The sequence below is a fragment of the Priestia megaterium genome (assembly GCF_046599315.1).
Taxonomy (GTDB): Bacteria; Bacillota; Bacilli; order Bacillales; family Bacillaceae_H; genus Priestia; species Priestia megaterium_F.
The window spans coordinates 2501-56945 of the sequence record NZ_JBKIKC010000028.1; the positions used below are offsets into that span (position 1 = coordinate 2501).

Consider the following 54445-nt stretch of genomic DNA (forward strand, 5'->3'; position numbering starts at 1 on the left):
GGATTGTAGGCTGCAACTCGCCTACATGAAGCTGGAATCGCTAGTAATCGCGGATCAGCATGCCGCGGTGAATACGTTCCCGGGCCTTGTACACACCGCCCGTCACACCACGAGAGTTTGTAACACCCGAAGTCGGTGGAGTAACCGTAAGGAGCTAGCCGCCTAAGGTGGGACAGATGATTGGGGTGAAGTCGTAACAAGGTAGCCGTATCGGAAGGTGCGGCTGGATCACCTCCTTTCTAAGGATTTTTATAAGACGTACGTTTTGACACTTTGTTCAGTTTTGAGAGTTCAATCTCTCAATTATAGAAAGCACACTACTTTCTTCTTATCTAATAAGAAGAATTTTGGTTGCGATTGTTCTTTGAAAACTAGATAACAGTAATAGCTGAGGAAAAGTGAAACTTTTCTTTTAATCAAACCAATAAATAACACAACAGTATGTTGTACCATTTATTCGCTAATGGTTAAGTTAGAAAGGGCGCACGGTGAATGCCTTGGCACTAGGAGCCGATGAAGGACGGGACTAACACCGATATGCTTCGGGGAGCTGTAAGTGAGCTTTGATCCGGAGATTTCCGAATGGGGAAACCCACTGTTCGTAATGGAACAGTATCTTTATCTGAATACATAGGATATTGAAGGCAGACCCGGGGAACTGAAACATCTAAGTACCCGGAGGAAGAGAAAGCAAATGCGATTTCCTGAGTAGCGGCGAGCGAAACGGAATTAGCCCAAACCAAGAGGCTTGCCTCTTGGGGTTGTAGGACACTCTATACGGAGTTACAAAGGAACGAAGTAAATGAAGAGACCTGGAAAGGTCCGTCAAAGAAGGTAACAACCCTGTAGTTGAAACTTCGTTCCCTCTTGAGTGGATCCTGAGTACGGCGGAACACGTGAAATTCCGTCGGAATCTGGGAGGACCATCTCCCAAGGCTAAATACTCCCTAGTGACCGATAGTGAACCAGTACCGTGAGGGAAAGGTGAAAAGCACCCCGGAAGGGGAGTGAAAGAGATCCTGAAACCGTGTGCCTACAAGTAGTCAGAGCCCGTTAATGGGTGATGGCGTGCCTTTTGTAGAATGAACCGGCGAGTTACGATCCCATGCAAGGTTAAGCCGATAAGGCGGAGCCGTAGCGAAAGCGAGTCTGAATAGGGCGTTTAGTATGTGGTTGTAGACCCGAAACCAGGTGATCTACCCATGTCCAGGGTGAAGTTCAGGTAACACTGAATGGAGGCCCGAACCCACGCACGTTGAAAAGTGCGGGGATGAGGTGTGGGTAGCGGAGAAATTCCAATCGAACCTGGAGATAGCTGGTTCTCTCCGAAATAGCTTTAGGGCTAGCCTCATGTTGTAAGAGTCTTGGAGGTAGAGCACTGATTGGACTAGGGGCCCCCAACGGGTTACCGAATTCAGTCAAACTCCGAATGCCAAAGACTTATCCATGGGAGTCAGACTGCGAGTGATAAGATCCGTAGTCAAAAGGGAAACAGCCCAGACCACCAGCTAAGGTCCCCAAGTATACGTTAAGTGGAAAAGGATGTGGAGTTGCTTAGACAACCAGGATGTTGGCTTAGAAGCAGCCACCATTTAAAGAGTGCGTAATAGCTCACTGGTCGAGTGACTCTGCGCCGAAAATGTACCGGGGCTAAACGTATCACCGAAGCTGTGGATTGACATCTTAGATGTCAGTGGTAGGAGAGCGTTCTAAGTGCAGCGAAGTCAGACCGTAAGGACTGGTGGAGCGCTTAGAAGTGAGAATGCCGGTATGAGTAGCGAAAGACAAGTGAGAATCTTGTCCACCGAATGCCTAAGGTTTCCTGAGGAAGGCTCGTCCGCTCAGGGTTAGTCGGGACCTAAGCCGAGGCTGAAAAGCGTAGGCGATGGACAACAGGTTGATATTCCTGTACCACCTCCCCGCCGTTTGAGTAATGGGGGGACGCAGTAGGATAGGGTAAGCGCGCTGCTGGATATGCGCGTTCAAGCAGTTAGGCTGATGAGTAGGCAAATCCGCTCATCATTAAGGCTGAGCTGTGATGACGAGGGAACTATAGTACCGAAGTTCCTGATTCCACACTGCCAAGAAAAGCCTCTAGCGAGGCGGGAGGTGCCCGTACCGCAAACCGACACAGGTAGGCGAGGAGAGAATCCTAAGGTGATCGAGAGAACTCTCGTTAAGGAACTCGGCAAAATGACCCCGTAACTTCGGGAGAAGGGGTGCTCTGGTAGGGTGTATAGCCCGAGAGAGCCGCAGTGAATAGGCCCAGGCGACTGTTTAGCAAAAACACAGGTCTCTGCGAAGCCGCAAGGCGAAGTATAGGGGCTGACGCCTGCCCGGTGCTGGAAGGTTAAGAGGAGGGGTTATCCTTAGGGAGAAGCTCTGAATCGAAGCCCCAGTAAACGGCGGCCGTAACTATAACGGTCCTAAGGTAGCGAAATTCCTTGTCGGGTAAGTTCCGACCCGCACGAAAGGCGTAACGATCTGGGCACTGTCTCAACGAGAGACTCGGTGAAATTATAGTACCTGTGAAGATGCAGGTTACCCGCGACAGGACGGAAAGACCCCGTGGAGCTTTACTGTAGCCTGATATTGAATTTTGGTACAGCTTGTACAGGATAGGTAGGAGCCTGAGAAGCCGGAGCGCTAGCTTCGGTGGAGGCGTCGGTGGGATACTACCCTGGCTGTATTGAAATTCTAACCCGCGGCCCTGATCGGGCCGGGAGACAGTGTCAGGTGGGCAGTTTGACTGGGGCGGTCGCCTCCTAAAATGTAACGGAGGCGCCCAAAGGTTCCCTCAGAATGGTTGGAAATCATTCGTAGAGTGTAAAGGCACAAGGGAGCTTGACTGCGAGACCTACAAGTCGAGCAGGGACGAAAGTCGGGCTTAGTGATCCGGTGGTTCCGCATGGAAGGGCCATCGCTCAACGGATAAAAGCTACCCCGGGGATAACAGGCTTATCTCCCCCAAGAGTCCACATCGACGGGGAGGTTTGGCACCTCGATGTCGGCTCATCGCATCCTGGGGCTGTAGTCGGTCCCAAGGGTTGGGCTGTTCGCCCATTAAAGCGGTACGCGAGCTGGGTTCAGAACGTCGTGAGACAGTTCGGTCCCTATCCGTCGTGGGCGTAGGAAATTTGAGAGGAGCTGTCCTTAGTACGAGAGGACCGGGATGGACACACCGCTGGTGTACCAGTTGTCTTGCCAAAGGCATCGCTGGGTAGCTATGTGTGGACGGGATAAGTGCTGAAAGCATCTAAGCATGAAGCCCCCCTCAAGATGAGATTTCCCATAGCGCAAGCTAGTAAGATCCCTGAAAGATGATCAGGTTGATAGGTCAGAGGTGGAAGCGTGGCGACACGTGTAGCTGACTGATACTAATCGATCGAGGACTTAACCAAACTTTAAAAGCGTAAGCTTTACTCAGCGAACTGTTATCTAGTTTTGAGAGAGCAATCTCTTGTCTGGTGGCGATAGCGAAGAGGTCACACCCGTTCCCATACCGAACACGGAAGTTAAGCTCTTTAGCGCCAATGGTAGTTGGGACTTTGTCCCTGTGAGAGTAGGACGTTGCCAGGCTGGAAAAGATCTCTCTTTTCTTTTAAAAAGTTGTTGACATTACGTTGATAACTTGATAAGATATTAAAGTCGCTCAAGAGCGGCGGTTGAACTTTGAAAACTGAACAAAGTGACAAACGTCAACGTTAATTTTTATTTTTAAATTGAGCAAGTCAAACATTTCTTCGGAGAGTTTGATCCTGGCTCAGGATGAACGCTGGCGGCGTGCCTAATACATGCAAGTCGAGCGAACTGATTAGAAGCTTGCTTCTATGACGTTAGCGGCGGACGGGTGAGTAACACGTGGGCAACCTACCTGTAAGACTGGGATAACTTCGGGAAACCGAAGCTAATACCGGATAGGATCTTCTCCTTCATGGGAGATGATTGAAAGATGGTTTCGGCTATCACTTACAGATGGGCCCGCGGTGCATTAGCTAGTTGGTGAGGTAACGGCTCACCAAGGCAACGATGCATAGCCGACCTGAGAGGGTGATCGGCCACACTGGGACTGAGACACGGCCCAGACTCCTACGGGAGGCAGCAGTAGGGAATCTTCCGCAATGGACGAAAGTCTGACGGAGCAACGCCGCGTGAGTGATGAAGGCTTTCGGGTCGTAAAACTCTGTTGTTAGGGAAGAACAAGTACAAGAGTAACTGCTTGTACCTTGACGGTACCTAACCAGAAAGCCACGGCTAACTACGTGCCAGCAGCCGCGGTAATACGTAGGTGGCAAGCGTTATCCGGAATTATTGGGCGTAAAGCGCGCGCAGGCGGTTTCTTAAGTCTGATGTGAAAGCCCACGGCTCAACCGTGGAGGGTCATTGGAAACTGGGGAACTTGAGTGCAGAAGAGAAAAGCGGAATTCCACGTGTAGCGGTGAAATGCGTAGAGATGTGGAGGAACACCAGTGGCGAAGGCGGCTTTTTGGTCTGTAACTGACGCTGAGGCGCGAAAGCGTGGGGAGCAAACAGGATTAGATACCCTGGTAGTCCACGCCGTAAACGATGAGTGCTAAGTGTTAGAGGGTTTCCGCCCTTTAGTGCTGCAGCTAACGCATTAAGCACTCCGCCTGGGGAGTACGGTCGCAAGACTGAAACTCAAAGGAATTGACGGGGGCCCGCACAAGCGGTGGAGCATGTGGTTTAATTCGAAGCAACGCGAAGAACCTTACCAGGTCTTGACATCCTCTGACAACTCTAGAGATAGAGCGTTCCCCTTCGGGGGACAGAGTGACAGGTGGTGCATGGTTGTCGTCAGCTCGTGTCGTGAGATGTTGGGTTAAGTCCCGCAACGAGCGCAACCCTTGATCTTAGTTGCCAGCATTAAGTTGGGCACTCTAAGGTGACTGCCGGTGACAAACCGGAGGAAGGTGGGGATGACGTCAAATCATCATGCCCCTTATGACCTGGGCTACACACGTGCTACAATGGATGGTACAAAGGGCTGCAAGACCGCGAGGTCAAGCCAATCCCATAAAACCATTCTCAGTTCGGATTGTAGGCTGCAACTCGCCTACATGAAGCTGGAATCGCTAGTAATCGCGGATCAGCATGCCGCGGTGAATACGTTCCCGGGCCTTGTACACACCGCCCGTCACACCACGAGAGTTTGTAACACCCGAAGTCGGTGGAGTAACCGTAAGGAGCTAGCCGCCTAAGGTGGGACAGATGATTGGGGTGAAGTCGTAACAAGGTAGCCGTATCGGAAGGTGCGGCTGGATCACCTCCTTTCTAAGGATTTTTATAAGACGTACGTTTTGACACTTTGTTCAGTTTTGAGAGTTCAATCTCTCAATTATAGAAAGCACACTACTTTCTTCTTATCTAATAAGAAGAATTTTGGTTGCGATTGTTCTTTGAAAACTAGATAACAGTAATAGCTGAGGAAAAGTGAAACTTTTCTTTAATCAAACCAATAAATAACACAACAGTATGTTGTACCATTTATTCGCTAATGGTTAAGTTAGAAAGGGCGCACGGTGAATGCCTTGGCACTAGGAGCCGATGAAGGACGGGACTAACACCGATATGCTTCGGGGAGCTGTAAGTGAGCTTTGATCCGGAGATTTCCGAATGGGGAAACCCACTGTTCGTAATGGAACAGTATCTTTATCTGAATACATAGGATATTGAAGGCAGACCCGGGGAACTGAAACATCTAAGTACCCGGAGGAAGAGAAAGCAAATGCGATTTCCTGAGTAGCGGCGAGCGAAACGGAATTAGCCCAAACCAAGAGGCTTGCCTCTTGGGGTTGTAGGACACTCTATACGGAGTTACAAAGGAACGAAGTAAATGAAGCGACCTGGAAAGGTCCGTCAAAGAAGGTAACAACCCTGTAGTTGAAACTTCGTTCCCTCTTGAGTGGATCCTGAGTACGGCGGAACACGTGAAATTCCGTCGGAATCTGGGAGGACCATCTCCCAAGGCTAAATACTCCCTAGTGACCGATAGTGAACCAGTACCGTGAGGGAAAGGTGAAAAGCACCCCGGAAGGGGAGTGAAAGAGATCCTGAAACCGTGTGCCTACAAGTAGTCAGAGCCCGTTAATGGGTGATGGCGTGCCTTTTGTAGAATGAACCGGCGAGTTACGATCCCATGCAAGGTTAAGCCGATAAGGCGGAGCCGTAGCGAAAGCGAGTCTGAATAGGGCGTTTAGTATGTGGTTGTAGACCCGAAACCAGGTGATCTACCCATGTCCAGGGTGAAGTTCAGGTAACACTGAATGGAGGCCCGAACCCACGCACGTTGAAAAGTGCGGGGATGAGGTGTGGGTAGCGGAGAAATTCCAATCGAACCTGGAGATAGCTGGTTCTCTCCGAAATAGCTTTAGGGCTAGCCTCATGTTGTAAGAGTCTTGGAGGTAGAGCACTGATTGGACTAGGGGCCCCCAACGGGTTACCGAATTCAGTCAAACTCCGAATGCCAAAGACTTATCCATGGGAGTCAGACTGCGAGTGATAAGATCCGTAGTCAAAAGGGAAACAGCCCAGACCACCAGCTAAGGTCCCCAAGTATACGTTAAGTGGAAAAGGATGTGGAGTTGCTTAGACAACCAGGATGTTGGCTTAGAAGCAGCCACCATTTAAAGAGTGCGTAATAGCTCACTGGTCGAGTGACTCTGCGCCGAAAATGTACCGGGGCTAAACGTATCACCGAAGCTGTGGATTGACATCTTAGATGTCAGTGGTAGGAGAGCGTTCTAAGTGCAGCGAAGTCAGACCGTAAGGACTGGTGGAGCGCTTAGAAGTGAGAATGCCGGTATGAGTAGCGAAAGACAAGTGAGAATCTTGTCCACCGAATGCCTAAGGTTTCCTGAGGAAGGCTCGTCCGCTCAGGGTTAGTCGGGACCTAAGCCGAGGCTGAAAAGCGTAGGCGATGGACAACAGGTTGATATTCCTGTACCACCTCCCCGCCGTTTGAGTAATGGGGGGACGCAGTAGGATAGGGTAAGCGCGCTGCTGGATATGCGCGTTCAAGCAGTTAGGCTGATGAGTAGGCAAATCCGCTCATCATTAAGGCTGAGCTGTGATGACGAGGGAACTATAGTACCGAAGTTCCTGATTCCACACTGCCAAGAAAAGCCTCTAGCGAGGCGGGAGGTGCCCGTACCGCAAACCGACACAGGTAGGCGAGGAGAGAATCCTAAGGTGATCGAGAGAACTCTCGTTAAGGAACTCGGCAAAATGACCCCGTAACTTCGGGAGAAGGGGTGCTCTGGTAGGGTGTATAGCCCGAGAGAGCCGCAGTGAATAGGCCCAGGCGACTGTTTAGCAAAAACACAGGTCTCTGCGAAGCCGCAAGGCGAAGTATAGGGGCTGACGCCTGCCCGGTGCTGGAAGGTTAAGAGGAGGGGTTATCCTTTGGGAGAAGCTCTGAATCGAAGCCCCAGTAAACGGCGGCCGTAACTATAACGGTCCTAAGGTAGCGAAATTCCTTGTCGGGTAAGTTCCGACCCGCACGAAAGGCGTAACGATCTGGGCACTGTCTCAACGAGAGACTCGGTGAAATTATAGTACCTGTGAAGATGCAGGTTACCCGCGACAGGACGGAAAGACCCCGTGGAGCTTTACTGTAGCCTGATATTGAATTTTGGTACAGCTTGTACAGGATAGGTAGGAGCCTGAGAAGCCGGAGCGCTAGCTTCGGTGGAGGCGTCGGTGGGATACTACCCTGGCTGTATTGAAATTCTAACCCGCGGCCCTAATCGGGCCGGGAGACAGTGTCAGGTGGGCAGTTTGACTGGGGCGGTCGCCTCCTAAAATGTAACGGAGGCGCCCAAAGGTTCCCTCAGAATGGTTGGAAATCATTCGTAGAGTGTAAAGGCACAAGGGAGCTTGACTGCGAGACCTACAAGTCGAGCAGGGACGAAAGTCGGGCTTAGTGATCCGGTGGTTCCGCATGGAAGGGCCATCGCTCAACGGATAAAAGCTACCCCGGGGATAACAGGCTTATCTCCCCCAAGAGTCCACATCGACGGGGAGGTTTGGCACCTCGATGTCGGCTCATCGCATCCTGGGGCTGTAGTCGGTCCCAAGGGTTGGGCTGTTCGCCCATTAAAGCGGTACGCGAGCTGGGTTCAGAACGTCGTGAGACAGTTCGGTCCCTATCCGTCGTGGGCGTAGGAAATTTGAGAGGAGCTGTCCTTAGTACGAGAGGACCGGGATGGACACACCGCTGGTGTACCAGTTGTCTTGCCAAAGGCATCGCTGGGTAGCTATGTGTGGACGGGATAAGTGCTGAAAGCATCTAAGCATGAAGCCCCCCTCAAGATGAGATTTCCCATAGCGCAAGCTAGTAAGATCCCTGAAAGATGATCAGGTTGATAGGTCAGAGGTGGAAGCGTGGCGACACGTGTAGCTGACTGATACTAATCGATCGAGGACTTAACCAAGATTTGAAAAGCACATGCTTTACTCAGCAACTGTTACCTAGTTTTGAGAGAACAATCTCATGTCTGGTGGCGATAGCGAAGAGGTCACACCCGTTCCCATACCGAACACGGAAGTTAAGCTCTTTAGCGCCAATGGTAGTTGGGACTTTGTCCCTGTGAGAGTAGGACGTTGCCAGGCAAAATAAAAAAACTTTTTTCTGGATTGGCTGTTATTATTAAGTTATCAATTGAGATATCCGAAACCTCATATAATAGTGGGAATATGGCCCACGAGTTTCTACCTGATGACCGTAAATCATTGGACTATGAGGAGAGTACAATTACTAAATAGGTAAACATGATTCCTTTTCAAAAGGAATGTCGATACATGAAACCTAGGGTAGTTGTGGCTTTCCTTTAGTGAGCCACAACTACCCTAGGTTTTTTTATAACGTGAAAAAGGAGCTTTTATTCATGAATGTAAAAGTTGCTGTTGTAATGGGCAGTCAGTCAGACTGGAGCACTATGAAATATGCGTGTGACATTTTAGATGAATTAAATATTCAATATGAAAAGAAAGTTGTATCGGCCCATCGAACGCCGGATTATATGTTTGAGTACGCTGAAACAGCGAAAGAACGAGGAATTAAAGTTATTATTGCTGGCGCTGGTGGTGCTGCTCACTTACCTGGTATGATTGCTGCAAAAACAATTTTACCTGTGATAGGGGTACCGGTTAAATCAAGTAACTTAAACGGTTTAGATTCACTTTTATCGATTGTTCAAATGCCAGGCGGCGTACCGGTAGCTACAGTAGCTATTGGAAAAGCTGGTTCTACGAACGCTGGTCTGCTAGCAGCGCAAATCTTAGCAACACAAGATCCAACATTAAGTGATCAACTTGAAAATCGTAGAGAGTCTATTAAATCATCTGTGTTAGAAAGTAGTGATCAACTTGTCTAATTTACTTATACCTCCTGGTAAAACAATTGGAATCGTAGGCGGTGGACAGCTAGGAAGAATGATTGCACTATCTGCTAAGGAAATGGGTTATTACATTGCAGTACTTGAACCAACAGAAGATTCTCCTTGCGGTCAAGTGGCAGATATCAAAGTCATTGGTAACTATGATGACAGAAAAGCAATTGAACAGCTTGCTGAAGTGTCAGATGTTATCACCTATGAATTTGAAAACGTTGATGTTGAGATGATGAAATGGCTAGAAACAAAGTGCTACGTGCCACAGGGTAGCCATTTGCTAGCTGTTACACAAAATCGTCGTTTAGAAAAAGAAATGATTACAAAACTTAATCTAGACGTTCCAGATTATGCAATCGTTATGACTGAAGAAGAACTTTTAAAAGCTGTCGAAACAATCGGTTATCCATGTGTCGTAAAAACTTGCCGAGGCGGATATGACGGTAAAGGGCAAGTTCTAGTGAAAAATGAGAATAATATTCGTGAAGCAGCTGAGCTATTAGCGCAATCGGAATGTCTTGTAGAACAGTGGATGAACTTAGATAAAGAAGTATCAGTTATTGTACACCGTAATGCAAAAGGCGAAACGGTATGTTTACCAGTAGCTGAGAACATTCATAAGCATCATATTTTACACCAAACGATTGTTCCAGCACGTATTACAGTAGATCAAGAAGCAAAAGCTCTTGAATATGCGCAAGAAATAGCAAAGGGATTAGATTTAGTTGGTACGTTAGCAGTTGAGATGTTCCTAACTAAAGAAGGTCAGATTTATATAAATGAAATGGCACCTAGACCTCATAATTCAGGTCATTATTCAATCAATGCTTGTGATCTTTCTCAATTTCAGCAGCATGTAAGAGCCATTTGTAACTGGACCCTAGCACAGCCGACTTTATTAAAACCTGCTGTTATGGTTAACCTATTAGGGGAACATATTGAGAACACAATGGCAAAAATCGAATGTTTAAATGATATGCACTTACATTTGTACGGAAAAAAAGTTGCAAAAGAAAAGAGAAAAATGGGACATATTACGGTATTAGCTGATAAGATAGATGAGGCGATAGAAAAAGCCGAATCTCTAGGAATTTGGGAAAGAACGGAGGAAGTAACAACATGATTGAACGTTATACAAGACCAGAAATGGCAGCTATTTGGACAGAAGAAAATAAATTTAAAGCTTGGTTAGAAGTTGAAATTCTAGCTTGTGAAGCATGGTCAGAATTAGGACATATTCCAAAAGAAGATGTAAAGTTAATTCGTCAAAATGCATCTTTTGATATTAACCGCATCAATGAAATTGAACAAGAAACACGTCATGACGTAGTAGCTTTCACTCGCGCAGTATCTGAAACGCTTGGTGAAGAGCGTAAGTGGGTACACTACGGTTTGACTTCAACTGATGTAGTTGATACAGCTCTATCTTATTTATTAAAACAAGCTAACGAAATTTTGCTAAGTGACGTAGAGCGCTTTGTAGAAGTACTAAAAGAAAAAGCTCAAGAGCATAAGTATACGGTTATGATGGGACGTACGCACGGTGTACACGCTGAGCCAACGACATTTGGTTTGAAAATGGGATTATGGTACGAAGAAATGAAGCGTAACTTAGAGCGTTTAAAACGTGCAGCCGCTGAAGTGGAATTCGGTAAAATGTCAGGAGCGGTTGGAACGTTCGCTAACATCGATCCTTTCGTTGAAAAATACGTATGTGAGAAGTTAGGGATTTCACCAGCACCAATCTCTACGCAAACATTACAGCGTGACCGTCATGCACACTATATGTCAGTGCTAGCGTTAATTGCGACATCTATTGAGAAATTTGCAGTAGAAGTTCGCGGTCTTCAAAAGAGTGAAACGCGTGAGGTTGAAGAGTATTTTGCAAAAGGTCAAAAAGGATCATCTGCAATGCCTCATAAACGTAATCCAATTGGTTCTGAGAACGTAACTGGGCTTGCTCGCTTAATCCGCGGCTATATGGTTACAGCTTATGATAATGTACCACTTTGGCATGAGCGTGACATCTCTCATTCATCAGCAGAGCGTGTCATCTTACCTGATGCAACAATTGCTTTAAATTACATGTTAAATCGTTTTGCAAACATTGTTAAAAACTTAACAGTATTCCCTGACAACATGAAGCGAAACATGGATCGTACACTAGGATTAATCTACTCACAGCGTGTACTGTTAACACTAATCAATAAAGGTATGGTACGTGAAGAAGCATACGACTTAGTACAGCCAAAAGCAATGGAAGCATGGGAAACTCAAGTTCCATTCCGTTCTTTAATTGAAGGCGAAGAGCGTATTACTCGCCACTTATCACCAGAAGAGATTGAAGATTGTTTCGATCATAAGCACCATTTAAAAAACGTAGACATGATTTTTGAACGTTTAGGTCTTTAATAAAAAAGGCAAGGCACGTCCTTGCCTTTATCTAAGAAAGTGTATCTGAATATTCTGTATGTAGAGGTGACAGCATGGAAAAGCAAGAGTTACTTTATGAAGGAAAAGCGAAAAAAATTTACGCTACTGATGAGCAAGATGTATTGTGGGTTGCTTATAAAAATGAAGCTACAGCATTCAACGGTCAGAAAAAAGCAGAGATTAGCGGAAAAGCACAGCTGAACAACCAAATTAGTAGTTTACTATTTTCAATGTTACATGAGCAAGGGATTACAACTCACTTTGTGAAGCAGCTTTCAGATCATGAACAAGCGGTTAAGAAAGTAGAAATTGTCCCGCTAGAAGTTGTTGTACGAAATGCTACAGCAGGAAGCCTTGCGAAGCGAATTGGCGTAGAAGAAGGTATTCGTTTTGAACAGCCAATCGTTGAACTTTACTACAAAGATGACGCTCTTGGTGATCCATTAATTCTTGCAGAACATGCGATATTCCTTAAAGTTGCAACTCAAGAAGAGATTGATAGTCTAAAAGCACAAGCACTTCAAATTAACGAAGTATTATCGAGATTTTTTAAAGATAAAGATATTTTCTTGGTAGATTTTAAATTAGAATTCGGCCGTACTTCTCAAGGCGACATTATTTTGGCGGATGAAATTTCACCTGACACTTGCCGCTTCTGGGATGTTCATACGAACGAGAAGTTAGATAAAGATGTATTCCGCAGAGACTTAGGCGGTTTAACAGAAGCATACGAAAAAATCTTACAGCGAATCGGAGGATAACCCAACCATGTATAAAGTAAAAGTATTTGTCACATTAAGAGAAAGTGTATTAGACCCTCAAGGAGTAGCCGTTAAAAATTCATTGCACCGTATGTCTTATGAAGAAGTACAAGAAGTACGTATCGGTAAATTTTTAGAGCTAACAATCGACAGCACAGATTCATTAGATGAGCGCGTAAAAGAAATGTGTGAAAAGCTTTTAGTTAATACAGTAATTGAAGATTACCGTTACGAGGTTGAGGAGGTTGTCGTACAGTGAAATTTGCTGTAATTGTTTTTCCAGGATCAAACTGTGACGTAGATATGTATCATGCTATCAAAGATGAGCTTGGTGAAGAAGTAGAGTACGTTTGGCACGATACAGAATCATTAGATCAATATGATGGTATCTTACTGCCAGGTGGCTTCTCATATGGAGATTACCTTCGTTCAGGCGCTATTGCTCGCTTTTCAAATGTAATGGACGCTGTAAAAAAAGCAGCGAGCCAAGGGAAACCAGTACTAGGTGTATGTAATGGATTCCAAATTTTATTAGAAGCAGGATTACTGCCAGGTGCTATGCGCCGTAATGAAAACTTAAAATTCATCTGTAAAACAGTGAATTTGAAAGTAGCTAATAACGAAACAATGTTTACAAATGCTTATGGCAAAGATGAAGTAATTGCTATTCCAGTGGCACACGGTGAAGGCAACTACTATTGTGATGAACACACGTTACAAAAATTGATTGAAAACAACCAGATTCTTTTCCAATACGCAGGTGATAATCCAAACGGAAGTCTTCAAGATATTGCAGGGATTACGAACGAAACAGGTAACGTATTAGGAATGATGCCTCACCCAGAAAGAGCGGTAAGCGATCTTTTAGGAAGCGCGGACGGACTTAAATTATTTCAATCAATCGTAAAGCAGTGGAGGGAACAAAATGTCGTTACTTCTTGAACCAAATGTAGAGCAAATTAAAGAACAAAAGTTATATCGAGACATGGGATTAACAGACGAAGAGTTTGCGAATGTAGAGCAATTGCTTGGTCGTACTCCTAACTATACAGAAACGGGCTTATTCTCTGTTATGTGGTCAGAGCACTGCAGTTATAAAAACTCTAAGCCTGTACTGAAAAAATTCCCTATCACGGGTGAAAAAGTATTACAAGGTCCTGGTGAAGGAGCGGGTATCGTTGATATCGGTGACAACCAAGCCGTTGTATTTAAAATCGAAAGTCATAACCATCCATCAGCTATTGAACCTTATCAAGGAGCAGCAACTGGTGTAGGTGGTATCATTCGTGACGTCTTTTCAATGGGAGCAAGACCGATTGCACTTTTAAACTCTTTGCGTTTTGGTGAATTAACATCTCCAAAGGTTCGTCATTTGTTTGAGGAAGTAGTAGCAGGAATCGCAGGTTATGGTAACTGTGTAGGAATCCCAACAGTAGGCGGAGAAATTCAGTTTGAAGCTTCATATGAAGGAAATCCACTTGTTAACGCTATGTGTGTTGGTTTGATTAATCACGAAGACATTCAAAAAGGGCAAGCTAAAGGCGTTGGCAACACAGTTATGTACGTAGGAGCAAAAACGGGACGCGACGGTATCCACGGCGCAACATTTGCTTCTGAAGAACTGTCTGATCAATCAGATGAAAAACGTCCTGCTGTACAAGTAGGAGATCCATTTATGGAGAAACTTCTTCTTGAAGCTTGCTTAGAGCTTATTAAGTGTGACGCTTTAGTTGGTATTCAAGATATGGGTGCTGCAGGCTTAACAAGTTCTTCAGCAGAGATGGCGAGTAAAGCAGGTTCTGGTATTGAAATGAACCTTGATCTTGTACCTCAGCGTGAAACAGGCATGACACCATATGAAATGATGCTTTCAGAATCTCAAGAGCGCATGCTCATCGTTGTTGAAAAAGGCCGTGAAAATGAAATCGTAGAAATCGTTGAAAAATACGGATTAGAAGCTGTTTCAGTCGGTCACGTAACGGATGATAAGCGCCTTCGTTTAACTCATAACGGAGAAGTAGTAGCAGATGTTCCTGTAGATGCATTAGCAGAAGATGCACCGGTATACCACAAGCCATCTCAAGAACCAGCATACTATCGTGAGTTCCAAGAGCAGGCAGCATATGCTCCTACTGTTGAAAATCACAGTGATATGTTAGTAACACTTTTAAAACAGCCTACTATTGCAAACAAAGAGTGGGTTTACAATCAATATGACTATCAAGTGCGTACAAACACAGTTGTATCTCCTGGATCTGACGCTGCCGTTGTTCGTGTACGTGATACAAATAAAGCATTAGCGATGACAACAGACTGTAACTCTCGCTATTTATACCTAGACCCGGAAGTAGGCGGTCGTATTGCAGTGGCAGAAGCTGCTCGTAACCTTGTATGTTCAGGTGCACAGCCTCTTGCGATTACAGACTGCTTAAACTTCGGTAACCCTGAAAAACCAGAAATCTTCTGGCAAATTGAAAAAGCAACAGACGGTATGAGCGACGCTTGCCGTGAGCTATCAACTCCGGTTATCGGCGGTAACGTATCTCTTTACAATGAAACAAAAGGTGAAGCAATTTACCCAACTCCTGTTATTGGAATGGTTGGTTTGATTGACGATATCAACCATATTACAACTCAATATGCGAAGCAAAAAGATGACTTAATCTATGTTATTGGTGAAGCTGAAGCAGAATTCGCAGGTACTGAGCTTCAAAAAGTACTAGAAAACGGCACGGTATTTGGTCATTCACCTAAATTAGATTTAGCAGTTGAAAAAACACGTCAAGATCAGCTTCTTCAAGCAATTCGTCAAGGCGCAGTTCAATCTGCTCATGACATTGCAGAAGGAGGGTTCGCGGTAGCCCTAGCTGAAAAAGTGATGAACGGCAGCGGATTAGGTGTGGACGTAACGGTAAACGGCGAAGCAACAGCAGAACTATTTAGTGAGACACAATCACGCTTTATCGTAACGGTTTCACCAGAGAATAAAGAAAAATTCGAAATGCTTGTACAAGATGCAACATTAGTAGGACGCGTAACAGAAGACGCAACATTAACTGTTAAAAATCAAGAAAATGTTCTTGTTCAATTATCAGTTGAGGAATTAACTACTGCTTGGAAAGGAGCACTTCCATGCTTGCTGAAATCAAAGGCTTAAACGAAGAATGTGGCGTATTCGGTGTATGGGGACATGAAAATGCAAGTCAGATTGCTTATTACGGTTTGCATAGCTTGCAACACCGCGGACAAGAAGGGGCTGGTATTGCTGTAACAGACGGTGAAAAAGTGACAGTAATGAAAGGCGTCGGTCTTGTTAACGAAGTATTTGGCCACGGAGAGTTAGAGCAATTAAACGGTAAAGCAGCAATTGGACACGTTCGTTATGCAACAGCTGGAGGCGGAGGGTTTGAAAATGTTCAACCCCTTCACTTCCGCTCTCATAGCGGAAGCATTGCGTTAGCTCATAACGGAAACTTGGTTAATGCAAATGCATTAAAGCATCAGCTGGAAAACCAGGGGAGTATTTTTCAATCAACATCTGATACAGAAGTACTTGCTCATTTAATTAAACGAAGCGGCTATGAAGATATGAAAGATAAAGTGAAAAATGCTTTATCAATGGTCAAAGGTGCATATGCGTTCGTTATTTTAACAGAAGAGGCTATGATGGTTGCACTTGACCCTCACGGATTGCGTCCGTTATCAATTGGACGATTAGGCGATGCTTATGTAGTAGCTTCTGAAACATGTGCGTTTGATATTGTTGGAGCAGTTCATGAGCGTGATGTAGAGCCTGGTGAATTACTCATTATTAATGATGAAGGTATTCAATCAGAGCGCTTCACATTAAACGTAAACCGCGCAATTTGCAGTATGGAATATATTTATTTCTCAAGACCAGATAGTAATATTGATGGCATTAATGTTCACTCTGCTCGTAAGAATTTAGGGAAACAACTTGCAGTTGAGTCACCAATTGAAGCAGACGTTGTGACAGGAGTTCCAGATTCAAGTATTTCAGCAGCGATCGGTTTTGCAGAACAGTCAGGTATCCCATACGAATTAGGTTTAATTAAGAATCGATACGTAGGCCGTACATTCATTCAGCCTTCACAAGAATTGCGTGAACAAGGTGTAAAAATGAAGCTGTCTCCAGTACGTAAAATTGTAGAGGGTAAACGTGTTGTCATGGTAGATGATTCTATCGTTCGCGGCACAACAAGCCGTCGCATTGTTCGTATGCTTCGGGAAGCAGGAGCAACTGAAGTACACGTACGCATCAGTTCACCACCTATTAAAAATCCATGTTTTTATGGAATTGACACGTCGTCATCCTCTGAGCTAATTGCTGCTACACGCTCTGTTGAAGAAATTCGTGAATTGATTGAAGCTGATTCACTTGTTTTCTTAAGCAACGAAGGATTAGTAGATGCAATCGGCAGACAGTATGAAGGCAACGGCGGACAGTGTATGGCATGTTTCACTGGAAAGTATCCGACTGAAATTTATCCAGATACTGTACACCCCCATGAAAAGGTAACTTGTTAGTTTTAACGTAAAAAAGGAGTGACAACATGTCATATTCATATAAACAAGCTGGAGTTGACTTAGAAGCAGGATATGAAGCTGTTTCACGTATTAAAAAGCACGTAGAACGCACTGCTCGTGCAGGTATTATGGGAACAGTCGGCGGCTTTGGCGGAATGTTCGATTTATCTACATTAAATTTAAAAGAACCTGTTCTTGTTTCTGGTACAGATGGAGTAGGAACAAAATTGAAGCTTGCTTTTCAAATGGATAAGCATGACACAATTGGTGTGGATGCAGTTGCCATGTGTGTAAACGACGTGTTAGCACAAGGAGCAGAGCCTCTTTATTTCTTAGATTATATTGCTTGTGGGAAAGCAGTTCCTGAAAAAATTGAATCGATTGTAAAAGGGATTGCAGACGGCTGTGAACAGTCCAACTGTGCGTTAATTGGCGGAGAAACAGCTGAAATGCCAGGTTTATACGAAGAAGATGAATATGATCTTGCTGGGTTTACAGTAGGAGCAGTAGAAAAGTCAGAAATTATTACTGGAGATGAGATTAAAGCTGGTCAGCTGTTGATTGGTATCTCCTCTAGCGGTATTCACAGCAACGGCTACTCTCTTGTACGTAAAATTGTTGATGATCAAGGGTTAAATCTCCACGAAACTTATGCTGGTTTTAATGAAAAGCTTGGAGTTGAGTTATTAACGCCAACAAAAATATACGTGAAGCCGGTTCTAAAAGCATTACATGCAGCTAAGGTTGCAGGTATGGCTCATATTACTGGCGGCGGATTTGTTGAAAATATCCCTCGTATGCTTCCTGAAGGTTTAGGTGTAGAAATTGATTACGGTTCATGGCCAATTCCATACGTGTTTGATTTCCTTGAAGAGCAAGGCAAGCTAGACCGTAAAGAAATGTTTGAAGTATTCAACATGGGAATCGGATTTGTTTTAGCTGTTGAACCTGAAGATATGAATAAAGTCATTGAAGCAATTGAAAACGAAGGCGAAAAAGCATTTGTTATTGGACGTGTAAAAGAAGGAACAGGTGTTGAATTTGCTGGAGGGACGTTTGCATGATAAACATTGCAGTGTTTGCTTCTGGAAACGGCAGTAATTTTCAATCCATCTATGAAGCAACTCAGTCAGGTCGATTAAAAGCAAATATCGCGCTTGTTGTTTGCAATAAACCGGATGCATACGTAATTGAACGAGCAAAAGCATGTGGAATACCATGCTTTGTTTGTTCGCCTAAAAACTATGAAAATAAAGAAGCTTACGAAGAAGCAATTCTTGCAGAGCTTACATCAGCTAAAGTAGAATTTCTTGTTTTAGCAGGATATATGCGCTTAGTTGGTTCGACGTTGCTTCAGCCATATAAAAATCGTATTGTGAATATTCATCCGTCGCTTTTACCTGCATTTCCTGGGATTGATGCTATTGGTCAAGCTTTTGATGCAGGAGTAAAAGTGATTGGAATTACCGTGCATTTTGTAGATGAAGGAATGGATACAGGACCAATTATTGATCAGCAGGCTATTCGCATTGAAAACGGCGATACACGAGAAACAGTTGAGACCCGTATTCATGAAATTGAACATCAATTTTATCCCGCGGTACTGAATGAATTATTTGAACAAGCGGCAGTTAAATAAATAGGATGTAACCTTGTCAAAAAAGTTTTAATCCTTTACTATGGTAGAGTAGTAGTGAAAGAAAGATTTTAAACGAGAGATCGGATCAGGAGGAGTTTACAAAATGACAGCAAAACGCGCGCTTATTAGCGTATCTGATAAAGAAGGTATTGTTTCATTTGCACAAGAACTAAAGGACTTAGGAGTAGAAATTATTTCGACTGGCGGTACAAAGCGTACCCTAGAAGAAAACGGCATTGACGTTATCGGAATTTCTGAAGTAACTGGTTTCCCAGAAATTTTAGACGGTCGTTTAAAAACATTGCATCCTAATGTTCACGGTGCTTTATTAGCGTTACGCGATAATAAAGAGCATCAAGCTCAAATGAAAGAGCATAATATCTCGCCAATCGACTTTGTAGTTGTAAACTTATACCCATTTAAAAAGACAATTGAAAAAGAGGATGTAACGCTTGCTGAAGCGATTGAGAATATTGACATCGGTGGACCTACAATGCTTCGTTCAGCTGCGAAAAACTATCGTTCTGTCTCAGTTGTAGTAGATCCAAGCGATTACGCAACCGTAGTAAAAGAGTTAAGAGCGGATGGCAATGTTTCATTTGAAACCAATCAACGATTAGCAGCAAAAGTATTCCGCCATACGGCAGCTTATGATGCATTAATCGCTGAATACTTAACAAACATTACAGGTGAAACAACTCCCGAGAAATTAACAGTAACGTATGAGCGTGTTCAAGGCTTACGATACGGAGAAAACCCTCACCAACAAGCTTCTTTCTATAAAAAGCCGTTAACACAAAAAGGTTCTATTGCAACGGCTACGCAGCTGCATGGAAAAGAGTTATCATACAATAATATCAACGATGCAAATGCAGCTCTTCAAATCGTAAAAGAATTCAAAGAGCCGGCTATCGTAGCGATTAAACATATGAATCCTTGCGGTGTAGGTGTAGGTGAGACAATTGCTCAAGCTTATCAAAAAGCATATGAAGCGGATCCTACATCTATCTTTGGCGGCATCGTAGCAGCTAACCGTCCTATTGATCGTGAAACGGCTATTCAATTAAAAGAAATTTTCTTAGAAATCATTATTGCTCCTGCGTTTGATCAAGAAGCATTAGATGTATTAACAGCTAAGAAAAACCTTCGTTTACTAACGATAGAGCTTGATGAAAAAGCAGAAAAAGAAGCTTTCTTAACATCTGTAAAAGGCGGCGTTCTTGTTCAGGATGAAGATGTATTCGGATTTGACGATGCAACGATTACGGTTCCAACGAAACGCGAGCCAACAGAAAAAGAGTGGGCAGATTTAAAATTAGCATGGAAAGTTGTTAAAAATGTTAAGTCTAATGCTATTGTACTTGCAAAAGATGACATGACAATTGGCGTAGGTGCTGGTCAAATGAATCGCGTGGGCGCTGCAAAAATCGCAATTGAACAAGCGGGTGAAAAAGCAAAAGGATCAGCTCTAGGTTCAGATGCGTTCTTCCCAATGGGCGATACAGTAGAAGCAGCAGCTAAAGCAGGAATTACAGCTATTATTCAGCCGGGCGGATCAATTCGTGATGAAGAGTCAATTGCAAAAGCAGATGAATACGGCATTGCAATGGTATTTACAGGCGTAAGACATTTTAAACATTAATGAGGTGAAGAACGTGAATGTTTTAGTTATTGGAAAAGGCGGAAGAGAGCATACAATTGCATGGAAAGCTTCAAAAAGTCCACTTGTTAACGAAGTGTTTGTAGCACCAGGAAATCCAGGCATGAGAGACGTTGCAACGATTGTACCAATCGATGAGAGCAGCCAAGAAGAGCTAGTGCTATTTGCAAAAGAAAATAAGGTTGGATTAACAATTGTTGGACCAGAAAATCCGCTAATTGAAGGCATTGTTGATCGATTTGAACAAGAAGGTCTTCCGGTCTTTGGACCGCGCAAACAAGCAGCGATGATTGAAGGAAGCAAAAGCTTTGCAAAAGAGCTCATGAAAAAGTATGACATTCCAACCGCAGCGTATGAAACATTTACGTCTTACGAGGAAGCAAAAGCGTATGTGGAAAAGCAAGGCGCTCCAATTGTTATTAAAGCTGATGGCTTAGCGGCTGGAAAAGGTGTAACTGTTGCTTTAACAGTGGAAGAAGCTGTAGATACATTACGTGATTTTCTAGTTGACCAAAAATTTAAAGAAGCAAGTGCAAAAGTAGTTGTAGAAGAATTTTTGGATGGTGAAGAATTTTCATTGATGGCATTTGTACGCGGTACGAATGTGTATCCAATGGTAATTGCACAAGATCATAAGCGTGCTTTTGATGGCGATCAAGGTCCGAATACAGGAGGCATGGGAGCTTACTCTCCTGTTCCGCAAATCAGCGATTCAGAAGTACAAGAGGCTGTAGACAACATCTTACTTCCAATGGCTAAAGGATTAGCTGAAGAAGGCTGTGAGTATACAGGAATTCTATATGCTGGGCTGATTCAAACACAAAAAGGACCAAAAGTTATTGAGTTTAATGCGCGTTTTGGAGATCCTGAAACACAGGTTGTACTGCCGCGTATGAAAAGCGATTTAGTAGATGTGCTTCTTCGCATTTTGAAGGAAGAAAAAGTAGAAATTGAATGGGATGACGAAGCGGCTATTGGAATCGTATTAGCAGCAGCAGGTTACCCAGAAGATTATGAAAAAGGCGCGCCAATCAATGGGTTAGATGCGATTAGTGAAGATGCGCTTGTCTTCCACGCTGGTACAGCTTTAGAAAACGAAACATACGTCTCAAACGGCGGCCGTGTTCTATTAGTAGGTGCTAAAGGAGCAACACTTCAAGAAGCTCAGCAAGAAGTATACAAACAAATGGCTCATATCGATGTAGAAAAAGGCTTTTTCTACCGCAAGGATATCGGTCATCGTGCATTAACAAAAACAGCTTTAAAATAAAAAAGGAGAGCTCCGGCTCTCCTTTTTATCTTATGAAGGGTTATATGTTTCTTCATTTCCATTTGGATGGTGTTCATAGTCATCGTGTTTTTGACATGAATCATACGCGTACGTAAGGGGGCAAAAACGTGTGATGCCTTCTGCAACTTTTAAAGCTCCCATTAGCCCTAAGAAGATGTATGAATCTTTGTACGGTCTACGAGATAAACGAGATGTTGTCCAAGAAAGAAGGGTAAAACCTAGTGTGAGTCGAATTAATGCGTTAACAATACCGATATTTGGTTTCATTTTCTCTCACCTTTATTCATAAATTAATAACAGTTTCTGAATGCGTTTACATCGTGGATATGTTACGATAAAAATACATAGTAAATTAGGGGGAATTTAGCATGCCGGAACAAAGATACCGCTGGAAAAGCAAACATATTAGACAGCAGCTGTTAGTGTTAAACGGTCAAAAAGCACCAACTATTGTCTTAAAAGACGCAACATATTTGAACGCTCGAATGAAGCAGTGGAAAAAAGCACATATTTGGGTTTACCAAGATCGTATTGTATACGTTGGCGCAGAGATGCCTAAGTATACAGATGCTTCTACAGAGATTATAGACTGCAGTAAGAAATATGTGGTTCCTGGGTATATTGAGCCGCATGTTCACCCGTTTCAGTTATATAATCCCCAGACTTTTTCCCAATATGCAGCCAAGCATGGAACAACAACTTTATTCAATGATAATTTAATTCTGGCTTTACAGCTTGAACAAAAAACGGCATTTTCTTTGATCGAAGAAATGAAAACGTTACCACAATCACTTTATTGGTGGTGCAGATTTGATTCACAGACGGAAATTGATGAAGAGGCCGATATCTTTTCACATACAAATATTACTTCTTGGCTACAAAATGAAGCTGTCTTACAAGGAGGCGAACTGACAAGTTGGCCGAAACTGTTAGATGGAGATGATTTAATGCTTCACTGGGTTCAGGAGACAAAGCGGATGAGAAAGCATATTGAAGGACACTTTCCAGGGGCATCAGCCTTTACGCTGGCAAAAATGAAATTACTCGGAGCAGACAGCGATCATGAGTCCATGACAGGGAAAGATGTTGTGGCTCGGTTAACACAAGGTTATGACGTCGCTTTGCGCCACTCTTCGATTCGGCCGGATTTGCCAAAATTGCTGCAGGAGTTAAAAGAGCTGCAGGTAGATTATTTTGACCATATTACGATGAATACAGACGGCTCTCCGCCTTCGTTTTATCAAAATGGTGTTTCAGATATGTTAATTACATTAGCGATTGCAGAAGGGGTTCCCGTATTAGATGCTTACAATATGGTGTCTGTAAATATTGCTCGCTATTACAACATGGAACATTTGCACGGGCATGTAGCAACAGGCTGTGTAGCCAATATTAATATTTTAGAAGATCCTATGCAGCCTACTCCGGTAGCTGTGCTAGCAAAAGGAAAGTGGATGAAAAAAGAAGGCAAAGAACAAGCGTTAGCCTCAGTAGAATTTCCTTGGAAAAAGTTTGGTTTTTCACCGTTACAGTTAGACTTTGATTTAACGATGGACGATTTTCAATTCTCAATGCCAGTAGGCGTAAAGATGAAAAACGCCGTTATTATGGAGCCGTATTCGATTCACTTGAATGTGAGCGGAGATGTATTAGCGTCTGATCACGATGAAAGTTTTTTAGTGCTGGTGGACCGAGAAGGCAAGTGGAGGATTAATACGCTTTTAAAAGGATTTGCGACAAATGTATCGGGACTGGCAAGTTCATTTTCAAATACGGGTGATTTTATTTTAATTGGAAAATCGAAAAAAGATATGATGTTTGCATTTAAACGTATGAAAGAAATTGGAGGCGGTATTGTCATTACAGAAGATGAGAAGGTAGTATATGAACTGGACCTTCCGTTAAAAGGAGTCATGTCGAATCTGCCGATGGAGGAGTTAAGTAAACGAGAGATGGAACTAAAGAAAGTGTTAGGTGAACGAGGATACAAACACGATGATCCTGTCTATTCACTGCTGTTCTTTTCGTCTACACATTTACCTTACATTCGCATTACGCCAGTAGGAATTTATGATGTTATGAATAAAAAAGTACTTTTTCCGTCTATAATGCGTTAAAATATAAAAGTATCAAAGGAATTTGAAATTTGTATGAAATTGGCTGTCTTCATACAGAATGAATGTATGTGCAAATAAATATAGAAACTGTATTTTATAGATAAAAACAACCAGTAAAGAAAGCCAATGATAAAGGAGTTCGATACGATGCAAATCAACAAACTACGAGGAAAAGAATTAGATCAGCTATTTCAAGCGATTTTATCATTAGAAAACATTGAAGAATGCTATCAATTTTTTGATGACCTATGTACAGTTAATGAAATTCAATCATTAGCACAGCGCTTAGAAGTAGCAAGAATGCTAAGAGAAGGCAACACGTATCATAAAATCGAGACGGAAACTGGAGCAAGCACAGCGACTATTTCCCGTGTTAAACGCTGCTTGAATTATGGAAGCGATGCGTATCAAATGGTATTAGAACGCCTTCAAGAAGATTCAAATCAAAAATAAAGCGTATGGCTGAAGCAGCCATACGCTTATTTTTTTAATTAAAATTGAGTTGCTTCTTCAATGATATTTTTAAGGTCGCTAATCGCTACACGTTTTTGTTCCATTGTATCGCGGTTACGGATTGTTACTTGATTGTCTTCTAGTGAATCGAAATCGAATGTAATACAGAACGGCGTACCGATTTCATCATGGCGGCGATAACGTTTACCGATTGAACCAGCATCATCATAGTCAATCATAAAGTGTTTTGCTAAATCTTCAAAAACAGCGCGAGCTTCGTTAGAAAGCTTTTTAGAAAGTGGTAACACAGCAGCTTTAAATGGTGCTAAAGCAGGGTGAAGCTGCATCACTGTACGAGAAGAGCCGTCTTCTAACGTTTCTTCTTCATACGCATCAATCATGTAAGCTAATGTTACACGGTCAGCGCCTAAAGAAGGTTCGATGCAGTAAGGTACATAGCGCTCGTTTGTTTCTTGATCAACATATTGGAAGTCTTCTCCAGAGTGTTCCATATGCTGCTTTAAGTCGTAGTCTGTACGAGAAGCTACGCCCCATAATTCGCCCCAGCCGAATGGGAACTTGTATTCAAAGTCTGTTGTTGCATTACTGTAGTGAGAAAGTTCATCTTCATCATGGTCGCGAAGGCGAACGTTTTCTTCTTTCATACCAAGAGAAAGAAGCCATTTGTTACATGTTTCTTTCCAGTAGTTAAACCACTCTAATTCAGTGCCTGGTTTGCAGAAGAATTCCAGTTCCATTTGTTCAAATTCACGCGTACGGAATGTGAAGTTACCAGGTGTAATTTCGTTACGGAAGCTTTTACCCACTTGGCCGATACCGAATGGCAGCTTTTTACGCATTGAGCGCTGAACGTTTTTGAAGTTTACGAAAATTCCTTGAGCTGTTTCAGGACGAAGGTAAATTTCATTTGTTGATGTTTCTGTAACACCCTGGTGCGTTTTGAACATTAAGTTGAATTGACGAATTTCAGTGAAGTTAGCTGAACCACACTCAGGACATGTAATTTCGTGCTCTTTAATTAAGTCAGCCATCGCATCAAATGAAAGACCGTCTACGATCATTTCAATGCCTTTTTCTTGAAGCTTTTCTTCAATTAACTTATCGGCGCGGTGACGAGCTTTACAATCCTTACAGTCGATCATTGGGTCATTAAAGTTGCCTAAGTGACCAGAAGCTTCCCATGTTTTTGGATTCATTAAAATCGCAGCGTCTAATCCAACATTGTATGGAGATTCTTGAATGAATTTTTTCCACCATGCTTTTTTAATATTGTTTTTTAATTCTACGCCAAGCGGGCCGTAATCCCATGTATTTGCAAGGCCGCCGTAAATTTCAGAACCTTGAAATACAAAGCCGCGATGTTTAGCGTGAGATACGATTTGATCCATTGTTTTTGACATTCTAATTCCTCCTGTAAATGGTAGATTCAAGCGAAACAAAAAGAGCGGGTACAAAAAAACTCTCGTCCCTGGGCATATCAGCAATATGCCCAGGGACGAGAGTTTTTCCCGCGGTTCCACCCTGGTTGATACAAAATGTATCCACCTTCGTCTGTATATACTCCAGATTGCCTTTTCCTTAAACCATTCTCTAGGCTCCCACCGTCCCTAGTTCGCTTTGTGAAGAGGATTTAAGTACTATTGATCCTTCAGCGTATATCATATGAATTTTAGTAGCTATATATTAGCATATCCTATGCAGAGAAACAATAACCTTGTGCAAAATGGGCTTTTTTTGTGATGGTTTTTTCGGGGATTTGAGAATAAAACCGTATCTTTCATACATATTTTTTGAAAACAAAAAACGTGATGAAAACTTCAGTTTTCCTTTCATTTCACCCTCTTAGTTTTGTTATAATGAACAAATGGACGAGCGCGACTTTTAAGTGTAAAGAAATGGAGGAACCTATATGTACGATATTAAAGAGTGGAGACATGTCTTTAAATTAGATCCCAATAAAGAGATTTCAGATGCAGATTTAGAAAAAATTTGCGAGTCGGGCACGGATGCGGTTCTTGTCGGAGGGTCTGATGGAGTGACTTTAGATAATGTACTGCAGCTGTTAATGCGCATTCGACGCTACACGGTACCATGTGCCCTAGAAGTATCAACTATTGACTCTGTGACACCTGGTTTTGATTCTTATTTTATTCCGACCGTTTTAAACAGCCAAGACCCAAAATGGATTGTTGATTTGCATCATGCGGCGATGAAGGAATACGGAGAGATCATGGACTGGGATGAAATTTTTGTAGAAGGATACTGCGTACTTAATCCCGAAGCAAAAGTGGCTGCGCTAACAGAAGCGAAAACCGATTTGGATGCAGAAGACGTTGTAGCGTATGCTTGTATGGCTGAACGCATGTTTCATTTGCCCGTCTTTTATCTAGAATACAGCGGAACGTATGGAGACCCTGAATTAGTAGCAGAAGTGAAAAATTCACTAAATGAGACGAAGTTATTTTATGGTGGAGGTATTGAGACAAAAGAGCAGGCGAGTGAGATGGGAGAGCTAGCGGATACGGTTATTGTAGGAAATGTTATTTATACAGATCTATCCGAAGCGTTGAAAACTGTAAAAGCGGTAAAAAAGAATATTGCACAGTGAAAAATAAATAAAGTAGAATAGAGAATATACGTTCGATATAGGCGGTGAAAACGTGAATTTTTTAAGTGAAAAATTATTAACAGGACTAAACCCTCAGCAGCAAGAGGCAGTTAAAACAACAGACGGGCCATTATTACTTATGGCCGGTGCAGGAAGTGGAAAAACGCGTGTATTAACGCACCGAATTGCGTTTTTAATGGCGGAAAAAGAGGTTGCACCTTGGAATATTTTAGCCATTACCTTTACAAACAAAGCAGCTCGCGAAATGAGAGAGCGTGTGGGAAGTATCGTTGGCGGAGTAGCGGAAGATATTTGGATTTCAACGTTCCACTCAATGTGCGTACGTATTTTACGAAGAGATATTGATCGTATTGGCTTCAATCGTAACTTTACGATTTTAGATTCAACGGATCAGCTTTCTGTTATTAAAAACATTTTAAAAGATCAAAACATCGATCCAAAAAAATTCGATCCGCGCTCGCTATTAGGAAGCATTAGTTCAGCTAAAAATGAACTGAAAGTAGCGGAAGAGTTTGATAAAACAGCAGCGGGACCATATGAAGAAGTTGTAAGTAAAGTCTACAAAGAGTATGAAAAGCGCTTAAAGAAAAACCAAGCGCTCGATTTTGATGATTTAATCATGACAACGATTCAGTTATTTAAACGAGTTCCTGAAGTGTTAACTTACTATCAGCGCAAGTTTCAATATATTCATGTGGACGAGTATCAAGATACCAACCATGCGCAATATATGCTGGTTCGTTTGCTAGCTGCACGATTTGAAAATGTTTGTGTAGTAGGGGATTCAGATCAGTCTATTTACCGCTGGCGCGGGGCTGATATTACGAATATCTTGTCATTTGAAAAAGATTATCCAAAAGCCAAAACCATTTTGCTTGAACAAAATTATCGTTCAACAAAAACCATTTTGGCTGCAGCAAACGGCGTCATTGCAAACAATATGAATCGTAAAGTGAAAAACTTATGGACAGAAAACGATGAAGGTCAGAAGATTTATCATTATCAAGCCATGAGCGAGCATGATGAAGCACAGTTTGTAGCAAGTAAAATTAAAGAAGCAGTAGACAGCGGAAAACGTAAATACAGCGATTTTGCCATTTTGTATCGTACAAATGCACAGTCGCGTGTGATGGAGGAAGTACTGTTAAAATCCAATATTAATTATACAATTGTCGGCGGTATTAAGTTCTACGACCGCAAAGAGATTAAGGATTTGCTTGCATACTTGCGCTTAATTGCCAACCAAGATGATGACATTAGCTTAGCTCGTATTGTGAACGTTCCAAAGCGCGGAGTTGGAGCCACTTCAGTTGATAAAGTGGCTAATTACGGAAACGTTCATAACATTTCTATTTTTAAAGCACTTGATGAAGTAGAGTTGATGGGATTAACAGGCAAAGCAACAAAGGCCCTTCGTGATTTCCAATCGATGATTTCGAACTTAGCTCAAATGCAAGACTATATGTCTGTAACAGAGCTTGTGGAACAAGTATTAGAAAGAACAGGGTACCGTGAAGCGCTTAAAGTTGAAAAAACAATTGAAGCACAAAGCCGCTTAGAGAATATTGATGAGTTTTTATCTGTAACAAAAACGTTTGAAGAAGCAAGCGAAGATAAAAGCCTAGTAGCATTCTTAACCGATTTAGCGCTTGTTGCGGATATTGATAAGCTTGATGACGAGGAAGAAGAAGAGAACGAACAAGTGATTCTGATGACGCTTCACTCAGCAAAAGGTCTAGAGTTCCCAGTTGTTTTTCTAATGGGCATGGAAGAAGGCGTATTCCCTCATAGCCGATCATTATTCGAAGATAATGAAATGGAAGAAGAACGACGCTTAGCCTACGTAGGGATTACACGTGCTGAACAAGAATTGTATTTATTAAATGCTCAAATGCGTACACTATTTGGTAAAACAAACGTCAATCCAAAATCGCGCTTCATTGGAGAAATCCCAAGCGATCTAGTAGAATCTTTAAATGAAACGATGCGCAAACCTGCGGTTGGTCGTTCCGGAGCTTCATCTTCGCCGTTTGCAGCGCGCCGACAAGCGGCCGTGGCAAAAACCAAGCTTGTGTCAACAGGCAGTGAATCAATTGGATGGAGCGTTGGAGATAAGGCCGAGCACAAAAAATGGGGAATTGGTACAGTTGTAAGTGTAAAAGGAGAAGGAGACTCAAAAGAATTAGACATTGCTTTTCCTAGTCCTACAGGTGTAAAAAGACTGCTTGCTAAATTTGCCCCGGTTACGAAAGTGTAATCGTGAAAAGGAGCTAGAATATGGAGTTTGAGACAGCAAAATTACGCGTTCAAGAATTACGTGACTTATTAAATCAATATGGTTATGAATATTATGTGTTAGATCAGCCATCTGTTCCAGATGCAGAATACGATAAATTAATGAATGAGTTAATTGAGATAGAAGAATCCTTTCCAGAATTAAAAACAGCTGACTCACCTACTCAGCGCATCGGCGGCCAAGTGCTCGATGCGTTTGAGAAGGTTCAGCATCAAACGTCTATGCTAAGTTTAGGAAATGCATTTAATGAAGAAGATCTTCGAGATTTTGATCGCCGAGTGCGCCAAGCCGTTGGAGATGAGTTTTCTTATGTATGTGAACTTAAAATTGACGGTCTTGCTGTATCTCTTCGCTATGAAGATGGATACCTAGTGCTGGGTGCTACGCGCGGAGACGGTACGGTCGGTGAAAATATTACTGAAAATCTAAAAACAATTCGATCGATTCCACTGCGAATTAAAGAACCGCTATCAATGGAAGTTCGCGGAGAAGCATTTATGCCTAGAAAATCATTTGAAGCACTTAATGAAGCAAAAATGGAAAGAGATGAAGTTCCGTTTGCTAATCCTCGTAACGCAGCTGCGGGTTCACTGCGTCAGCTAGATCCTAAAGTTGCGGCAAAACGTAATTTAGATATCTTTGTGTATGCCATGACTGATACAGGAGAATTAGAAATTGACGCTCACAGCGAAAGTTTGAATTTACTCGATGAGCTTGGCTTTAAAACAAATAAAGAAAGACAGACGTGTGAAACGATTGATGATGTAATTGCCTATATCGAAAGTTGGCAAACGAAACGTCCAGAACTATCTTATGATATTGACGGCATTGTCGTAAAAGTAGATTCATTTGATCAGCAGGCTGAGCTTGGAACAACAGCTAAGAGTCCACGCTGGGCTATTGCTTATAAATTTCCTGCTGAAGAAGTTGTAACCAAGCTTGTAAATATTGAGCTGACGGTAGGGCGGACAGGTGTCATTACGCCGACGGCTATTTTGGAGCCGGTTCAAGTAGCGGGCACGACGGTACAGCGTGCTTCTCTTCACAATGAAGATTTGATTCGTGAAAAAGACATTCGCATTGGAGATTATGTCGTAGTCAAAAAAGCAGGAGATATCATTCCTGAAGTAATGAATGTGATTGAGGAGAAGCGAACGGGAAAAGAGCAAGAGTTTACGATGCCTACGCACTGTCCGGAATGCGAAAGTGAGCTGGTGCGTTTAGAAGGAGAAGTGGCGCTTCGCTGCATTAATCCAAGCTGTCCTGCTCAAATTCGTGAAGGACTTATTCATTTTGTGTCCCGCAATGCGATGAACATTGATGGACTTGGTGAAAAAGTTATATCACAATTATTTCGCGAACAGTTAATTAAAGATGTAGCGGATATTTATACGCTGACAAAGCAGCAGTTAATCGAGCTTGAGCGCATGGGGGAGAAATCTGCTGATAATTTGATTGCGGCTATCGAAGCATCTAAAGAAAATTCGCTTGAGCGTTTGCTTTTTGGTTTGGGCATTCGCCATGTCGGAGCAAAAGCTGCAAAGACGTTAGCTCAGCACTTTGAAACCATAGACAAGTTAACAAAAGCAACGTATGATGAATTAGTGACAATTAATGAAATTGGTGCCAAAATGGCTGATGCTATTGTCGCTTACTTTACACAAGAAGAGGTTCAAGAACTTATACATGAATTAAAAGAGTATGGAGTAAACCTTACATACAAAGGGCCCAAGCTTGTAAGTGTAGAAAATGTAGATTCTGTTTTTGCTGGTAAAACCGTTGTATTAACAGGTAAGCTTGAACAGCTATCTCGCAATGAGGCAAAAGCACAAATTGAAGCACTTGGCGGTAAAGTCACAGGAAGCGTAAGTAAAAAGACAGACCTTGTTGTGGCAGGAGAAGAGGCTGGTTCCAAACTGACAAAAGCTAACGAGCTTGAAATTGAAGTATGGGATGAGGCAAGGCTACTTACGGAATTAAATAAATAAGAGGTGTGTGTAGTTGAAAAAGATATTGTTACTTTCTCTTGCGGTCATGCTTGTAACTTCAGCGTGTGCACCGAATCTTTCGGACGATAAAGAGACTGTTCAACAAACTAACAACAAGAAAGAAAAAGCAGTTATTCCGAAGTATAGTATTTCAGATGATTATTACCGAACAATTCTTCCATTTAAAGCGGGAGTGGCAAGAGGCTTAGTAGCAGCAAACTTAAATAACCGCTTGGATGCACAAGAATTTGAAACAGGTTTAATGCGCTTATCGACAGATAGCTATTCTCCCAAAAAATATGTGTATCAAGAAGGTCAGTATCTTGATAAAGATACCATTCGCTCATGGTTAAGTCGTAAGCTGAGTGATAAACAGTTTAAAGATCTTCAAAGCAAAGCAAAAGATGATACGGCCAAAAAGAAGCTTAAAAACAATGGGTTAAACCCAATTGATACAGAAAAAGGCGATTTGAAAACTCGTAACGAAACAAGTCCAATGTACTTAGCGAACATTACTGAACAAGACTATCTTATCCAAGACGGAGACGACAAAGTCAAACTTGGAGGCGTCACAATTGGCCTAGCGATGAATTCTGTCCATTATTATACAGAAGAAAATGGTTATGCTCGTGAAGTGAAGCTTACAAATAAAGAGATTGAAGCGCAAGGAAAGCAAATGGCAGATGAGATTGTTAAGCGTATGCGAAACATCAAAGGCTTAGAAAATGTACCAGTTCGAGTAGCGCTGTTCAAACAAAGTGCTAAGTCCTCTTTAACACCAGGTAATTTTATGGCTGTAGGAAATGCAGGTTCAAATGATACGGCCGTTGGCAGCTGGGATAATTTAGACGAGCAATATTATTTATTCCCATCATCAGATGCAACGAAAGATCATCGAGACGACGCGATGAAATTTGATGAGTTTAAAGCTCAAATCGAAGACTACTTCCCTAACTTTACAAGCGTAGTAGGGAAAGGGTATTACAAAGATGGACAGCTTCAAAAAATGACGATTGATATTCCTGTACAATTCTACGGAAAAGGTGAAATTGTAGGGTTTACTCAGTACGTTGCTGGTTTAATGCTTGATCATTTCCCTTCATATATGGAAACAAGTATCTCGATTAACTCAGTAAGCGGGCCGGAAGCTCTCATTGTTAGAAAAGCAGATGAAGACAAGCCGTTCGTTCATATTTACGAAGAGTAAGCAAAAAAGACACTGCGAGAGCAGTGTCTTTTTCTATTTGTATGAATTTATCCCTTATGAAGGAATGGCGTGAGGATTTTGTCTCGTAAACTTAGCAAGATAATAAGTAGCAAACACAAACGCATCTTGTTCGGTTGTCCGCTCTTCATACGGGCGCTTTTTATCGAGCTCAAATTCTTTTTGATAATAAGGAATGTGATCTTGAATATAGTGGCGCAGCTCATGAAAAATGGTTTCAACAAGCGGGAGATATTCATCAAATTTAAAAATAAATATAATACCGACTTCTCGCCAATAAACGCCTGATGCAAACTGCAGGTATTCCGCTTCTTCTTCTCCAAGAGCGGAGACAATTTTATTAGCTTCACATGAATCACAAAAGAGTATAGGGATATGAAGGGTTTTATTTAAACAAGCAAAAACATCTTTTTGCAAGGTGGTCAAATTCCACTTGAATTCTTCATCTAATACAAACCATCTTCCGCTTTGCTGGTACACAGGGCGCTGGTGGATGACTGACTGTATAAGTATTTTATTCAATTTTTATAGCACCTCTTTTACGGTAAAGTAGTTATTCGTTTTCTTTACTTTCCCAAAGACTAGTGAAATTAAAACATGGTGGTGTGTTCAAAGCATGTTTCTCTTTCTATCTATCTTTTCTAAAAAGAAGGTTATTTTATACCTATGCAAGAGAGAAATATTTTATGATGAGGGAAATTATGGAATGTTGTTTGAACGAAATAGATTTGGTATAAAATAGAAGGGATAAATGTAAGCCCTGTCTTGTTTGGCAGGGTTTTTAATATTTTAGGAACTAGTCTCAGAAATGTTGCCTGTTGCTAGTGAAGTTTGGTATTATCAGTATATTGTAGTGGGACGAATATTCGGAGGTGAAGGAACATGTCAAGAATTTCTGTTGATCAAGTAAAACACGTTGCAAACTTAGCGAGACTTGCGGTGACGGATGACGAAGCAGAACTATTTACAAAACAATTAGATGCTATTATTACATATGCAGAACAATTAGATGAGTTAGATACTACAAATGTAAAACCAACTTCTCACGTATTGGATATGAAAAACGTAATGCGTGAAGATAAGCCAGCTAAAGGTTTACCAATTGAAGATGTAGTAAAAAATGCGCCAGACCACAAGGATGGCTACATTCGAGTACCAACTATTTTAGAATAAGGAAGGAGGCTTTACGATGTCTCTATTTGATCGTAAACTTTCAGAACTACATAGCCTTTTACACAAGAAAGAAGTACGTGTACAAGATTTAGTAGACGAATCATACAAACGTATTAATGAAGTAGATGATAAAGTAGGTGCTTTCTTAGCGCTTAATGAAGACAATGCTCGTGCTTATGCAAAAGAGCTAGATGAAGCATTACAAACAAAAGATGAATTTGGCTTATTATTTGGTATGCCAATCGGTGTAAAAGATAATATTGTCACAAAAGATTTACGTACAACTTGCTCTAGTAAAATTCTAGCAAACTTTAATCCGATTTATGATGCAACAGTTGTTCAAAAATTGCAGGCAGCTGAAGCGGTAACAATCGGTAAATTAAATATGGATGAATTTGCAATGGGTTCTTCAACTGAAAACTCAGGTCTTCAGTTAACGCGCAACCCATGGAATTTAGATTACGTACCAGGTGGATCTAGCGGCGGTTCAGCTGCAGCTGTAGCAGCAGGCGAAGTTCCGTTTTCTTTAGGTTCTGATACAGGTGGTTCAATTCGTCAGCCAGCTGCTTATTGCGGTGTTGTCGGATTAAAACCAACGTATGGTCGCATATCTCGTTACGGATTAGTGGCATTTGCATCTTCTTTAGATCAAATCGGACCAATCACAAACTCTGTTGAAGACAATGCATACTTACTTCAAGCAATTTCAGGCGTAGACCCAATGGATTCTACTTCTGCCAATGTTGATGTACCAGATTATGTATCTGCTTTAACAGGTGACGTAAAAGGTCTTAAAATTGCCGTTCCAAAAGAATACTTAGGCGAAGGTGTGGGCGAAGAAGCTCGCCAGTCAGTTTTAGATGCGCTAAAAGTATTAGAAGGACTGGGCGCAACTTGGGAAGAAGTATCGCTTCCACACTCTAAATACGCATTAGCTACGTATTATCTATTATCTTCTTCTGAAGCGTCTGCGAACTTATCTCGTTTTGACGGCGTTCGCTACGGATATCGTACAGATAATGCTGAGAACTTAATCGAAATGTACAAGCAGTCTCGAAGCGAAGGCTTTGGAAACGAAGTAAAACGCCGTATCATGCTTGGAACATTTGCGTTAAGCTCTGGTTATTATGATGCTTACTACAAAAAAGCACAGCAAGTACGTACGTTAATCAAGCAAGACTTTGAGTCTGTATTTGAAAACTATGACGTTATCATTGGACCAACTACACCAACTCCATCATTCAAAATTGGTGAGAAAACAGATGATCCATTAACAATGTATGCAAACGATATTTTAACGATCCCAGTAAACCTTGCTGGAGTACCTGGTATTTCTGTGCCTTGCGGCTTATCAAATGGATTGCCATTAGGTCTACAAATTATCGGTAAGCATTTCGACGAAAGCACAATCTATCGTGTTGCTCATGCATTCGAACAAGCAACTGAGCATCATAAAGCGAAACCAGCACTGTAAGGGGTGAGATAAAGATGAACTTTGAAACGATTATTGGTCTTGAAGTACACGTTGAGCTTAAGACAAAATCTAAAATTTTCTCGGCAAGTCCAAACGCATTTGGTGCGGCTCCAAATGCTAACACAAGTGTAATTGACTTAGGTTATCCTGGCGTATTACCTGTGTTAAACAAAGAAGCAGTTGATTTTGCAATGAAAGCAGCGCTTGCGCTAAACTGTGAAATCGCAACAGATACAAAATTTGACCGTAAAAACTATTTCTATCCGGATAATCCAAAAGCTTATCAAATCTCTCAATTTGATAAACCAATTGGTGAGAACGGTTGGATTGAAGTAGAAGTTAAAGGTGAAACGAAGCGCATTCGTATCAACCGACTTCATTTAGAAGAAGATGCTGGTAAGTTAACGCATACAGGCGATGGCTATTCACTAGTAGACTTCAACCGTCAAGGTACACCTCTAATTGAGATTGTATCGGAAGCAGATATGCGTTCACCTGAAGAGGCATATGCTTATTTAGAAAAATTAAAATCAATCATTCAATATACAGGCGTATCTGACTGTAAAATGGAAGAAGGTTCACTTCGCTGTGATGCCAATATTTCTTTGCGCCCAGTTGGACAAGAAGAGTTTGGTACAAAAGCTGAGTTAAAGAACTTAAACTCATTTAACTATGTGCGCCGCGGTCTTGAACACGAAGAAATTCGTCAAGAGAAAGTATTATTGTCTGGCGGTCTAATCGAGCAAGAAACACGCCGCTTTGATGAGTCTACGGGCGAAACAATTCTTATGCGTGTAAAAGAAGGATCTGATGACTATCGCTACTTCCCAGAACCTGACTTATTAGAATTACACATCGACGAAGAGTGGAAAGAACGCGTTCGCGCTTCGATCCCTGAACTTCCAGATGCTCGTAAAAAGCGCTATGTAGAAGAGCTTGGATTACCTGCTTATGATGCAATGGTATTAACGCTAACAAAAGAAATGTCTGATTTCTTTGAAGCAACACTTGCTGCAGGCGGAGATGCAAAGCTATCTTCTAACTGGTTAATGGGTGAAGTTTCTGCTTACTTAAACTCAAACCAAAAAGAACTTTCAGATGTAGCACTAACACCTGAAGGCCTAGCTGGTATGATTCAATTAATTCAAGAAGGTACAATTTCGTCTAAAATTGCGAAAAAAGTATTCAAAGAATTAATCGAAAATGGCGGAGATGCAAAGAAAATTGTAAAAGAAAAAGGTCTTGTACAAATTTCTGATGATGCAACTTTACGTAAATTCGTAACAGATGCATTAGATGCAAACCCTCAATCTATTGAAGATTTCAAAAACGGTAAGGATCGTGCGATTGGCTTCTTAGTTGGTCAAATTATGAAAGCTTCAAAAGGCCAAGCGAACCCACCGATGGTTAATAAAATTCTTTTAGAAGAAATTAATAAACGCTAAATTTGATAAATAAATGTGAGGTGGGTATCCATCTCACATTTATTATGAGTAAGAGCGATTGCGCGGAAGGTATGAATAAAAACGGAAACGTGAATATTGTATATCAAGGTTAATTTCTTTATAATATGTTTGTTCATGCCCCCTCTTGTTGATGACGTAATGTGAGGGGGCATTCTTTCACTGATAAAAGTAGGCAAAGATTTGTGACAAATTATCATTATTAGGATGATGAATATGAAAAGAGCGAGAATTATTTATAACCCGACATCGGGCCGTGAAATTTTTAAGAAAAACTTACCGGAAGTTTTGCAAAAGCTAGAGCAAGCAGGCTACGAAACATCTTGTCATGCTACAACTTGCGCTGGTGATGCAACAGAAGCTGCTAAAGTAGCGGTAGAGCGCCGCTTTGACGTTGTAATTGCAGCCGGTGGAGACGGTACGATCAATGAAGTCGTAAACGGTATTGCCGGACAAGACTATCGTCCGCAGCTAGGTATTATTCCTGTTGGAACAACGAATGACTTTGCTCGTGCTATTAATGTGCCGCGCACGATTGAAGGCGCTATTGATGTTATTGTAGAAGGCGTAACGAAGCCAATTGATTTAGGCTGTGTAACAAACGACGGAGAAACGCATTACTTTGTAAATATCGCCGGAGGCGGCCGTTTAACTGAATTAACGTATGAAGTGCCAAGCAAGTTAAAAACAATGCTTGGACAGCTAGCGTACTATTTAAAAGGCATGGAAATGCTTCCTTCTATTAAACCAACATCTGTTGAAATTGAGTATGACGGAAAATTCTTTGGCGGCGAGATTATGTTCTTCCTCGTTTCCTTAACGAACTCAGTCGGCGGTTTTGAAAAGCTGGCACCAGATTCCTCTTTAGATGACGGCATGTTTGATTTAATTATTTTAAAGAAAGCAAATTTAGCTGAATTTATTCGAATTGCGACACTTGCGCTGCGAGGAGAACATATCAATGATCCTCATATTATCTATACAAAAGCGAACCGTGTTAAAATTCATACGAATGATAAAATGCAGTTAAATCTAGATGGCGAGTACGGCGGGTTATTGCCTGGGGAATTTGTAAACTTGTATCGTCATGTAGAAATCTTTGTTCCAAAAGCAACAGCTGAATTAATGGAAAAAAATGAGATCGCCTAATTGCGATCTTTTTTCATGCTTTCCTTTGTTTGGCTTTCGCTCTTATGGTACAATCAGTTCAGCATTTTCAAATGACTAAAAGGATGTAACGATAAATGGAAAAATTAAAACCACCTGTAGAAAAAAATGAATATATAGATGTTGCGTTTGAAGATTTAACGCATGACGGAGCGGGTGTAGCGAAAGTGGACGGATTTCCTATTTTCGTTCAAAATGCGCTGCCCGGCGAAAGCGGCCAAGTAAAAGTCATTAAAGTAAAAAAAGGCTATGCGTTTGGCAAGCTCATTAAGCACCATACAATTAGTGAGCAGCGTGTAGAAGCACCCTGTCCAGTCTATAAGCAGTGCGGAGGCTGTCAGCTGCAGCATGTAAGCTATGAAGGACAGCTACAATTCAAACAAAAGCAAGTAAAAGATGTCATGGCGCGAATTGGTCATTTACCTGACGTTCCAGTAAACTCAACGTTAGGAATGAACGACCCTTGGCGCTATCGAAACAAAGCTCAAGTTCCCGTAGCAGAGCGGGAAGGCGGTTTGGTCGCTGGTTTTTACCAGCAGCGAAGTCACGACATCATTAACATGGATGCCTGTTTGATTCAGCAGCAGGCAAATGATGATGTTGTTCAAGCTGTCAAATCAATCTGTGAAAAGCATGGCGTTTCTGCTTACCAAGAACAAAAACATAAAGGCACGCTTCGTCATATCATGGCGCGCTATGGGCTTGTAACGGGTGAAATCATGGTTGTAATTGTGACTCGTACAGCTGAGCTGCCAAATAAAAAGCGTATCATAGAAGATATTGTTAATGCTATGCCGAACGTCAAATCAATTGTTCAGAATGTCAACAACAAGCGTACAAACGTCATTCTGGGTAATCAAACGAACGTACTTTGGGGAGAAGAATATATTTACGACTATATCGGCGATGTTAAATTTGCTATTTCAGCAAAGTCATTCTACCAAGTAAATCCTGAGCAAACGAAAGTGCTGTATGATAAAGCGCTCGAGTATGCAGATTTAACAGGAGAAGAAACGGTAATTGACGCGTACTGTGGAATCGGAACGATCTCATTATTCCTCGCTCAAAAAGCGAAAAAAGTATATGGCGTTGAAATCGTGCCTGAAGCGATTGAAGATGCAAAGCGCAATGCTGAGCTAAACGGTATTCACAATGCTGAATTTGAAGTAGGAGAAGCAGAAGTCGTCATTCCAAACTGGTACAAACAAGGCATTAAAGCCGACGTCATCGTCGTAGACCCCCCGCGAAAAGGATGCGATGAAGCCCTTTTGAATACTATCATCGATATGAAGCCTAAAAAAGTTGTCTATGTTTCATGCGGACCAGCAACTCTTGCGCGTGATCTAGCTATTTTAGAAAAAGGCGGCTATGAGACGGTTGAAGTTCAGCCTGTTGATATGTTTCCGCATACGACGCATGTGGAGAACGTGGCGGTATTAAAATTAAAATAACTCTTCATCAAAGCTGCTATCTTAGTAAAGAAAGCAGCTTTTTATTTTGAATAAGCAAGAAAAAGACAAAGTTAGAGTGCTCATACAAAAAGCAGATAAAGCTGGATATAAAAACGCTAATTGCCGTTATGTCCGTCTTATTTTGCCGTTTGTCCACCCCACCAACACAGCAAATTTCTGAATATACTTTTTTTAAGGTTTTCAATATTTTAGGAATTATAATAAAGAAGCAATAAACGAAAACATTATATTTGTGGTAAGAGGTGAAGGGACATCATGTATAGAGCAATTGCTATTATAGCAGGTTCTGTGTTAATTGGATTTGCATACAATTGGTTTTTAATCCCCCATAAAGTGCTAAGCAGCGGTATTAGCGGTATTGCTATGATTATAGGAATTTTAACCCCTGCAAGCACGGGAACAATGAATTTTTTGTTGAATTTACCCCTTTTAATTATTGGTTTTATGAAGTTAGGAAAGCGGTTTGTTTTACATACGCTGCTGTCCGTTGTGGCTTTATCAATTGCTTTATACGTGATTCCCTTGAGAGCTGTTAGTACAGATCCTATTCTGTCAGCTGTTTTTGGAGGAGTTTTAACTGGAATTGGCGTAGGGTTTGTCTTTCGTCAGTCAGCTTCGACAGGTGGATTTGATATTATTGCGATGCTTCTTACGCATAAAAAAGAATTTCCGCTTGGCGCTATATTATCAGCGATGAATGCCGTCGTTGTATTCGTTTCAGGTTTTTTCGTGAACTGGGACGCGGCTTTATACACGATGCTTTCGATTTTTGTTACAGGAAAAGTAGTGGATGCGATTCATACTCGCCATATTAAGCTCACGCTAACCATCATTACGAGAAAAGGCGAAGAGATGAAGCAGCAGCTTCTTACCAATTTGGTGCGTGGCGTGACGTTAATGAACGGTGAAGGAGCTTACTCAAGAGAAGACCGTAAAATATTAATGACGGTTATTTCACGCTATGAGCTTGCAAACCTCAAGCAGTTAATTCAATCGGTTGATCCTGAAGCTTTCGTAAATATTACGGAAACAGTAGAAGTAATGGGGCTGTTTCGAAGGGATGCCTACTAATTTATTTGTTATTTCAGTGCCGATTTATGATAAATAGCCATTTTTATAGTATAAAAGTTATAAAAAAAGCCTTAAGAGTAGTTCTTGAGGCTTTTTTTGCGTAAAATATGAGTAAGAAAATATCGTGTATGAAAAGTATAAAAAAGGGAATTTGGTAGAGTACATAAGACATTGACATCAAAAAGGAGAGACTATATGACGGTAGAATATCAGTTAACCAAAAAGAAATATTACGAAACGTTTATGAAAGAAAATGAAAATCAGCCGCCTGTAAAAGTCCTTGGACAAGCCTACTACGAAGAGCAGCAAAAAGAGTGGTACGACTTATCGCTTATTCGCTTAGCACAGGGAGAAGTATACTTCCATAATCAAGATTTTGAATCTGCAATTTTTAAGTGGGAGAATGTAAACGGCGAATTTAAGCTGTGGGCAAAGAAAAATACAGCTGACGCGCACTATGAATTGGGATTGTCTACGCTAGCTGAAGAGCTTTACCTGTCCATTGAAACGGATTCAAAAGTATTAAAAGCTGAAATAGCGCTAAAGCTGTTTTCCCTTTATACGCACTATAATAATATTGAACGAGCTTACGAAGTCATTAACGAGCTGGTTGCTTCTCAGCCGGATTATCCAAATGTCACGGCGATTGCCCGCAAATTTTATGAAGAGCAAGAAGATTTTAACAGCGCAGTGGAGCTTGCAGTAGATGAGTGTATTCGAACAGAATCGCTAAATTGGTTTGCAATATTAAAGACTTATGTAGATAAAGGATATACAGCAAACTTTATCCCTAACTATTTTTATCAAGTGATGATTTCATTTTACAAAGTGGATCAAGTGTATTTCAAACAGCTTGTCTCAGCTTTATGGAAACAATATAAGAGTCAGCCACCTTACCTTGCTTGGATTAAAACCATCAATGATATTTTCTTGAATATTGAAGTGAGCCTCTATGATTATTGGCAGGAGATTTCTACTCTTTATCAAGAGACGTATACCGACCTAATGGAAAGTGATCATTCTGTAAAAGAATTGCATGAAGTTATTCCTAATGTATTAACAAACTGGCTTAAAATTACAAATAAGTCACGTGCGTTATTTCCGTCTGCGGCCGTGCTTTCATGGAATGAAAAGTTTCCGTCGACTATTGATACCATTACCATCGAAAATGCCGGCAGGTTAATTTTTGAGGCGCGTAACGACATTGATGGTCTTGAATACCACTACAAGCTTTGTCATGGCATTATTAAATGGGCCAATGAAAATGGTTTAGAAGTGGGCCATACATTTAAATGGTGGGTGGATTTTTTATTAGATGCTCATACGACACACTTATTAATTACCGGAACAAATGCCGCAATTTCTTCATTTGTGGAATCTATTACCGAAGAAAAAGTACCGCAAAATCATAAATCAACCTTTGTGTTCATTCATGATGATGAAGAATCTATCCAGCAAATCGCTCATCAAGACATTGTTCCACTGGACGCGATTGATGGAGCGGAGCAATCTCCTCACGAAGCGATTGTAGAAGTGAAAAAGCCTTTTGCATTCCTTGATAAGCATAATTGTTCATGCATTGTTGCGCCAAGCTTTACAGAACAAGAGGCTAGTGAGCAAGATGCATTTAAATATGCTCCTTTAGCAGACGGTTTACTGTTTGTGCTTGATGCAAAAGAATCACTTCTTGACGAAGAAAGAGAATTATTGCTCCAGATTAAAGAGCATGCGCCAAATACGCCAGTTCATTTTGTTGTCAATAATATGGATAGTCTTTATAATCAAGCAACGATTGAGCGAATTACAAAAGAATTTGAAGCAAGCATTGGAGCTGATTTCCCGCAGGCACATGTATTAGCCTATACGCCTCACTACGTATCGAGTCAGCACCACGGAGACTTGGCTCAGTTTATTAAAGCTAATTTCTATTACGATCCAAACGACGTTGGAGTAGAAGAGCGTGCGCGCAGACTGCTGTTCTTCATTCAAAGCATGCTGAAGAGGTTAGTGGAAAAGAGAAATCAAACAGAAAATCATTTGATTGAAAGCATTAAATGGAACGAGGATATGCTTGGTCGATTAAATGGCTTCTTGCATCGAGTGAACGACTTAGAGCAAGAAAAAGCAAGTAGTATTGTTTCGGCTTATCACGGCATCAAAGAGGATATTAGCAAAAAGCTAAAAAATAAAATTCCCCGTTTACTCAAAAAATCTTCAGAGTTAGTGAAGGAAGACAGTGATTTTAGTACAGTTCATATTGAACTGAATAAGCAAATGAACATGCGCGTGGAAGAGCACTTGCAGCAAGACGTCCTGCCTAAGTTCCGCCTTTCGTTAAAAGATTGGATTGCTACATCAAATGAAGAGCTGATTGCGAGTCAAGTAGATATCGAAGAGTTAGCAGAGTCATTAAATAAGATGTACAATGAGCAAAAATTAACGTTAGCCTGCGATTTTAAAGTACTGGACGACTGGCGTCGAGACGTTAATCGTATGGCTAATCGCGTTCAGCTGGATGAAGAAAATATTTTACTTCGCGTTAATCCAACGCAGCTCTTGTTAAAAGGAGCAGGAAAACTGTTTTCTTCAATTCTTCAAAACCAAACGCTGCTTTATAATCAATATAAAAAGTACATTGAAAGTCAAGACTATCAAGATATCACGCAATCTATGCTGACAAAGTTTTTTATGCAGTTTAATCTGTTTGAGAAAAATTTAGAAGTTGATATTGAATTGTTCTTTGAAAAGCCAAAAGAGGTTTTAAAAGAAACAATTGAAGAAACACAGGCGCATATTAATGAAAATCAAGACGTGTTAAGTCATATGAAAGCCAACCCTGAAGCTTACTATGATCCATTAACATTGTTCCAGCTTCGCTTGCGTCAATATGAGCTAATGGTTAAAGCTACAGAAGAAGTACACTACAACGTATAAAAAGGTGGAGCAGAATGTATTTAACGATAAAAGAGGTAGCAGAGTATCTATCTTTTCCTGAAGAATACGTGAAGAAATTAATCCAAGAAGGGAAAATTCGAGCTGTATTTGATGGTGAAAACTATTTATTGAATAAAGAGCAGTTTAATACCCATTTAGAGCAAATGGAAAAGTATAAGAAACAAATTGAAGAGTACCTAAATGAGCCTATTCCTGAAGATATGGACGTAAAAGACGAAGATTGAAGGCAAAAGCAGAAAACAGATGTTTTCTGCTTTTTTCTTTTGGAGTGAAAGTGTTAAAAAAGGGACGATATGAAAGGAATGTCGAAAAAAGTTGGAATTTCGTTAAAGATGTGGTCTTTTTAGATGTTTTTTTTATATAATGAAAGTATGCTAAACAAAAAGGAGAAGGTCTATGCAACGATCAAGACAGTTAAGGCTGATTTTATTGCTTGCCCTGATTGTTGTCGCTTTGTTTTTAATTATTATTATTTCGAAAACCCAAGGGATTATAAGTCAGCAAACGACAAAAAAAGTAGAAAAAACAAGCGTTGCAATTCTCACCTCTGATGTACTGACGGATCAAAGCTGGGGCAGCCTAGCTTATAAAGGGAAAATCAACATTGAGCAACAGTACCCTGTTTCTGCTCAAGTTATTAGCGAAGTAGATACGAATAACAAGATGAAAAAAGCTGCTGAAAAAGTTATTAAAAATGGAACAAAAGTCGTAATTGGACATGGAAGAGAATTTTCTACCGTTTTTACAAAACTTGCTCCTAAGTATCCTCATGTTCATTTCGTAACCATTCACGGCACTTCAAGGTATAAAAACCAAACTGTATATACATTTGATCAAACAAAAATAGAGCATTTGGCAGGTACTGCAGCTGCCATGAAGACAAAAACAAAAAAAATTGGATTAATAGATACATTTGCAAAAGAAAAGAATCCAGGATTTGAACAAGGAATCAAAGCGTATGATTCATCCATTGCTTTTTATTATCGAGTTGTAAACAGCCGAGACGATGGAGTAAAAGCAGTAAAGCTGCTTCATGAGTTGAAAAATCAAGGGGTCGATACCGTATATGCTAAAGGAAATTCGTATAATCGAGAAGTTATTCAAGAAGCGAAAGCACAAGGAATCTATGTAATAGGATACTTAGATGATCAGGCGTACATGGGTAGGTCTATTATTTTAACCAGTGTGATAAATGATGTTCCGCAAGCTTACAATGCGATCATGAAAGACTATTTCAGTAAAAAGGGCCTTCCGTCTGGGGAAATCAAACTTGACGCCCGGGACGGTGTTTATAAACTTGCGCCTTTTGGACCGATGTACAGTAAACAAGAAAAACAAATTTTATATTCGAAAGTTAGAATGTCTACACAGCCGAAGTAACTATGAAAAAGAAAGAGATGATTATGAATCAATTATTTCGCAACATGTCATTCCGTAGCCAAATATTAACGATTCTTCTTTTGATTACATTCATGTTAAGCGGGTTCTCTTTATTTTTAGTGCATGCCATTGATAAAATGAATCGTGTCAGCAACGAAATTAAAGATGAAGATGTTCCTCAGATGGTGTGGCTTTCTTATTGGGAAGAGCAGCTGAATATCAAAGAATACATTGTGAAAAATAATTTAAAGAACCCCACTGTCTCTTTGATAGAAGAATATCAATTATATGATACACGAGTCATTGAAAACAATGAAAAGTATAAACAGCCTGTGCCAAAATCGTTAATTCCATTAAAGGAAAAAATTGAGCTGTTGGATTTTAAGATTTCTAATAACGTGCAAGGACTGCTGAAGTACGGGGATATAAAAGGTACACAAGATTATCTCAAGGAAAACTATTTGCCGGATCTGCATCAAATAAAAAAGGATATTAATAGGTCAAAAGAAGAGACGGTTAATTCACTTGATACATTATCAGATACACTGTCTGTCATTATTAAAGATTCATTAATTTTACTATTGATTTTAACAGTCAGTGCTATTTTGGCTTCTCTTTATGCTTCTTATCGTATGAGTGCGAGCCTAACGAAACCAATTGAACAAATGATTGAAAAGGTGAACGACATTGCGGACGGAGAATACGGTCTCGTTCTTCAAGACACAAAGCAAATCGAGCTGAAGCAGCTTTCAACGTCTATCAATCAAATGTCTGTTAGTTTAGAAGAATCATTTTGGAAGATTATTAAAGATAAAGCGTATCGCCAGCAGATCTTAAACTCACTGCCTGTAGGGATTATCACGATGGAAGATGAGACAAATAGTATATTTGCCAATACCTCAGCAAAGCAGTTTTTAGATCTCGATGAAAAAGATATTTGCGTTTATATTGAAGAATGTCCTGAATATAATACTGAATTTTGGAGCATGTTGAATTCGGGAGAAATTCACGAAAATAAAAAAGTGTTATTTGGAACTAAGGAGAGGTGCTATTGCTTTTTAGCTTCTCAAACACAGCTGTTCAATGAACAGAATGAAAGCATCGGAAGAATTTTTTATTTCATTGATATATCGGATACCGAGGAATTAGAAAAGCGAATGCATCAGTCTGAGAAACTTGCTCTAGTTGGGGAAGTGGCTGCTGGAGCCGCCCATGAAATTCGTAATCCGCTCGCTGTAATTCATGGATTCATATCTCTCATGAATCAGTCTCTTTCTGATGAGGAGAAGGAGCGTTTTTACCTCCCGCTCCTTATGAAAGAACTAGAGAGGATTAATTATATTATTGAAGAAATGTTGTTGTTATCAAAACCAGGAACTCCGGTGATGAAAAAAGTCAGCATGAAGGATATTATTAATGAGCTATTGCCTTTAATTACTCACTCAAGCAAATTTACAGAGAAAGATAAGCTTATATTTGATGTGAAATTGCAGCCGTATATACTAAAGGTAGATGAAAAACAAATCAAACAAGTTCTTCATAATTTAATTCGAAACAGCATGGAAGCCATGGATGGAGAAGGAGTCATTACAATCTACTCGCAGGTCCATGAAGATAGGTATTGTCTATATATTGAAGATACTGGAAAAGGAATTCCCGTGCATATGCAGAAGTCACTGTACCAGCCATTTTCCACTTCAAAAGATAGTGGAACAGGTCTTGGTTTGCCAATTGCTCAGCGTATTCTAGAGAGCCACGGCGGACAGATTAAATTATTATCTACGTCTTCCCGCGGCACAATTTTTGTTATTACATTTCCTCTACATTAAAAAAACAGCCTCAAAAGGGCTGTTTTTTTAATGTGCTGTTAAAATAAGAGGACCGTCTTTCGTAATCGCAAGCGTATGTTCAAATTGCGCGGATAATTTACCATCTGTTGTACGAGCAGTCCAGCCGTTTTTGTCCATTTTAGAATGCCATGTACCAGCATTCACCATTGGTTCAATAGTAATAACCATTCCTTCTTTTAAACGTGTGCCTTTCCCAGCTTTTCCATAATGAAGAATGGTAGGCGCTTCGTGCATGGTATTGCCAATTCCGTGTCCTGTGAAGTCGCGCACCACAGAGAAGTTTTCGCCTTCTACATAGCTTTGAATAGCGTGGCCAATGTCACCTGTGCGATTTCCTGGCTGTGCTTGCTCGATTCCTTTTAAAAGCGCTTCGTATGTAACATCTACTAGACGCTGTGCTTCGTCTGAAATGTCTCCAACGGTATGAGTCCAAGCGGAATCCGCTAAGCCTCCGTTTAAATTTACAACCATATCAATGGTTACGATATCACCGTTATTTAATGGTTTATTTGTTGGAAAACCGTGGCAAATTTCGTCATTTAAAGAAGCGCACGTTGCATATTGATATCCTTTGTATCCTTTTTGTTCCGGCGTTGCTCCGTGCTTTGCTAAGTACTCTTCAACAAATTTATCAATTTGCATTGTTGTTATGCCTGGTTTGATCATTTTAGCGATTTCTTTATGACAAGAAGCTAATAATTTACCTGCTTCGTGCATTAAATTAATTTCGCGTTCACTTTTTAATGTGATCATTGTTGTTCACTCCTTTTTTGATGTAACTTTACGACAAAAGTTAAGCAGCAATTGTAGCGGTGAAAGTCCACTGTTCATTAGTACATTCTTCCTTATAAAAACCTAAGAAATAAAGAAGCCGTCTGCTCTGCCATTGGGAGATATAAAATCATCCTTAATCATAACGCCCAATGGTAGGAAAATGCAAGATGCAGGCTTAAAAAGGAAGGGTTTGACGCTAGGTATGTAGGGAAAACTGATAAATGAACGCTGAATTGGAGCATTCTCTATAACAAATGCGGTATGATATAGTAAAATAAATGAAACAAAACAATTCTTTAGGAGGGGTATAGGAAAATGAGTGAACATGGAAAATTTATTGGATTTGCAGGTACATATACAAAAGCAGACAGTGAAGGTGTCTACACATTTACGTTAGATACGGAGGCTAAAAAGCTAGTAGAAGTAAAAGCAGTGGCTAAAATTGAAAATCCTACATACTTAAATGCAAGCAAAGACAACAAACATCTTTATACAGTTATTAAAGAAGGGGAAAAAGGCGGAGTAGCTGCTTTTAAAGTTGATCCAAACACAGGTCAACTAAAATTTGTAAACAAACAGCTGCTAGACGGCGCGCCTCCTTGCTACGTTTCAGTGAATGAAGACAACACGCTTGTTTTATCTGCTAATTTTCATAAAGGTAGCTTTGAGACTTATTCTGTTAATGAAGAAACAGGAGAAATTGAATACGTAGCATCGGTAGTGGAACATCCTCATTCAGACCTCAAAAAAGGACAAGAAGGAAAACCACATGTACACTATGCAGATTTTACTCCTGGAGAAAAGCATGTGGCCGTCGTGGACCTAGGTATTGATGAAATTGTGACATATGAAGTGGAAGAGAATAAATTGAAGGAAGTCAGCAGCCTTTCTACATCTGTTGGTTCAGGCCCTAGACATTTAACGTTTCATCCAAATGGCCGCTATGCGTATGCAATGACAGAATTCAGCTCTGAAGTTTTATTTTTAACTTATGATGAAAGCAACGGAAGCTTTACTCAACAACAAGCTATTTCAACAATTCCGGCTGATTTTACAGAAAATAATCAAGGGAGTGCTATCCACATTTCTTCAGATGGCCGCTTTGTCTATGCAGGAAACCGTGGACATAACTCAATTGCAACATTCAAAGTAGATCAGGATTCTGGACAGTTAACATTCGTAGAATGGACAGGCACTGAAGGTGACTGGCCGCGTGATTTTGTTTTGGATCCAACGGAACAATTTATTGTAGCGTCCAATCAAGAAACAGGAAACTTGGTACTGTTTGAAAGAGACCAAGAAAGCGGAAAGCTAACGCTTCTTCAATCTAACGTTACGGTTCCAGAAGCTGTGTGCGTAAAGTTCCTCCACTATAAGTAATCGATGTAGAAAGTCAGACCTGATCAAAGAACAATCAGGTCTGACTTTCTAAACCTAAGCGGCTGTCACTCCCCTTGCGGGGTTAGTGCCATCCGCATAGGTGAATCTTTGAGGGAATAGTCAGGTAGTGCTTGTTTTTTGCGTGAGAGTCCCTTTGTAAAAGGAAGTATATATGGAAGAAAAGCCCTTTTGGAGGGCTTTTTTTTCTGGGGTTATAGTAAAATGAAGAGAGAACGCATAAAAGGCTGAGGTGATAAGTGTGGAAAATATATGTAAATATCCGATTGTACAAGCCCCTATGGCAGGAGGAGTTTCAACGCCTAAACTAGCTGCAGCTGTATCCAATAGCGGAGGGCTAGGGTTTTTAGCTGCGGGATATAAAAGTGCGCGTGAAATGGAGCAGGAAATTATGGAGATGCATTCACTTACGAAAAAACCTTTTGGAGTCAATTTGTTTGTTCCGACAAGTGAAAAAGTAGCTGTTGAAGTGCTTGATTGTTACCAAAAAGAACTATTAAAAGCAGCTGAATATTTGGAGTGTCAAGTTGGTATACCAAAGAATGATGATGATGAATGGAGTGCTAAGCTCGACATCATTCAAAAGCATCGAGTACCTGCTGTGAGCTTCACATTTGGATGTCCCAATCGAGAGATTGTAGCGCGTTTAAAAGAGAGTGGAAGCCGTATTTTCGTTACGATCACAACACCTCAAGAAGCAGAAGTGGCTTTGAGAGCAGGAGCAGATGCGCTATGTTTGCAAGGAATTGAAGCCGGCGGCCATCGATCTACATTTTTAGAGAACTCTGCGGATTACCCGCTTATGAATTTGCTAAAAGAAGTTCGCCAAATCACTAAAAAGCCATTGATTGCTGCGGGAGGGTTGATGACGGGGTCTGACATCAAACGTGTGTTACAAGAGGGGGCATCTGCTGCCCAGTTAGGCACGGCTTTTATTTGTTGTCCAGAAAGCGGAGCGAGTGCTCTTCATAAAAAAAGCATTATTGAAAAGCGTTTTAATGAAACAGGAGTTACAAAAGCTTTTACAGGTAAACGTGCTAGAGGATTTGTGAATTCCTTTTTTATTTCCTATGATAAATCGGCACCATCTGCATATCCTCATATTCATTACATGACAAAGCCTATTCGAACAAAAGCTACACAAATCAATAATCCAGAGTACACTTCTTTGTGGGCAGGGACGGGATTTTCGATGGCAAAAGAACTGCCTGCACATTTTATTGTGGAAGAGCTTGTACAGGAATTAAATAAATGAAGAGAATTAAGGTGCTGCTTGCTTTAAGTACAGGCAGCTGTACATAAAGAAGGTGAATTCATAGTGCAAAACAAATTTACGATTGGACAAATGGCCAGACTGCACGATATTCCTGTTAAAACACTTCGCTATTATGATGAAATTGGCCTATTCGAGCCTTATGAAGTCGATTCGCAAACGGGATATCGTTATTATACGTTAGAACAGTTTAAGAAATTAGATATCATTGTCTATTTAAAGCTGATGGGAGTTCCGTTAAAAGAAATCAAAAGAAAGATAGAGCACAGCAGTTTGGATGAATTTATTGGAACCTTGACGGAATATCAGCAGGTAACAGAAGAGAAAATTCGTCACCTTCAAAGAGTGAATGCGCAGTTAACAGCTCGAATGAAAGAATTAGAAGAAACGAGACATATTAACCAAATAGGAGTCCCCTTCATTAAGCATCTTTCTTCTCGTGAAGTTGTTCAAGTAAAAGCAGAAGTAGGTACGCTAGGCGGGACTGAAAGTGTGCTACGTGATTTAAAAAAGAAAATTAGCCATATCACCCCGATTATGATTGGGAAAGTAGGGTTTATACTGTCGGTAGAAAGCACGAAAAAACACCAATTTACAGATTACGATGGCATTTTTTTATTAGTAGAAAGCGATGTTTCTTTTAAGCATGAGCTTGTTAGGTTAATACCTGAAGGCAATTATGCATCTATTTATATGAGAGAAAAGAGAGATATGACAGGAGTCTATTATGATGCGTTATTGAGCTTTATCCAAGCGGAAGGATACAAAGCAGAAGGCCCTTTTTTAATTCGGCGAATTGTAGATTCATTTATTTCTCATCATGAAGAAGAACGGCTGACGGAAATTCAAATTCGAATTATGTCTTGACTATCCAGTAGCTGGAGGGTTTAAGATGAGACTATTGTAAAACTGCTGAAGGGAGAGACAACAATAGATGAATCAGCAAAGTATTTCCCAAGGAATGTCTTTAAGTCGAGGAAATCGAATTTTATTTATTTTAATCTTGGGTTCACTGAGCGCATTTGGCCCGTTATCAATTGATATGTATTTGCCAGCACTTCCGACGCTTGCGAAAGAACTGCATACTTCAGCTTCTTTAGCACAGGTCAGTCTGACAGCTTGCTTACTAGGCTTGGCATTTGGGCAAGTGGTAATGGGGCCATTCAGTGATATTCGCGGAAGGAAAAAGCCGCTCGTTGCAGCATTAATCACCTATGCGGCTGCATCTATTTTATGCGTGTTTGCACCATCTATTTGGATTTTTATCGTTTTACGATCTATTCAAGGAATGGCAGGAGCAGCAGGAATGGTTATTTCAAGAGCGAGCGTGCGAGACTTGTTCTCAGGTTCGGATTTAACAAAGTTTTTCTCCATGCTTATGCTTGTAAATGGTTTAGCTCCTATTTTAGCTCCAGTTGCTGGTGGACAGCTGCTGACGATTATGTCGTGGCGAGGAGTATTTGGTGTGTTAGCAGTGATTGGTGCACTAATGTTTTTTGCCGTTTTATTTGGTTTAAAAGAAACGCTGCCGCTTGAACGTCGTAAAGAAGGTGGATTAACAGAAGCACTTCGCACATTTGGCGTATTGCTAAAAGATGGCGTCTTCGTGGGATATGCGCTGGCGCAAGGTTTTATTATGAGTGCTATGTTTGCTTATATCTCAGGTTCTACATTCGTCCTTCAAGACATTTACGGACTGTCTCCGCAGATGTTTAGCTTTGTTTTTGCCATTAACGGTTTTGGACTAATTATAGCTACTCAAGTGACGGGACGTTTAGCGGGTAAAGTAAAAGAATCTACGCTTCTTATTTATGGATTGCTCCAAGCAGCTGTTGGAAGCGTGCTTTTAGTGGCCGTGATTGCTACTCACATGTCCGTTATTTTGGTCTGCATCTTGCTTTTCTTTGTTGTATCAAGCGTAGGAATTGTGAACACAACTGTTTTTTCACTTGCTATGCAAAATCAAGCTTCTAATGCGGGAAGTGCTTCAGCGCTTCTAGGATTGCTGCCGTTCTTGCTCGGAGCAGCCGTAGCTCCTCTTGTTGGTCTTGGAGGAGGGCAAAATGCACTGCCGATGGGCATTGTAGTTATGGTTTGTGATTTATTAGCATTAGGTGTATACATGGTGTTAGTAAGACGGAAAACTGCATCATAAAAAAAGCTACTTGGCTCTCAGCAACCAAGTAGCTTTTTTAGTTATTGAGCTGTGTGCTCGTGCTTTTCAAATGGAATTGTAACACCAAGTTTTTGAATTTCTTTTTTGGAATTTTCTAAAATGGTTTCAGCTTTAGCTTTTGTTTCAGCATCTAATCCACTTAGAAAATCTTTCTTTTTAGCAGGAAGCTGGACGCCAAGTTCCTTTAGTTTGGCTTCGGCTTGTTCTTTATTCAGGGAGCCATCGTGAAGCTGATCCATGATAGCTTTGGCTTTCTTCTTAGTAGCTGCATCTAGATTGCTAAAAGAGCCGTTTTTATGTTCAGGAAAATCTACGCCAAGTTCTTTTAATTTGGCTTCAGCTTGCTCTTTAGTCAGCGAGCCGTCACGAAGCTGATCCATGATAGCTTCAGCTTTTGTCTTAGTAGCCGCATCTAGATTGCTAAAAGGGCCGCCTTTATGTTCAGGAAAATCTACGCCAAGTTCTTTTAATTTAGCTTCGGCTTGTTCTTTAGTCAGCGTGCCATCGCGGAGCTGATCCATAATAGCTTTGGCTTTTTTCTTGGTAGCCGCATCTAGATTGCTGAAGGGGCCGTCCTTATGCTGAGGCAAGCTTACTCCGAGTTTCTGTAATTTTTCTTGTGCTTTTTTCATAATATCATCAACTTTTTGTTGTGTTGCATCATCTGTATTTGTTGTACTGCCATTTGTTCGCTCTACCACTGTTGAAGAGCTTGTTTCATCTTTGCTTGCTGCAAATGCCGTGGAATTTGCAGCGGCCATAACTCCTAGTGTTAAACCGCTTGCCATGATATAACCGAATAGTTTCTTTTTCATGCTGTTGTCACTCCTTAAAAGTTATAGGGGTGTGGTACAGAGCTGTCCACAGATGTTAATGTAACCACCAATAGTGAAAAAATGGTGAAAATAGATAAAAAACGAAAAAATATATAGACTTTTCGTGAACAGTACATTTCTTTTATTGGACAACAAAATGAAATTCGATATGATTTTATCCAAGAAACAACACAAAAGAATGGAGACTTTATATAGATGAACACTCTTAAAAAATGGGGAATAGCTTTGGTAGCTGCAATAGCGGCTTTAAGCCTCGTGTTTTTGTTTCGAGATGAGTTAAAGCCAGGTCCAACGTTAGAAGATTTTTCAGGAGCAACTGAGTTGCACCCTGTTGTAGAAGAAAAGAAAAATAAACTTGTTCAAAAAGCAAGTGACCGAGGAATCTCGATTGTAATTACGGAAGGTTTTCGTTCGAAAGAAGAACAAGATAAGCTTTATGCAAAAGGCAGGACGGAAGAAGGCAATATTGTGACCCAGTCAAAAGGCGGCCAGTCTTACCACAACTACGGATTAGCTATTGATTTTGCTATTCAGTTAAAAGATGGACAAGTTATTTGGGATATGGAATATGACGGCAATAATAACAATCAATCTGATTGGATGGAAGTTGTAGACATCGCAAAAAATTTAGGGTTTGAATGGGGAGGAGATTGGCGAGGTTTTAAAGATTATCCTCATTTTCAAATGAGTCCGGAAAATATAACAAACGACACACGCTAATAAAGCGTGTGTTTTTTTAGGGGGATAATATAATTTTACTATATTTATGTCAGAACCTCTAACACAACTAGAGATTTGTATTTTCTTTTTTTATTAATGTACCGATAAGAGATTTTTTTATATAAATATAATAAAAACATAGATGGATAATTGGGGGTAGGTATGATTATAGAGAACTGCTCGATAAAAATGAAAGACAATTCGTATAAAGATATGCGTTAACTAATATAATCTATTGATTAAGCTTATACAAGTACCTTCAGCCTAGCGAATGTATGCTTACATATCAGTGGGTGCCGACAAAACCTTTTATTTTTCTAGCATATTTTATTTGAAGGTAGTTCATTCCGATTACAAAAAAGAGATAATTTGTCAACTATTGACTTTATTTTAAGGATAAGAATATAATTTTTAATATATTTCAAATATTTTAAAAATTTAAATATTTATTATTGTTCGCAGATTAGGAGGGGGATCTAACGGACAGTTAACGGTAAATAATATACTGGTTGCGGATAAAAAAACAAATATTAATAAACTGCGCCGTAATATAGGTATGGTGTTTCAGCATTTTTATTTATATCCGCACAAAACGGTTTTAGAAAATATCACGTTAGCGCCTATGAAAGTACTTGGGCAGTCTGCCGAAGAGGCTAAGAAAACGGCTCTGTATTATTTAGATAAAGTAGGAATCGGTGAAAAGGCTAACGCCTATCCATCCCAGCTTTCAGGCGGACAGCAGCAGCGTGTAGCCATTGCGAGGGGACTTGCGATGAAACCAGAAATTATGCT

The 54445-nt window shown here is 40.9% G+C and carries 38 protein-coding genes, 6 rRNA genes, 1 pseudogene and 1 riboswitch (1 of these 46 only partly in view); of the genes and pseudogenes, 40 read left to right on the plus strand and 5 right to left on the minus strand.

The features are described 5' to 3' along the window. From ACLHDF_RS31890 to purD, 18 genes are all read left to right on the plus strand, one after another. A 16S ribosomal RNA gene (locus ACLHDF_RS31890) occupies positions 1 to 239 on the plus strand (it extends 1173 nt beyond the left edge of the window). Positions 240 to 465: 226 nt separating this feature from the next. Then, a 23S ribosomal RNA gene (locus ACLHDF_RS31895) occupies positions 466 to 3401 on the plus strand. Between the two features lie 62 nt (positions 3402 to 3463). Continuing rightward, positions 3464 to 3579: ribosomal RNA gene (rrf, locus tag ACLHDF_RS31900) — 5S ribosomal RNA — on the plus strand. Between the two features lie 161 nt (positions 3580 to 3740). Then, positions 3741 to 5292: ribosomal RNA gene (locus tag ACLHDF_RS31905) — 16S ribosomal RNA — on the plus strand. A gap of 225 nt (positions 5293 to 5517) precedes the next feature. Next, positions 5518 to 8453: ribosomal RNA gene (locus ACLHDF_RS31910) — 23S ribosomal RNA — on the plus strand. A 62-nt stretch (positions 8454 to 8515) separates the two neighbouring features. After that, positions 8516 to 8631 (plus strand): 5S ribosomal RNA (rrf, locus tag ACLHDF_RS31915). Together the 16S, 23S and 5S rRNA genes form the textbook arrangement of a ribosomal RNA operon. 46 nt (positions 8632 to 8677) lie before the next feature. Next, a riboswitch (purine riboswitch) is annotated at positions 8678 to 8779 on the plus strand. A 127-nt stretch (positions 8780 to 8906) separates the two neighbouring features. Then, the gene (gene purE / locus ACLHDF_RS31920; protein WP_028412533.1) at positions 8907 to 9395 is read left to right on the plus strand and encodes a 5-(carboxyamino)imidazole ribonucleotide mutase; all 489 of its coding nucleotides are present in this window, start codon (positions 8907 to 8909) and stop codon (positions 9393 to 9395) included. Next, on the plus strand, positions 9388 to 10533 hold the full coding sequence (gene purK, locus ACLHDF_RS31925) for a 5-(carboxyamino)imidazole ribonucleotide synthase (protein WP_413922332.1): 1146 nt from the start codon (positions 9388 to 9390) through the stop codon (positions 10531 to 10533). The genes purE and purK overlap by 8 nt, the downstream gene beginning before the upstream one ends. After that, positions 10530 to 11822, plus strand: a complete 1293-nt coding sequence (purB, locus tag ACLHDF_RS31930; RefSeq protein WP_413922333.1) for an adenylosuccinate lyase — start codon at positions 10530 to 10532, stop codon at positions 11820 to 11822. Before purK ends, purB begins: the two co-directional genes overlap by 4 nt. A 74-nt stretch (positions 11823 to 11896) precedes the next feature. Next, positions 11897 to 12604 (plus strand): phosphoribosylaminoimidazolesuccinocarboxamide synthase, encoded by a 708-nt coding sequence (gene purC / locus ACLHDF_RS31935; RefSeq protein WP_413922334.1) that lies wholly within the window; start codon positions 11897 to 11899, stop codon positions 12602 to 12604. Between the two features lie 7 nt (positions 12605 to 12611). Continuing rightward, positions 12612 to 12863, plus strand: a complete 252-nt coding sequence (gene purS / locus ACLHDF_RS31940; protein ID WP_014461938.1) for a phosphoribosylformylglycinamidine synthase subunit PurS — start codon at positions 12612 to 12614, stop codon at positions 12861 to 12863. Continuing rightward, positions 12860 to 13546, plus strand: coding sequence for a phosphoribosylformylglycinamidine synthase subunit PurQ (gene purQ, locus ACLHDF_RS31945; RefSeq protein ID WP_413922335.1), 687 nt, complete (start codon positions 12860 to 12862; stop codon positions 13544 to 13546). The genes purS and purQ overlap by 4 nt, the downstream gene beginning before the upstream one ends. Next, positions 13530 to 15761, plus strand: a complete 2232-nt coding sequence (gene purL / locus ACLHDF_RS31950; RefSeq protein ID WP_413922336.1) for a phosphoribosylformylglycinamidine synthase subunit PurL — start codon at positions 13530 to 13532, stop codon at positions 15759 to 15761. The genes purQ and purL overlap by 17 nt, the downstream gene beginning before the upstream one ends. Beyond that, the gene (gene purF, locus ACLHDF_RS31955) at positions 15737 to 17152 is read left to right on the plus strand and encodes an amidophosphoribosyltransferase (protein ID WP_116078220.1); all 1416 of its coding nucleotides are present in this window, start codon (positions 15737 to 15739) and stop codon (positions 17150 to 17152) included. Before purL ends, purF begins: the two co-directional genes overlap by 25 nt. A 26-nt stretch (positions 17153 to 17178) precedes the next feature. After that, the gene (purM, locus tag ACLHDF_RS31960; protein ID WP_014461935.1) at positions 17179 to 18216 is read left to right on the plus strand and encodes a phosphoribosylformylglycinamidine cyclo-ligase; all 1038 of its coding nucleotides are present in this window, start codon (positions 17179 to 17181) and stop codon (positions 18214 to 18216) included. After that, positions 18213 to 18791: a phosphoribosylglycinamide formyltransferase gene (gene purN, locus ACLHDF_RS31965; RefSeq protein WP_413922337.1), complete on the plus strand. Its 579-nt coding sequence runs from the start codon at positions 18213 to 18215 to the stop codon at positions 18789 to 18791. Before purM ends, purN begins: the two co-directional genes overlap by 4 nt. A gap of 103 nt (positions 18792 to 18894) precedes the next feature. Beyond that, positions 18895 to 20433, plus strand: coding sequence for a bifunctional phosphoribosylaminoimidazolecarboxamide formyltransferase/IMP cyclohydrolase (gene purH / locus ACLHDF_RS31970; protein WP_413922338.1), 1539 nt, complete (start codon positions 18895 to 18897; stop codon positions 20431 to 20433). A gap of 13 nt (positions 20434 to 20446) precedes the next feature. Beyond that, complete coding sequence (purD, locus tag ACLHDF_RS31975; RefSeq protein WP_413922339.1) at positions 20447 to 21721, plus strand: phosphoribosylamine--glycine ligase; 1275 nt, start codon at positions 20447 to 20449, stop codon at positions 21719 to 21721. A gap of 30 nt (positions 21722 to 21751) precedes the next feature. On the opposite strand, the gene ACLHDF_RS31980 is transcribed toward purD, so the two are convergent. Next, on the minus strand, positions 21752 to 22009 hold the full coding sequence (locus ACLHDF_RS31980) for a DUF2892 domain-containing protein (RefSeq protein ID WP_413922340.1): 258 nt from the start codon (positions 22007 to 22009) through the stop codon (positions 21752 to 21754). A gap of 101 nt (positions 22010 to 22110) precedes the next feature. Between ACLHDF_RS31980 and ACLHDF_RS31985 the strand changes: the two genes are divergently transcribed. Continuing rightward, complete coding sequence (locus tag ACLHDF_RS31985) at positions 22111 to 23859, plus strand: adenine deaminase C-terminal domain-containing protein (protein ID WP_413922341.1); 1749 nt, start codon at positions 22111 to 22113, stop codon at positions 23857 to 23859. 147 nt (positions 23860 to 24006) lie between these two features. After that, positions 24007 to 24312 (plus strand): YerC/YecD family TrpR-related protein, encoded by a 306-nt coding sequence (locus tag ACLHDF_RS31990; RefSeq protein WP_013055048.1) that lies wholly within the window; start codon positions 24007 to 24009, stop codon positions 24310 to 24312. Positions 24313 to 24350: 38 nt separating this feature from the next. Here ACLHDF_RS31990 and ACLHDF_RS31995 read toward each other — a convergent pair whose 3' ends face one another. Further along, complete coding sequence (locus tag ACLHDF_RS31995; protein ID WP_413922342.1) at positions 24351 to 25733, minus strand: glycine--tRNA ligase; 1383 nt, start codon at positions 25731 to 25733, stop codon at positions 24351 to 24353. 509 nt (positions 25734 to 26242) lie between these two features. Here ACLHDF_RS31995 and ACLHDF_RS32000 point away from each other — a divergent pair. Genes ACLHDF_RS32000 through ACLHDF_RS32015 form a run of 4 tightly spaced genes read left to right on the plus strand, consistent with a single transcriptional unit; the run spans position 26243 to position 32453 of the window. Further along, positions 26243 to 26941, plus strand: a complete 699-nt coding sequence (locus ACLHDF_RS32000; RefSeq protein WP_413922343.1) for a heptaprenylglyceryl phosphate synthase — start codon at positions 26243 to 26245, stop codon at positions 26939 to 26941. 52 nt (positions 26942 to 26993) lie between these two features. Then, positions 26994 to 29219 carry a DNA helicase PcrA gene (gene pcrA / locus ACLHDF_RS32005; RefSeq protein WP_413922344.1) on the plus strand — a complete coding sequence of 742 codons (2226 nt, stop codon included), beginning with the start codon at positions 26994 to 26996 and terminating at the stop codon, positions 29217 to 29219. Between the two features lie 20 nt (positions 29220 to 29239). Further along, entirely contained in the window at positions 29240 to 31246 is a 2007-nt protein-coding gene (ligA, locus tag ACLHDF_RS32010; RefSeq protein WP_413922345.1) for an NAD-dependent DNA ligase LigA, read from the plus strand. A 13-nt stretch (positions 31247 to 31259) separates the two neighbouring features. Continuing rightward, a complete protein-coding gene (locus ACLHDF_RS32015; RefSeq protein ID WP_413922346.1) occupies positions 31260 to 32453 on the plus strand; it encodes a CamS family sex pheromone protein in 1194 nt (397 codons plus the stop codon). Positions 32454 to 32507: 54 nt separating this feature from the next. Here ACLHDF_RS32015 and ACLHDF_RS32020 read toward each other — a convergent pair whose 3' ends face one another. Continuing rightward, a complete protein-coding gene (locus ACLHDF_RS32020; RefSeq protein WP_413922347.1) occupies positions 32508 to 32993 on the minus strand; it encodes a DUF3920 family protein in 486 nt (161 codons plus the stop codon). A 360-nt stretch (positions 32994 to 33353) separates the two neighbouring features. Here ACLHDF_RS32020 and gatC point away from each other — a divergent pair, with 360 nt between their 5' ends. The 10 genes from gatC to ACLHDF_RS32070 all read left to right on the plus strand — a co-directional run bounded on the left by gatC (position 33354) and on the right by ACLHDF_RS32070 (position 46455). Further along, positions 33354 to 33644: an Asp-tRNA(Asn)/Glu-tRNA(Gln) amidotransferase subunit GatC gene (gene gatC / locus ACLHDF_RS32025; RefSeq protein WP_013055055.1), complete on the plus strand. Its 291-nt coding sequence runs from the start codon at positions 33354 to 33356 to the stop codon at positions 33642 to 33644. Between the two features lie 16 nt (positions 33645 to 33660). Next, positions 33661 to 35118 (plus strand): Asp-tRNA(Asn)/Glu-tRNA(Gln) amidotransferase subunit GatA, encoded by a 1458-nt coding sequence (gene gatA / locus ACLHDF_RS32030; protein ID WP_413922348.1) that lies wholly within the window; start codon positions 33661 to 33663, stop codon positions 35116 to 35118. Between the two features lie 14 nt (positions 35119 to 35132). Then, positions 35133 to 36563, plus strand: coding sequence for an Asp-tRNA(Asn)/Glu-tRNA(Gln) amidotransferase subunit GatB (gatB, locus tag ACLHDF_RS32035; RefSeq protein WP_013055057.1), 1431 nt, complete (start codon positions 35133 to 35135; stop codon positions 36561 to 36563). A gap of 234 nt (positions 36564 to 36797) precedes the next feature. Then, positions 36798 to 37730, plus strand: a complete 933-nt coding sequence (locus ACLHDF_RS32040) for a diacylglycerol kinase (RefSeq protein ID WP_016762783.1) — start codon at positions 36798 to 36800, stop codon at positions 37728 to 37730. 95 nt (positions 37731 to 37825) lie between these two features. Then, positions 37826 to 39199, plus strand: a complete 1374-nt coding sequence (rlmD, locus tag ACLHDF_RS32045; protein ID WP_413922349.1) for a 23S rRNA (uracil(1939)-C(5))-methyltransferase RlmD — start codon at positions 37826 to 37828, stop codon at positions 39197 to 39199. 276 nt (positions 39200 to 39475) lie between these two features. Next, the gene (locus ACLHDF_RS32050) at positions 39476 to 40291 is read left to right on the plus strand and encodes a YitT family protein (RefSeq protein WP_013055060.1); all 816 of its coding nucleotides are present in this window, start codon (positions 39476 to 39478) and stop codon (positions 40289 to 40291) included. A gap of 195 nt (positions 40292 to 40486) precedes the next feature. Next, a complete protein-coding gene (locus ACLHDF_RS32055) occupies positions 40487 to 43225 on the plus strand; it encodes a tetratricopeptide repeat protein (RefSeq protein WP_413922350.1) in 2739 nt (912 codons plus the stop codon). A gap of 14 nt (positions 43226 to 43239) precedes the next feature. Further along, positions 43240 to 43470, plus strand: coding sequence for a helix-turn-helix domain-containing protein (locus ACLHDF_RS32060; protein WP_413922351.1), 231 nt, complete (start codon positions 43240 to 43242; stop codon positions 43468 to 43470). A gap of 172 nt (positions 43471 to 43642) precedes the next feature. Beyond that, the gene (locus ACLHDF_RS32065; protein ID WP_413922352.1) at positions 43643 to 44626 is read left to right on the plus strand and encodes a BMP family ABC transporter substrate-binding protein; all 984 of its coding nucleotides are present in this window, start codon (positions 43643 to 43645) and stop codon (positions 44624 to 44626) included. A 23-nt stretch (positions 44627 to 44649) separates the two neighbouring features. Then, entirely contained in the window at positions 44650 to 46455 is a 1806-nt protein-coding gene (locus ACLHDF_RS32070; protein WP_413922353.1) for an ATP-binding protein, read from the plus strand. Positions 46456 to 46482: 27 nt separating this feature from the next. On the opposite strand, the gene map is transcribed toward ACLHDF_RS32070, so the two are convergent. Then, positions 46483 to 47229, minus strand: coding sequence for a type I methionyl aminopeptidase (map, locus tag ACLHDF_RS32075; protein ID WP_413922354.1), 747 nt, complete (start codon positions 47227 to 47229; stop codon positions 46483 to 46485). Between the two features lie 336 nt (positions 47230 to 47565). Here map and ACLHDF_RS32080 point away from each other — a divergent pair, with 336 nt between their 5' ends. The 4 genes from ACLHDF_RS32080 (at position 47566) to ACLHDF_RS32095 (ending at position 52076) form a co-directional block, all read left to right on the plus strand. Further along, the gene (locus ACLHDF_RS32080) at positions 47566 to 48630 is read left to right on the plus strand and encodes a lactonase family protein (protein WP_413922355.1); all 1065 of its coding nucleotides are present in this window, start codon (positions 47566 to 47568) and stop codon (positions 48628 to 48630) included. Positions 48631 to 48889: 259 nt separating this feature from the next. Then, positions 48890 to 49903 carry a nitronate monooxygenase gene (locus ACLHDF_RS32085; protein WP_413922356.1) on the plus strand — a complete coding sequence of 338 codons (1014 nt, stop codon included), beginning with the start codon at positions 48890 to 48892 and terminating at the stop codon, positions 49901 to 49903. Positions 49904 to 49966: 63 nt separating this feature from the next. Further along, complete coding sequence (locus ACLHDF_RS32090) at positions 49967 to 50788, plus strand: MerR family transcriptional regulator (protein ID WP_413922357.1); 822 nt, start codon at positions 49967 to 49969, stop codon at positions 50786 to 50788. 67 nt (positions 50789 to 50855) lie between these two features. Continuing rightward, on the plus strand, positions 50856 to 52076 hold the full coding sequence (locus ACLHDF_RS32095) for a multidrug effflux MFS transporter (protein WP_413922358.1): 1221 nt from the start codon (positions 50856 to 50858) through the stop codon (positions 52074 to 52076). A 41-nt stretch (positions 52077 to 52117) separates the two neighbouring features. On the opposite strand, the gene ACLHDF_RS32100 is transcribed toward ACLHDF_RS32095, so the two are convergent. Continuing rightward, entirely contained in the window at positions 52118 to 52912 is a 795-nt protein-coding gene (locus ACLHDF_RS32100) for a hypothetical protein (protein ID WP_413922359.1), read from the minus strand. Between the two features lie 216 nt (positions 52913 to 53128). On the opposite strand from ACLHDF_RS32100, the gene ACLHDF_RS32105 reads away from it, so the two are divergent. Together ACLHDF_RS32105 and ACLHDF_RS32110 are read left to right on the plus strand one after the other, a co-directional pair. Continuing rightward, entirely contained in the window at positions 53129 to 53653 is a 525-nt protein-coding gene (locus tag ACLHDF_RS32105; protein WP_413920485.1) for a M15 family metallopeptidase, read from the plus strand. A gap of 475 nt (positions 53654 to 54128) precedes the next feature. Further along, a pseudogene (locus ACLHDF_RS32110) lies at positions 54129 to 54445 on the plus strand (ATP-binding cassette domain-containing protein); the annotation flags it as partial.

Bases quoted from the DNA above. Each gene is read 5' to 3' on its own strand.
- purE (WP_028412533.1), top strand. From the start codon at position 8,907: ATGAATGTAAAAGTTGCTGTTGTAATGGGCAGTCAGTCAGACTGGAGC.
- purB (WP_413922333.1), top strand. From the start codon at position 10,530: ATGATTGAACGTTATACAAGACCAGAAATGGCAGCTATTTGGACAGAA.
- purC (WP_413922334.1), top strand. From the start codon at position 11,897: ATGGAAAAGCAAGAGTTACTTTATGAAGGAAAAGCGAAAAAAATTTAC.
- purS (WP_014461938.1), top strand. From the start codon at position 12,612: ATGTATAAAGTAAAAGTATTTGTCACATTAAGAGAAAGTGTATTAGAC.
- purL (WP_413922336.1), top strand. From the start codon at position 13,530: ATGTCGTTACTTCTTGAACCAAATGTAGAGCAAATTAAAGAACAAAAG.
- purF (WP_116078220.1), top strand. From the start codon at position 15,737: ATGCTTGCTGAAATCAAAGGCTTAAACGAAGAATGTGGCGTATTCGGT.
- purM (WP_014461935.1), top strand. From the start codon at position 17,179: ATGTCATATTCATATAAACAAGCTGGAGTTGACTTAGAAGCAGGATAT.
- purN (WP_413922337.1), top strand. From the start codon at position 18,213: ATGATAAACATTGCAGTGTTTGCTTCTGGAAACGGCAGTAATTTTCAA.
- purH (WP_413922338.1), top strand. From the start codon at position 18,895: ATGACAGCAAAACGCGCGCTTATTAGCGTATCTGATAAAGAAGGTATT.
- ACLHDF_RS31980 (WP_413922340.1), bottom strand. From the start codon at position 22,009: ATGAAACCAAATATCGGTATTGTTAACGCATTAATTCGACTCACACTA.
- ACLHDF_RS31985 (WP_413922341.1), top strand. From the start codon at position 22,111: ATGCCGGAACAAAGATACCGCTGGAAAAGCAAACATATTAGACAGCAG.
- ACLHDF_RS31990 (WP_013055048.1), top strand. From the start codon at position 24,007: ATGCAAATCAACAAACTACGAGGAAAAGAATTAGATCAGCTATTTCAA.
- ACLHDF_RS31995 (WP_413922342.1), bottom strand. From the start codon at position 25,733: ATGTCAAAAACAATGGATCAAATCGTATCTCACGCTAAACATCGCGGC.
- ACLHDF_RS32000 (WP_413922343.1), top strand. From the start codon at position 26,243: ATGTACGATATTAAAGAGTGGAGACATGTCTTTAAATTAGATCCCAAT.
- ligA (WP_413922345.1), top strand. From the start codon at position 29,240: ATGGAGTTTGAGACAGCAAAATTACGCGTTCAAGAATTACGTGACTTA.
- gatC (WP_013055055.1), top strand. From the start codon at position 33,354: ATGTCAAGAATTTCTGTTGATCAAGTAAAACACGTTGCAAACTTAGCG.
- gatA (WP_413922348.1), top strand. From the start codon at position 33,661: ATGTCTCTATTTGATCGTAAACTTTCAGAACTACATAGCCTTTTACAC.
- gatB (WP_013055057.1), top strand. From the start codon at position 35,133: ATGAACTTTGAAACGATTATTGGTCTTGAAGTACACGTTGAGCTTAAG.
- ACLHDF_RS32040 (WP_016762783.1), top strand. From the start codon at position 36,798: ATGAAAAGAGCGAGAATTATTTATAACCCGACATCGGGCCGTGAAATT.
- rlmD (WP_413922349.1), top strand. From the start codon at position 37,826: ATGGAAAAATTAAAACCACCTGTAGAAAAAAATGAATATATAGATGTT.
- ACLHDF_RS32050 (WP_013055060.1), top strand. From the start codon at position 39,476: ATGTATAGAGCAATTGCTATTATAGCAGGTTCTGTGTTAATTGGATTT.
- ACLHDF_RS32055 (WP_413922350.1), top strand. From the start codon at position 40,487: ATGACGGTAGAATATCAGTTAACCAAAAAGAAATATTACGAAACGTTT.
- ACLHDF_RS32060 (WP_413922351.1), top strand. From the start codon at position 43,240: ATGTATTTAACGATAAAAGAGGTAGCAGAGTATCTATCTTTTCCTGAA.
- ACLHDF_RS32065 (WP_413922352.1), top strand. From the start codon at position 43,643: ATGCAACGATCAAGACAGTTAAGGCTGATTTTATTGCTTGCCCTGATT.
- ACLHDF_RS32070 (WP_413922353.1), top strand. From the start codon at position 44,650: ATGAATCAATTATTTCGCAACATGTCATTCCGTAGCCAAATATTAACG.
- map (WP_413922354.1), bottom strand. From the start codon at position 47,229: ATGATCACATTAAAAAGTGAACGCGAAATTAATTTAATGCACGAAGCA.
- ACLHDF_RS32080 (WP_413922355.1), top strand. From the start codon at position 47,566: ATGAGTGAACATGGAAAATTTATTGGATTTGCAGGTACATATACAAAA.
- ACLHDF_RS32095 (WP_413922358.1), top strand. From the start codon at position 50,856: ATGAATCAGCAAAGTATTTCCCAAGGAATGTCTTTAAGTCGAGGAAAT.
- ACLHDF_RS32100 (WP_413922359.1), bottom strand. From the start codon at position 52,912: ATGAAAAAGAAACTATTCGGTTATATCATGGCAAGCGGTTTAACACTA.
- ACLHDF_RS32105 (WP_413920485.1), top strand. From the start codon at position 53,129: ATGAACACTCTTAAAAAATGGGGAATAGCTTTGGTAGCTGCAATAGCG.